Genomic DNA, 57,671 nt, shown 5'->3' on the forward strand with positions numbered 1-57,671 from the left:
TGCCGTCGGGGCGGTGGTGGAACCACTGGGGGTGCTTGTGCACCCAGGGGTGGTCCGGGGAGCACTGCAGGGCGAAGTCCAGGGCGATCTCCAGGCCGTGGCGGCCGGCCTCGGCCACGAACCAGGCGAAGTCCTCCAGCGTGCCCAGCCGGGGGTGCACGGCGTCGTGGCCGCCCTCGGGGGAGCCGATCGCCCAGGGCACCCCGACGTCGTCGGGGCCGGGGGTGAGGGTGTTGTTGCGTCCCTTGCGGAAGGTGGTGCCGATGGGGTGGATGGGCGGCAGGTAGACCACGTCGAAGCCCATCGCGGCGATCGCCGGCAGCCGGCGCGCGGCGGTGCGGAAGGTGCCGTGCGGCTGCTCGGGCGTGCCCTCCGAACGCGGGAAGAACTCGTACCACGCCCCGTACAGCGCCCGCTCCCGCTCCACCAGCAGCGGAAGGGGATCACTGCTGGTGACCAGCTCGCGCAGCGGATGACGGGCCAGCACCTCGTCCACCCGCGGGGTCAGCGCCGCCGCCAGCCGCGCCGCCGCCGCACGCCCCTCGTCCCGCAACGCCGCCACCGCGGCCAGGATCACCTGCCGCTGCACGTCGCCGGGGACGCCGGCGGCGGCCCGCTCGTACAGCCGCGCGCCCTCCTCCAGGACGACCTCCGTGTCCATCCCGGCCGGGATCTTGATCTGCGCGTGGTGCCGCCAGGTGGTGACCGGGTCGCCCCAGGCCTCCACGGTGAACGTCCACAGGCCGGGCTCCCCGGCGGTCACCGTGGCGCCCCACCGGTCCGTGCCGGGAGCCAGCTCCCGCATCGGCGTCCACGGGCCGGGGCGGCCCTGCGGGTCGCGCAGGACGACGTTGGCGGCGACCGCGTCGTGCCCCTCGCGGAACACGGTGGCCGAGATCTCGAACACCTCGCCGGTGACCGCCTTCGCGGGCCTGCGCCCGTGCTGGACGATCGGGCGGACGTCGAGGACCGGTATGCGTCCGACGGCGGTCGCGTCGCTCGCGGGGGGCGGCGGGCCGGCGGCGGCCGGGCGCACGGGTGGTGTCCCGGCGCCGGGCGTCCGGCGCGCCGCGGTGCCGTGCGGCGGTGGTGCTGACGAATCGTGCTTGGCGGGCATGACCGCTCCTGTCCGCGTCAACGTGGGTGGGCGGATGTCGGTGGGGAGGTGGGTCCTGCGTGGTGTTCCTGAGGGTGTACCCGGAGGAGCCTTCCCCTACTGTTCGGGTGAGCAATCCGGCAGGTTGCTAACTACTCACGCGTATGTCGACACACAAGTCCGGCCTCCTCCGCGGCGGACGAGTCCGGTGCGTACCAGGCTGCTTCCCCTGTGTTACCGGCGCGGTACCTGCGGGGGTCCGTTCGGCGAACCCGGACCCGGCCGGAGATTCTTCCGGACGCCGCCCGTGCCGCCCGTGCCGGGCGACCTGCGCCGCAGTGGCCCTCGGGCGGGCGGCCGGGTACGGCGCCGCCGCTCCGGCGGCATGCGCCGCCGCCACCGGGGTACCCGGCCGGGTCGGCCGGGCGGTGCCGCCCGCGGCGGACGCGGGGGCGACCGCCGCGCCCGGGGCGGAGGGACCGGGGCGGGACCGCGGTGGGAGAAGGCCGGTTCCGCTTCCTTCCGGCCGGTCGCGCCGGCCGTGATTGCCTGCCGCACGCCCGCCGGCGGGTACGGGGCGGCCGGCCCGCCGCCGTTGCCCGCGGCGGCCGTGCACGCCGCCCCGGACGCGACCAGGCCGCGGACGGCGGCGTCCGAGCCGGGCGTCGCGGGCCCGCCCGGGCACAGGCCGGCGGTCCCGGCCCTCCCTGCGGTCCCGGCCCTCCCTGCGGCGCCGGGGGCCCGCCCGCGGCGGGTGCGGCGCGTCGGGGCGCGGGGGAGCAGTGGGGCGCACGCGCGGCGTGTGCAGGTCGGTGGGGTCTGCCGCGGCGTCCGCTCGCCCGTCGGTGCGAAGCGGGTGCGGTGGGAGCGTGGGCGGGTACACACGGCTCAGGTGATCCGTCCCGGCCGGGGCGGTGGGCGCCCGCCGTGCGCCGGCTGCCCCTGTCGCGGGGCCCGGAGGCGGCAAGCGCCCGGCGGGGGCGGGGCGGTCGCCGGTACCGTCGAAGGTACGACGCGACGCACACTGCCGTGCCGTCGCACAGCGACTCGCGCCGAGGTGGAATGTGAAGGCGATCCGTCGATTCACCGTCCGACCCGTTCTCCCCGAACCCCTCCGGCCGCTCAGCGATCTGGCCCGCAACCTGCGCTGGTCCTGGCACGCGGAGACCCGTGACCTGTTCCAGGCCGTCGATCCCGAACGCTGGGCCGCCTCGGGCGGTGACCCCGTGCGCCTGCTGGGCGGCGTCCCGCCCGCGCGGCTCGCGGAGCTCGCCGAGGACCGCCGCTTCCTGCGCCGTCTCGCCGCGGTCGAGGGCGACCTGCACGACTATCTGACCGGTGACCGCTGGTACCAGGCGCAGACGGACGACCTGCCCCGTGCGATCGCCTACTTCTCGCCGGAGTTCGGCATCACCGCCGCCCTGCCCCAGTACTCCGGCGGTCTCGGCATCCTGGCCGGCGACCACCTGAAGGCGGCCAGCGACCTCGGCGTGCCGCTGATCGGCGTCGGGCTGCTGTACCGGCACGGCTACTTCCGCCAGAGCCTGTCCCGGGACGGCTGGCAGCAGGAGCACTACCCGGTGCTCGACCCCAACGAGCTGCCCCTGGCGCTGCTGAAGGAGGCCGACGGCAGCCCCGCCCAGGTCGCCCTCGCCCTGCCCGGCGGCAAGTCGCTGCGCGCCCGCATCTGGCTGGCCCGGGTCGGCCGCGTCCCGCTGCTGATGCTGGACTCGGACGTCGAGGAGAACGACCTCGGCGAGCGGGGTGTCACCGACCGGCTCTACGGCGGCGGCAGCGAGCACCGGCTGTTGCAGGAGATGCTGCTGGGGATAGGGGGCGTGCGGGCGGTACGGGCCTACTGCCGGCTGACCGGGCACCCCGAGCCCGAGGTGTTCCACACCAACGAGGGGCACGCCGGGTTCCTCGGGCTGGAGCGGATCGCCGAGGCGTGCGCGCAGGGGCTGGACTTCGACTCCGCGCTGGAGGCGGTCCGGGCGGGCACGGTGTTCACGACGCACACGCCCGTGCCGGCCGGCATCGACCGGTTCGACCGGGAGCTGGTCGCCCGGCACTTCGGGCCCGACGCCGAACTGCCGCGGATGGACGTCGAACGCATCCTCCGGCTCGGCATGGAGACCTACCCGGGCGGTGAGCCGAACCTGTTCAACATGGCCGTGATGGGGCTGCGCCTGGCCCAGCGCGCCAACGGCGTCTCGCTGCTGCACGGGCAGGTCAGCCGTGAGATGTTCGCGGGGCTGTGGCCCGGCTTCGACCCCGAGGAGGTGCCGATCACCTCGGTGACCAACGGCGTGCACGCGCCGACCTGGGTGGCACCGGAGGTGCTCCGGCTCGGGGCCCGGCAGATCGGGCCGCAGCGCACCGAGGACGCCTTGGCGGTGGGCGGCTCGGAGCGGTGGGACGCGGCCGCGGACATCTCCGACCAGGACGTCTGGGAGCTGCGGCGGTCGCTGCGCGAGCAGCTCGTCACCGAGGTGCGGGAGCGGCTGCGGGCCGCCTGGCGGCAGCGCGGTGCCGGGACGGCCGAACTGGGCTGGATCGACGGCGTGCTCGACCCGGACGTGCTGACCATCGGGTTCGCGCGGCGGGTGCCGTCGTACAAGCGGCTGACGCTGATGCTGCGGGACCGCGACCGGCTGATGGAACTGCTGCTGCATCCCGAGCGGCCGGTGCAGATCGTCGTCGCGGGCAAGGCCCATCCGGCCGACGACGGGGGCAAGCGGCTCGTCCAGGAGCTGGTGCGGTTCGCGGACGATCCGCGCGTGCGGCACCGGATCGTGTTCCTGCCGGACTACGGGATGGCCATGGCGCAGAAGCTCTACCCCGGCTGCGACATCTGGCTCAACAATCCGCTGCGGCCCCTGGAGGCGTGCGGGACCAGCGGCATGAAGGCCGCGCTGAACGGATGCCTCAACCTGTCGGTCCTGGATGGCTGGTGGGACGAGTGGTTCCAGCCCGACTTCGGCTGGGCGATCCCGACGGCCGACGGGGTGGGCACCGACCCGGACCGGCGCGACGACATAGAGGCCGCCGCCCTGTACGACCTGCTGGAGCAGCGGGTGACGCCCCGCTTCTACGAGCGCGGCCCGGGCGGGCTGCCCGACCGGTGGATCGAGATGGTCCGGCAGACGCTGAGCCTGCTCGGGCCTAAGGTGCTGGCGGGCCGCATGGTGCGCGAGTACGTCGAGCGGCTCTACACCCCGGCGGCCCTCGCCCACCGCTCGCTGGACCCGGACGCGGCGCGCGACCTGGCCGAGTGGAAGGCCCGGGTGCGGGCGGCCTGGCCCGCCGTCACCGTCGACCACGTCGAGACCTCGGCCGTGACGGCCACCGCGGAGCTGGGGACGACGCTCGGCCTGCGGGTGCGGGTGGGGCTCGGCGATCTCGGGCCGGACGACGTCGAGGTGCAGGCCGTGTCGGGCCGGGTCGACGAGGAGGACCGGATCGCCGACGCGACCGCCGTGCCGCTGAAACCGGTGGGCGCTCCGGACCAGGAGGGGCGCTGGGTGTACGAGGGGCCGCTCTCCCTGGACCGCACCGGCCCGTTCGGCTACACGGTCCGCATCCTGCCCGCCCACCCGCTGCTGGCGTCCGGCGCGGAGCTGGGGCTGGTGGCGGTGCCGTCGCAGGAACTGGTGGCGGCGGCGGGCCTGCTGATGCGGTGAGGGAGGAGTCCCCTCGCGGCGCGGGGGAGGTCCCGTGCCGCGAGGGGGAGCGCGGTGCTCAGCCCTCGGACCCCCGGGCGGCCAGGCCCCGCAGCACGCTCCCGCAGCGCCGTGCGTACGCGTGCTGCAGGCCCCGGGCCGCCGGACCGCCCGCCCGGGCGTACCACTTCGCGGGCCGGCTGAACGCCGACACCGTCAGCCAGACCGTGCCGTCGCCGGTGCGGTCCACGACGAAGGACTCCTCGCCGCACTCCGGGTGACCGGCCAGCGTGCCGTACGCCCAGCCGGCGCGGCGGGGTTCCTCCACCGTCCACACCACCCGGCAGGGCGCCTTGATCACCCCGGCGAGGGTGACGGTGACGTCGACGCCGGGCGCGGCCCGCTCGGCGCTCGCGTCGAGGGCGACGCCCAGCGTGCGGTGCATCTCCCAGGTGAGGACCGCCTCGGACGCCCGGCGGAAGACCTGCTCGCCCTCGCCGAGACGGGTGCGCACGTGCAGGGGGTGGAAGCCCGGCGGGCAGAAACCCGCCTCGCGGGTGGCGCCGACGTCGGTGTAGGTGAAGTCCTGCGAAGACATGGGACCCAAGACTAGGGCGGCACCCGGAACGCCTTCCTCCCGGGTGCCGCCCGTTCCCTCACGCGGCCGGTCAGCTCACGTTGACCGCCGACCAGGCCGCGGCCACCGCCTTGTACTCGGCGCTGGTGGAGCCGTACAGCGCCGACGCCGCGTTCAGGGTCGCCGTACGGGCGCCCGCGTACTTGGTCGTCGACGTCATGTACGTGGTCAGCGCCTTGTACCAGATCTGCAGCGCCTTGGTGCGGCCGATGCCGGTGACCGTGGAGCCGTTGTACGTCGGCGAGTTGTAGGCGACCCCGTTGACCGTCTTGCTGCCGCTGCCCTCGGACAGCAGGTAGAAGAAGTGGTTGGCGGGGCCCGAGGAGTAGTGCACGTCCAGGCTGTTCAGGCGGGAGGACCAGTAGTCGGCGGAGGAGCCGTCCTTGCTGGGCTTGTCCATGTACCGCAGCGGGCTGCCGTCGCCGTTGATGTCGATCTTCTCGCCGACGAGGTAGTCGCCCGGGTCGCTCGCGTTGTTCGCGTAGAACTCCACGCCCGTGCCGAAGATGTCGCTGGTCGCCTCGTTCAGACCGCCGGACTCGCCGCTGTAGTTGAGGCCGGCGGTGTGGGAGGTGACGCCGTGGGTCATCTCGTGGCCGGCCACGTCCAGCGAGGTCAGCGGGTGGGTGTTGCCGGAGCCGTCGCCGTAGGTCATGCAGAAGCAGCTGTCCGACCAGAACGCGTTGACGTAGTTGCTGCCGTAGTGGACGCGCGAGTAGGCCGCCTTGCCGTCGTTCCTGATGCCGCTGCGGCCGAAGGTGTTCTTGTAGAAGTCCCAGGTGGTCTGCGCGCCGTAGGCGGCGTCCACGGCCGCGGTCTGGTCGGTGGAGGAGGCGGAGGCCACGCCCGTGCCCCAGGTGTCGTCCGCGTCGGTGAACAGGGTGCCGGTGCCGGAGGTGCCGCGGGCCAGGTTGTACGTCCGGTGGCCGCCGCGCGTGGTGTCGTACAGCTGGTACGCCGAGCCCGACAGGGTGGTGCCCAGGGTGACGGTGCCGGAGTACAGGCTCCTGCCGCTGCCGGTCTCGATGCCCTGGTACTCGTGGAGCTTCTTGCCGGTGGCCGCGTCGGTGACGACGTGCAGCTCGTTGGGGGTGCCGTCGTCCTGGAGGCCGCCGACGACCGTCTCGTAGGCGAGGACCGGCTTGCCGTCCGCGGCCCAGACGACCTTGCGGGGCGCGGAGTCGGCCTCGGTCTTCTCCGAGCCGGCCGCCTCGGCGAGCGCCACGGCCTGCTTCTCGGCCTTGGCCGCGGTGATCGCCGGCTTGAGGGTCGCCACCTCGATGGCGGCCTCGGTCGCCTTGGTGACGCCTCTGGTCTCGCCGGACGCCGACTCGTGGACGACGAGGTCGCCGCCGAGGACGGGCAGGCCGGCGTAGGTGCGCTCGTAGCGGGTGTGGAGGGTGCCGTCGACGTCCTTCACGACGTCCTTGACGATCAGTTCCTCCCGCGCGCCGAGGCCTATCTCCTCGGCCGTCCCGGGGGCGGCGGCCTGCTGCTCCCGGACGAGGGAGGTGCGGGCGGCGGCCGAGAGCAGGACGGGCGCGGCGGAGAGCCGGGGCCGTTCCGGGGCGTCGGCGGCCGCGCTGCTGGTGGCGGTCAGGCCGGTGGTGAGCAGGGCGCCGGCGGCGACGGCGGTGGCGATGGCCAGGGTGGTGCGCTGGTGACGCGCGTAGCGGGGAGTCACACGAGCTCCTTGGTGGGGGAGGGGGAGAGGTGCTGGTGCGGCGGGTGGAGGAAGAGTGGCATCTAAGACGCGTACATGTCAGGAGCGTCCGGTGATGTTGGCCGGAAGTCGACTGTCCGGTGAATGTTTCCGTAACGTAAAGGGCGCCGTCCCGCAGGGAGTTGACCCGCCGGGACGGCGCCCGGCCGTCCGCCGCAGGGGCTTTACGGGAAGGTCAGCTTCCAGCCGTTGATCCGGCCGGTGTCCCGGGCCGCCTGGTCCTGCACCCGCAACGTCCAGGTGCCGTCGGCGATTTCGGAGGAGGCGTCGACCGTGTAGGTCTCGTTCACGTCGTCCGCCGAGTCGGAGGAGCTGAAGTTCTTCAGGCGGTACGCCGTCCCGTCCGGGGCCAGCAGGTCGATCACCAGGTCGCCGCGCCAGGTGTGCAGGATGTCGACCGCGACCCGGAGGGCGGAGGGCGCGTTGCCGGTCCGGCCAGACACGGTGATGGACGAGGTGACGGCGGCTCCGTTGTCCGGAACCGGCACGTCGGTGGTGTTCTCGAAGGACGTGCCGCCACCGCCTCCGCCGGAGCGCGAGCCGACGTTCACGCCCGCCCAGGCGTCCTGGACCGCCTTGTACTCGGCGCTGTCCGTGCCGTACAGCTCACCGGCCGCCGCGAGGGTTCCGGTGCGGGCGCCCGCGTAGTTGGTGGTCGAGGTGAACTTCGTGGTCAGCGCGCGGAACCAGATCTTCTCCGCCTTGGCCCGGCCGATGCCCGCGACCGGCAGGCCGTCCGAGGTGGGCGAGTCGTAGGTGACGCCGTTGACGGTCTTGGTGCCGCTGCCCTCGCTCAGCAGGTAGAAGAAGTGGTTCGCGGGCCCGGACGAGTAGTGCACGTCGATCGAGCCGATGCCCGAGTACCAACTGTCCTTGGACGCGCCGTCCTTGCTCGGCCTGTCCATGTACCGCAGCGGGGTGCCGTCGCCGTTGATGTCGATCTCCTCGCCGATGAGGTAGTCACCGGCGTCGGAGGGGTTGGCCGCGAAGAACTCGACCGTCGAGCCGAAGATGTCGGAGGTGGCCTCGTTCAGACCGCCGGACTCGCCGCTGTAGTTGAGGCCGGCGGTGTGGGAGGTGAGCCCGTGGGTCATCTCGTGCGCGGCCACGTCGATGGAGGTCAGCGGGTTGGCGTTGCCGGAGCCGTCGCCGTAGGTCATGCAGAAGCAGCTGTCCGACCAGAACGCGTTGACGTAGTTGTTGCCGTAGTGGACCCGCGAGTACGCGCCCGCGCCGTCGCCGCGGATGCCGCTGCGGCCGTGCACGTTCTTGTAGTAGTCCCAGGTCAGCGCGGCCCCGTAGTGCGCGTCGGCGGCGGCCGACTCCGGGTTGGACGGGCTGCCGTTGCCCCACACGTCGTCGGGGCCGGAGAAGAGCGTGCCGGTCCCGGACGTCCCGCGGTTGAGGTTGTGCGTCCTGTGGTTGCCGCGCGCGCCGTCGGTCAGGTTGTACGTCGCGCCGGACTGCGTGGTGGTCAGGGGGACCGTGCCGCTGTAGACGGTGTTGCCGGTGCCGGTCTCGACGGCCTCCCACGCGTACAGCTTCTCGCCGGTGGTGGCGTCCGTGACGACGTGCAGCTCCTGCGGGGTGCCGTCGTGCTGGAAGCCGCCGACGACCGTCTCGTACGCCACGACCGGCTCGCCGTTCGCCGCCCAGATCACCTTGCGGGGCTCCCGGTCGATGTCCGGGCTCTGGGCGTGTCCGGCCCTCGCGGCGGCCAGGGCCTGCTTCCCGGCCCGGGCCGCGGGCACGGCGGCCCTGGTCGTGGGCGGCTCGAGGGCGGCGCGGGTGGCCTTCACGACGGACTCGGTCGCGTCGCGGGCCGTGCTCTCGACCACCAGGTCGCCGCCGAGGACCGGCAGCCCGTCGTAGGTGCGCTCGTAGCGGGTGTGGAGGGTGCCGTCCCGGTCCTTGAGGACGTCCCGGACGACCAGCTTCTCCTTGGCGCCCAGGCCGAGTTCCCGGGCGGTCCTCGCCTTGGTGGCGTTCGCCTCGCGGATCAGCGCGGCGCGCTGGGCGGGGGTGAGCCGGACCGACTCCGAGCCCGGCTCCGCCCGGTCCGCGGCCGACGGTGCCTTCTGCGGGGCCGCGGTGGCGGTGCCGGCCTGGAGGGCCGCGGCGATCAGCGCGGCGACGCCGGCGAGGGCGACGGCCGCGGCGCGGCGGTGCGGGGTGCGCGCGTGCGGGGTGTGGGAGGTGCGTCTGTGGGAGGGGCTGCTGCTCAACACTGACTCCTTCTGCGTGGCCGCGGGTCGCGCGGCCAGGGGAGACCGGGCGGCGGGTGGGCCGGCCGGGCGGAGCGAGGCGGTACGCAGAACCACGTGCCGACATGCGTCGGAGCTGGGCCGCGGCACAGCGGTGGGGCGAGCCTGTGGGGCTGCTGTGGGATTGCTGTGGAGCGGCCGTGGGAAGCGTGGCAGTGGAGCACGGTTTCTGTCAGGAGCGCGTCAGAAGATTGGCCGGAAACGGTTCGTTGTCCGGGAGTTCATGTTCGATATGCGAACCGTTCAGGGGAGGGCGGGATGCGGACCGCCGGGGAAGGGCGGGATGCGGACCGTCAAGGCAAGGCGGGCCGGCTGCCCTGCCACGCCCCCGGATGCGGCGCACACCCCCTGGTACGGCGCGCCGGGCCGCCGGCCGCGTCACGACGGACCCGGGGCCGAACGCCCCGCCCCGGCAGGCGCTGCCGTCCCTCCCGCGAGCCCGCCCCCGCCGCCCGGCCGCGGCCCGCCTTCCCCGCCGTTCCCCGGCCCGCTACGCCAGACTGTCCCGCCACGCCCGGTGCAGGTCCGCGAACCGGCCCGTCCCCGCGACGAGGTCGGCGGGGCTGCCGTCCTCCACGATCCGGCCGTCCTCCATCACCAGCACCCGGTCCGCGATCTCCACGGTCGACAGCCGGTGCGCGATGACGACCGCCGTGCGGCCCTTCAGGACCGTCGCCATCGCCCGCTGCACGGCCCGCTCGCCGGGGATGTCCAGCGAGCTGGTCGCCTCGTCCAGGATGAGCACGGCCGGGTCGGCGAGCAGCGCCCGGGCGAACGCCACCAGCTGGCGCTGCCCGGCCGAGATGCGCCCGCCCCGCTTGCGGACGTCGGTGTCGTAGCCGTCGGGCAGGGCGCTGATGAAGTCGTGCGCGCCGATCTCCTTGGCCGCCCGCTCGATCTCCTCGCGGGTGGCGTCCGGGCGGCCGATGGCGATGTTGTCGGCGACCGTGCCCGAGAACAGGAACGCCTCCTGCGTCACCATCACCACCGCGCGCCGCAGGTCCGGCACCGCCAGGTCGCGCAGGTCCACGCCGTCCAGCAGGACCCGTCCCGCGGAGGGGTCGTAGAAGCGGGCGAGCAGCTTGGCCAGCGTCGACTTGCCGGCGCCGGTCGAGCCGACGACCGCGACCGTCTGCCCGGCCGGGACGGTCAGGTCGAAGCGGGGCAGCACCTCCCCGCCGGTGCGGTAGGCGAACCGGACGCCGTCGAAGACGACCTCACGGCCGGGCCGGCCGCCCGCGGGGTCCGGGAGCCGCCGGGGCGCGGCCGGTTCCGGGACCGAGGGCGTCTGCGCGAGCAGCCCGGCGATCTTCTCCAGCGAGGCCGCCGCCGACTGGTAGGAGTTCAGGAACATGCCGAGCCGGTCGATCGGGTCGTACAGCCGCCGCAGGTAGAGCACCGCCGCCGCCAGCACGCCGAGGGCCAGCGTGCCGTCCGCGACCCGGGAGGCGCCCCAGAGCACGATCCCCGCGACGGCCGTGTTGGCGACCAGGCGCGAGCCGGTGACGTACCGGGCCATCTCCAGCAGCGCGTCACCGTTGGTGCGCTCGTGCCGCCGGTTCAGGACGCGGAAGTCGGCGTCGTTGGCCGCCTCGCGCCGGAAGGCGCGCACCGGCCGGATGCCGTTCATCGTCTCCACGAACTTCACGATCACGGCGGCGATGGCGGTGGACCGCTGCCGGTACACCCGCCCGGCACGCCGCCGGTACAGCCGCACGAGCAGGTACAGCGGCACGAACGACGCCACCGCCACCGCGCCGAGCCCCAGGTCGAGCCAGAGCAGCATCGCCGAGATGGAGACGAAGGACAGCACGACCATGACCAGTTCCTGCAGGCCCTCGTCGAGCAGTTCGCGCAGCGACTCGACGTCGGTGGTGGAACGGGAGATGAGCCGGCCGGAGGTGTAGCGCTCGTGGAAGTCGACGCTCAGCGCCTGCGCGTGGCGGAAGATCCGGCCGCGCAGGTCGAGCAGCACGTCCTGGCTGACCCGGGAGGAGACGGCGACGAACACGTACTGCAGCCCGCCCGAGGCCAGCGCGCACGCGAGGTAGCCGGCGGCGACCGCGGCCAGCGGCCCGTGGTCGCCGGCGCGGGAGGCGGGCACGGCGCGGTCGATCGCGTAGGCCACCAGCAGCGGGCCCGCCTGCATGGCCGCCTGCTGGAGCAGCAGCACGAGCGTCGTGACGGCCACCCGGGCCCTCAGCGGCGCGAGCAGGGAGCGCAGCAGGGCGGCGGTGGCGCCCGGGGGAGTGGGCAGGACGTCACGGTCGAAGGGGTCGCCGGTGTCCGGGGGCTGGTCGCCGGACCGGTCCTCGGCCGGCTCGGTGGTGGCCGCCGTCATCGCGCGTCCTCCTGTTCCCCCGCCATGAGGTGGGCGTACTCGGCGTTGTGGGCGAGCAGTTCCTGATGGGTGCCGACCGCCGTGACACGGCCGCCGGAGAGCAGGGCGACGCGGTCGGCGAGCAGCACGGTGGACGGCCGGTGCGCCACGATCAGGGCGGTGGTGTCCGCCAGCACCTGCCGCAGGGCGGCCTCCACGGCGGCCTCCGTGTGGACGTCGAGGGCGGACAGCGGGTCGTCCAGCACGAGGAACTCCGGCCGCCCGACCACGGCCCGCGCGAGCGCCAGCCGCTGCCGCTGCCCGCCGGAGAGGCTGAGCCCCTGCTCGCCCACCTGGGTGTCGACGCCCCGCGGCAGGGCGTGCACGAAGCCGGCCTGCGCCACGGCCAGCGCCCGCTCCAGCTCGGCGGGACCGGCGTCCTCGGCCCCCATCAGCACGTTCTCCGCCACGGCGGCCGAGAAGAGGGTGGGTTCCTCGAAGGCGACGGCGACCTTGGCGCGCAGCTCCTCGCGGGACATGGCGGTGATGTCCACGCCGTCGAGCGTGATCCGCCCGCCGGTCACCTCGTGCAGGCGCGGGACGAGCGCGGTGAGGGTCGTCTTGCCGCTCCCGGTGGCGCCGACCAGGGCCATGGACTCGCCGGGGCGGATGTGCAGGTCGACGCCGTCGAGGACGGGAGGGGCGTCGGGAGGGGCGTCGGGGTAGCGGAAGGTGACGTGGTGGAAGCGCAGGCCGTCCCGCCGCACGGCGCGGGGGCCGGCCGCGCGGCGGGGCGGATCGGACTCCGGTTCGGCGTCCATCACCTCGAAGTACCGCTCCGTGGCCGTGGCGGCCTCCTGGCTCATCGCCAGCAGGAACCCGATCGACTCCACGGGCCAGCGCAGCGCCAGGGCCGTCGACAGGAACGCCACCAGCGTCCCGGCGGACAGGGAGCCGTCGGCCACCTGGACGGCTCCCGCCACCAGGGCCCCGCCGATGGCGAGCTCCGGCAGCGTCACGATGACGCCCCAGATCGCCGCCAGCAGCCGGGCCTTGCGCAGCTCCGTCCTCCGCAGCGTCTTCGACAGCTCCCGGAACGCGCGCGCCTGGCTGCGGTGCTGCCCGAACCCCTTGATGACCCGGATGCCGAGCACGCTCTCCTCGACCACCGTGGTCAGGTCCCCCACCTGGTCCTGGGCGAGCCGCGCCACCTCGGCGTACCGCTTCTCGAAGACCACGCACAGCACCATCACGGGCACGGCCGGACCGAGGATCACCAGCCCCAGCGTCCAGTCCTGCAGCAGCATGATGATCACGCCGATGACGATGGTCACCCCGTTGACCAGCAGGAACGTCAGCGGGAAGGCGAGGAACATGCGCAGCAGCATCAGGTCCGTGGTGCCCCGGGACAGCAGCTGCCCCGAGGCCCACCGGTCGTGGAAGGCGACCGGCAGCCGCTGCAGGTGCCGGTACAGGTCCGCCCGCATCTCCGCCTCGACGTGCGACAGCGGCCGCGCCACCAGCCACCGCCGCAGCCCGAACAGCAGGGCCTCCGCGAACCCGAGCAGCAGCAGGTACAGCGCTCCCCGCCACACGCCCGCCGGGTCCCGGCCGGCGATCGGGCCGTCCACCATCCACTTCAGGAGGAGGGGGATCACCAGCCCCACGCAGGAGGCGACGACGGCGACGAACGCGGCGGTGAACAGCCGTGTCCGCACCGGCCGCACATACGGCCACAGCCGCAGCAGCGACCTGACGGCGGAACGGTCCTCGGCGGGGGCGGGTGGTGTGGGCATCGGCAGCGAGCCTACGGATCGCCACCGGCACTGCCCAGCGAGTTTTGACCCGACCGGAGTCGGCCGCTGGTCCTACGACCCGTGGGTGCGGGAAGCCGGACGCGCCGCCCGGCCGGACCTCTCAGCGGTCCGCCACCCGCATCTCGAACCACGTCGTCTTGCCGCGCGGCAGCAGGTCGACCCCCCACCGGTCGGACAGCTTGTCGACCAGGAAGAGCCCCCGGCCGCTGACGTCCGTCTCCTGCACCGGCATCAGGCAGGGCAGGCCGCGGGAGGGGTCGCGGACCTCGACGCGGATCCGGCCGCGGCGGTGGCGCATCCGCAGGCCGAAGACGCGGGCGCCGGTGTGGCGCACGGCGTTGCCCACCAGCTCCGACACGAGCAGCACGGCGTCCTCCGCCGTCCTGGGGCCGAGCCGCCACTCGCGCAGGATCACCACCTGGGCCAGCCGCCGCGCGGTGGCCGCGGACTCGGGACGGGACGGCAGCGAGACCTCCGACTCCGCCGGGTTGCCGAACAACTCCAGCGCCCTGAGCGCGTGTTCGTCCTCGACCGCCGGCGACCAGCGCGCCGCGGTCGCGCGTCCGTCTCCCCCCGGCTGTTGCGTACCCTCCAGCCCCGCCATGCCCCCATGATGGCCGTCCCGCGTGCCCGCCGGGGCCGTTCCCGGGGAATGCGCCCCCGGTGAGCCCCCGCCGTGCGCCGGTGGTCCGGCATATGCCCCTGGCATGGCCGAGCCGGTCCCGGCCCCTGCGGCCTGCGGCGACCGCCCGCCGGGCGGCGGTCGGCGAATCCCCCGGCGGGACGGGCTCGAAGCGGCGCCGGGGCCGCCGCGAACCGCCCCGTCGAGGGGCCCGGACCGGACGCCCGGACGCCCGGACGCCAGGCCGGCAGTCGGCAGCCGGGGAAGTCTTCCCGGCGGTGCGGGGCGGTTCAGGACGAGCCGGGGCGGTTCAGAGGAACTTCGCCTTGCCCGGGCCCTCCTGGACGAAGCTGCGCATCCCCCGCTCGCGGTCCTCGGTGGCGAACAGGCCCGCGAACCAGTTCCGCTCCACGGCCAGACCCGTCTCGATGTCCGTCTCCAGGCCCGTGTCGATCGACTCCTTGGCCGCGCGCAGCGCCAGCGCCGGGCCCTGTGCCAGCTTCGCGGCCCACGCGCGGGCCTGCTCGTACACCTCGGCGGCCGGGACCACGCGGTCCACCAGGCCCAGCGCGAGGGCCTCGTCGGCCTTCACCTGACGGCCCGTGAAGATCAGGTCCTTGGCCTTGGAGGGGCCGATCAGGCGGGACAGGCGCTGGGTGCCGCCCGCGCCCGGGATCAGGCCGAGCAGGATCTCCGGCTGGCCCAGCCTGGCGTTCTCCCCGGCGATGCGGTAGTCCGCGCACAGCGCCAGCTCGCAGCCGCCGCCCAGCGCGTAGCCGGTGACGGCCGCGACGACGGGCTTGGGGATGCGGGCCACCGCCGTGAACGAGTCCTGCAGGGCGCGGGCGCGCAGGACCATCGCGGTGTGGTCCATCGCCTGCATCTCCTTGATGTCCGCGCCCGCCGCGAACACCTTCTCGCCGCCGTAGAGCACCACGGCGCGCACGTCCTCGCGGCGCGTGGCCTCCTCGGCGAGCTCCTTGAGCCGGTCCTGCGTGGCGACGTCCAGCGCGTTCATGGGCGGGCGGTCCAGGCGCAGCGTGCCGACGCCGTCCGCCACTTCGAGATGTACGGTCATGCGCAGCAGGTTAACGGGGACTAACGACGACGGGCCCGGTGCGGTCGGTCACACCGGGCCCGTCGGTCATCCGGGGCTCACTTCTTCCATTCCGCCCACGGCATGTTCCAGCCGTTGAGCCCGTTGTCCGGGGCGACGGTCCGGTCGTCGGAGTTCTTGACGACCACCACGTCGCCGATCATGGAGTGGTTGAAGAACCAGGCCCCCGGCGCGCTCTTGTCCCAGCCGCCGCGTACGTCGCGCAGGCCGATGCAGCCGTGGCTGGCGTTGTAGTTGCCGAAGGCGCCGCTCGCCCAGTAGTTGCCGTGGATGAAGGTGCCGGAGGTGGTCAGCCGCATGGCGTCCGGGACGTCCTTGATGTCGTAATCGCCGCCGTAGCCGACCGTCTCGCCGTTCATGCGGGTCACCTTCAGCTTCTCGCTGATGACCATCTGGCCGTTCCAGGTCTCCATGCCGGGCTTGCCGGTGGTGACGGGGATGGTCTTGATCACCTTGCCGTCCCGCACGACCTTCATCGTGAGCTTCTTGGCGTCCACGACGGAGACCTGGCTGCGGCCGATGGTGAAGGAGACGGTCTTGTCCTGCTCGCCGTAGACGCCGGGGCGGCCCTCGACGCCGTCGAGGTCGAGGTCGACCGTGACCTTGGTGCCGGCCTTCCAGTACTTCTCGGGGCGGAAGTCGAGGCGGTCGTTGCCGAACCAGTGGCCCTCGACGTCGACGGCCGGCTCCGTCCTGATCCGGACGGCCCTCTCGACGTCGTCGGGGTTGGTGATGCCCCGGGAGAAGCGGAGGGAGAACGGCATGCCGACGCCCACCGTGGAGCCGTCCTCGGGGGTGAAGGTGCCGGTGAAGGTCTTCTTCGGCGTCAGGGTGGTGAAACTCGCGTCCTTCGAGGCCGTACGGCCCTCGGAGTCCTCGGCGACCGCGTGCACGGTGTACTTCGTGGCGGCCGACAGGTGGGTGGACGGCGTCCAGGAGGCGCCGTCCCCGGATATCCGTCCCGCGACCTTCCTGCCCTTGGCGTCCTCGACCACCACCTCGGTCAGTTTGCCCCGGCCGGCGCTGACCTCGAGCGCGCCGCTGGTGTCGACCGACGTGGCGCCGTCCTTCGGCGTGATGCCGACGACGGCCTCGGACTGCCCGCTCCGCGCGGTGCCCGACCCCCCGGCGCCCCTGCCCTTGCCGTCCCCGGACCCCGCGTCCGAACCGCCGCCGCACGCGGTGACGGTGAGCAGCAGCGCGCCGAGCAGCAGCGCCGGCAGCCTCCCGCCGTTTCGCACCCGTGCGTCAACCGACGCCCCCCGTATCGGCCGCTCGTTCAAGTCTTCTCCCCTCGCAGGGCCCGACCGGGCCTGCACCCCTGCGCGTTCCGCGCGCACCGGCGCATAGTAACCACAGGTCAGGGGCGTCGGGGACGGGGCGAGTGTCACCGTTCAGTCCCAACTTCGACGGAGAGGCGGGCCGACCCGCCCCCCTCGGCCGGCCTACTCGCCCCTGCGCCGGTTCACTTCACCGCACTGCCCGTCTTCCACGCCTCCCAGCTCATGTTCCACCCGCCGAGCCCGTTGTCGGGAGCGACCGTTTTGTCCTTGCTGTGGACGACCTCGACGACGTCCCCGACGAGACTGCGGTCGAAGAACCAGCCCGCCGGGGTGTCCGGGCCGCCGCCCTTCACATCGCGCAGCCCCACGCAGCCGTGGCTGACGTTGGTGCGGCCGAAGACGCTTTCGTGCGCCCAGTAGTTGCCGTGCAGGAAGGTGCCGGAGGTGGTCAGCCGCATGGCGTGCGGCACGTCCGGGATGTCGTACTCGCCCCTGCCGTCGGCCTTCTTGAAGCCGACCGTGGCGCCGTTCATCCGGGTCAGCTCCAGCATCTCGGTCACCACCATCTTCCCGTTGTAGGTGGGGGACTTCGCCGCCCCGGCCGTGATCGGCACGGTGGCCAGCAGCGTGCCGTCCCGCCGCACCTGCATGGTGTGCTTCGCCGCGTCCACGAGGGAGACCTGGCTGCGGCCGACGGTGAAGGTGAACGTCTTGTGCTGCAGCCCGTAGACCCCGGGCGCCCCCTCGACGTCCCGCAGGCGCAGGGAGACGGTGACCTTGGTGCCGGGCTTCCAGTAGTGCTCGGGGCGGAAGTCGAGCCGGGAGCGGCCGAACCAGTGCGGACGGATCTCCACGGCCGGCTCGGCGGTCACGCTGACGGCGCGCTCCACGGCCGCGCGATACCGGATCTCCCGGTTGAACTCCAGCGAGACGATCATCCCGGTGCCGACCGTGGCGCGGTTCTCGGGGGCGACGTACCCGATGAACCGTTCCTCGGGGACGTGCGTCGTGAACGTCGCGTGGCGGGCCGAGCGGCGCCCGCGGCGGTCCAGGGCCACGGCGTCGACCGTATAGCGGGCGGCCAGGGCGAGCCGGTGGGCGTCCGGCTCCCAGCTCTGCCCGTCCGCGGCGACCCGGCCGGGCACCGGGGTGTCCTGCGCGTCCTGGGACCGCACGACCTTCACCGACTCCAGCCGCCCGCCCGGCACCCGCACGCTCAGCTTCTCGCCGGGGCGCACGCCCCTGCTGCCGTCGGCGGGGAAGATGCGGATGACCTCCTCCGGGTCCGGGTCCGGGGGAGCGCCGGGTGCCCCGTGGACCCCGCCGGGGTCGTCCGAGGTGCAGCCGACGGCCCCGGCCAGCAGTCCTGCCCATGTCACTACGGCGGCCAGCGCGGCCCTCGCGCGCCGTGCGCGCCCTTCTACGTGCCTCACGAGGAACCCAACGACGGGGCTCCCTCGGGGAAACGACCATGCCGCCCCCCGGGGAAACGTGAGTGCGAGCCGCCCTCTGGGCAGAACAGTGGGGAGGACGACGCGCAGGGGAGCCGCGGCGGAGCCGTGTGACCGAAGGCCGCACGCCCCTGTCCCCCGTCGTCCCACGAGCCGCGGGAGGCTGACAGGTGTCCAGCGCAGCCGAGCAGGAGGCGGTGGCCGGGAGGCGGGCCACCGGGGACGGGCGCCCGGCCGCCGCCGTGAGCGGCGCGCGGCGTGCCGCGCCGCCGCCCACCGTGCCCGCCCGGCCGGGCGCGCCGACGCCGCTGGGCGCCCGGTTCCGGGTGGGACCGGACGGCGTGGCCGGCACCAACTTCGCGCTGTGGGCGGGCGGGGCGGAGGGCGTCGAACTGTGTCTCTTCGACGACCGGGGAAAGGAGACGCGCGTCCGGCTCACCGAACTGACGCACGAGATCTGGCACGGCTTCGTGCCCGGCGTCCTGCCCGGACAGCGCTACGGCTACCGGGTGCACGGCCGCTGGGACCCGTGGACCGGCGCCCGCTGGAACCCGGCCAAGCTGCTCCTCGACCCGTACGCGCGCGCGGTGGACGGCGACTTCGGCCTGCCGCCGGAGGTGTACGGGCACGTCCGGGACTGGCCGCAGCAGCACGTCGCCGACACCGTCCGCGACGACCGCGACTCCGCCCCCCTCGTCCCCAAGGGCGTGGTGGTCCACGACGACGACGACTGGTCCGACGACCGCCGCCCCAAGACGCCGTGGGCCGACTCGGTCATCTACGAGCTGCACGTGCGCGGCTTCACCAAGCTGCACCCCGGCATCCCGGAGGAGCTGCGCGGCACCTACGCCGGTCTCGCGCACCCCGCGGCGATCGAGCACCTGGTGAAGCTCGGCGTGACGGCCGTGGAACTGCTGCCCGTGCACCAGTTCGCCCACGAGGACCACCTGCTGCGCCGCGGCCTGAGGAACTACTGGGGCTACAACTCCATCGGCTACTTCGCCCCGCACGCCGCCTACGCCGCCTCCGGCACCACCGGCCAGCAGGTCGGCGAGTTCAAGCGCATGGTGCGCGCCCTGCACGCGGCCGGCATCGAGGTCGTCCTCGACGTCGTCTACAACCACACCGCCGAGGCCGGCGAGTACGGCCCCACCCTCTCCCTGAAGGGCATCGACAACCGCCGCTACTACCGCCTCCAGCCCGACGCCCGCCGCTACGCCGACTACACCGGCTGCGGCAACACCCTGCACGTCGTCCAGCCGCACGTGCTGCGCCTGATCACCGACTCGCTGCGCTACTGGGTGACGGAGATGGGCGTGGACGGCTTCCGCTTCGACCTGGCGGCGGCGCTCGCCCGCTCCATGCACGACGTCGACATGCTCTCCCCGTTCCTGGCCGTCATCGCCCAGGACCCGGTGCTGCGCCGGGTCAAGCTGATCGCCGAGCCCTGGGACATCGGCTCCGGCGGCTACCAGGTGGGCGCCTTCCCGCCGCTGTGGACGGAGTGGAACGACCGCTACCGCGACGCCGTGCGGGACTTCTGGCGCCACGCCCTGCCCGATGTCCGCGAGATGGGCTACCGCCTGTCCGGCTCCAGCGACCTGTACGCCTGGGGCGGGCGCAGGCCCTACGCCTCGGTCAACTTCGTCACCGCCCACGACGGCTTCACCCTGCGCGACCTGGTGAGCTACGAGCGCAAGCACAACGAGGCCAACGGCGAGGGCAACCGGGACGGCACGAACGACAACCGGGCCTGGAACTGCGGCGTCGAGGGCGAGACCGACGACGAGGGGGTGCGGGCGCTGCGCCGCCGCCAGCTGCGCAACCTGCTGACCACCCTGCTGCTGTCGACGGGCGTGCCCATGCTGGTCGCCGGCGACGAGCTCGGCCGCACCCAGCGCGGCAACAACAACGCCTACTGCCAGGACAACGAGATCGGCTGGGTGGACTGGAGCCTGCTGGAGCAACCCGGCTGGAAGGCCCTGTTCGACCTGACGGCCCGCCTGATCGACCTGCGCCACCGGCACCCGGTCCTCAGGCGCCGGGCGTTCTTCTCCGGGCGGGCGCACTCCGCGGACGGGCTGCGGGACCTGGCGTGGTTCACCACGCGGGGCACCGAGATGACCGAGCAGGACTGGTACGCGCCCGCCGCCACCCTCGGCATGTACCTCTCCGGGCGGGACATCCCGGGCCGCGACGAACGCGGCGCGCAGATCCTCGACGACAGCTTCCTCGCCGTGCTGCACGCGGGGGAGGAGCCGGTGGAGTTCGCGCTGCCGGGCCCGCCGTGGGCGGAGCGGTACGAGGTGGTCGTCGACACCGGCCGGGAGGAGCAGGCCGAGGCGCCGGGCGAGGAGCACCGGGCGGGCACCGGGATCACGGTGCCGGCGCGGACGGTGCTGCTGCTGAGGGTGGCCGGCTGAGGCGGCGCGGCGGTCCCGTGACCTGCGGGCCGGACCGCCGGCCGGGCGGCCCGCGACCCGCTGCGGTCCGGCAAACGGGCGAATTGCCGGTTTTCTTCTGTGACCGGCCTTAAATGGTGCGGGTGACGCACCCCACCCGAATCACCCGCACCCTGCTCGCGGCCGCCGGCCTGTGCGGTCTCGTCGCCCTGGCCGCCTGCGGCACCGGGACCCAGACGCGGGACCGGGCCGCCGAGACCAGCCGGACGGCCGCGCCCGCCCCGGCCGAGAAGAAGCACGTCGACGGCCTGCCCGGCATGCCGCCCGTCCTCGACCCGCGGGACGTGTACGCCGCCGACCGCCCGGACAAGCTCTCGCCGGTGGTCAAGGACTTCCCCTCCCGGGTCTACGTCCCCAACAGCGAGTCGGACACCGTCTCCGTCATCGACCCGAGGACGTACGAGATCGTCGACACGATCCCCGTCGGCCGCCAGCCCCAGCACGTCGTGCCCTCGTGGGACCTGAGGACCCTGTGGGTCAACAACAACCGCGGCCACACCCTCACCCCCATCGACCCGAGGACCGGGAAGGCGGGCGAGCCGGTCGAGGTGCACGACCCGTACAACCTCTACTTCACGCCCGACGGCAGGTACGCCGTCGTCATGGCCTCCCTGGACCGCGAGCTCGTCTTCCGCGACCCGCACACCATGAAGCCGAAGAAGACCGTCCCCGTCAGCTGCTACGGCGTCAACCACGCCGACTTCTCCCTCGACGGCCGCTACTTCATCGTCTCCTGCGAGTTCAGTGGCGAACTGCTCAAGGTCGACACCGAGAAGATGGAGGTCGTCGGGCAGCGGAGGCTGCCCCTGGAGGGCGCGATGCCGCAGGACGTCAAGGTCTCGCCGGACGGCAGGAAGTTCTACATCGCCGACATGGCCGCCCACGGCATGTGGGTCCTCGACGGCGACAGGTTCACCGAACCGGCCTTCCTGCCCACCGGCAAGGGCTGCCACGGCCTGTACGTCAGCCGCGACTCCCGCGAGATGTACGTCTCCAACCGGGGCGAGGGCACCGTCTCCGTCTTCGACTTCACCCGGGGCAGGGTGACGAAGAAGTGGCGCCTGCCCGGCGGCGGCAGCCCCGACATGGGCGGGGTCTCCGCCGACGGCAAGGTCCTGTGGCTCTCGGGCCGCTACGACGCCGAGGTGTACGCCCTCGACACCCGCACCGGCGCCCAGCTCGCCCGGATCCCCGTCGGCAGCGGCCCGCACGGCCTCGCGGTGTACCCGCAGCCGGGCCGCTACTCGCTCGGCCACACCGGCGTCTTCCGCTGACCGCGGGCCGGCCGCCGCGTGGACACTGGCCGCACCGCCCCGGAGCCGCTGCGGCGCGGGAGCCGCGGCAGGCTCCGACGCACCGCCGGCCGGGCCCCCGCGGCCGTCCCCGGGGAGGGCGGCCCGTCCTCCCCGCACGTGTCCACCGCCCACGACCACGGCCCCTGCGACAAGGGGGGCGGCCCGGTGGGAACCACCGCACCAGCGCCCGGCGGCATCAGCCGCGAGTACGTCAGCGGCGTCCGCCAGGCGACCTGGACGACCAGGCGACCAGGACGACCAGGCGACCAGGGCCGGGCTCATGAGCGGTCGCCGGAGCGGCCCGCCCCACCAGGCCGGGCGCGCAGCAGCGCCTCCGCCCCCACCGGCCGGTAGCCGGCCGCCTGGAACGCCCGCAGGCTGCGGGCGTTCCCCGGCGACACCTGGGCCCACACCGGCTCGGTGGCCAGCTGCCGGGCGGCCGTCACCAGCGCGCGCCCCAGCCCCCGCCGCCGTGCCCCCTCGTCGACCTCGACCGCGACCTCCAGCCGTCCGGCGACCCCGTGTCCCAGGACGAGCACTCCGCCGTCCGCCGCCCACACCCGTATCCCGTCGCGCCGCCGGAGGGCGGCGGCCACCCGCGGATGGGCCGGATCGTGGATCTCGCGCAGCGCGACCGGCGGAGCGCCCGCCAGCGGAGCGCCGGCCAGCAGGACGTCGATCGTGTCCGTCACCCGGCCCGTCCGCTCCATGAGGGCGGTCAGGAAGCGGGCGTTCATCGTGGCGGCGAGCGCGTCGCACTCCAGCGCGTCCAGCGCGTCGCGCACCCACCGGGGGTCCTCGTCCGTGAAGACCACCGAGTGCGCGGTGAAGGCGAGCACCCCCGCGTCCCGGGCGCAGGGCTGCGGCACGACCGTGGTGGTGCCGTCCGGCGGCGGGAAGACGCCCCGCGCCGCCGCGTCGAGGATGTCCCGCAGGCTGTCCGCCACCGCGCGCTCCTTGTGTCTCCACCCACTGGAGGGCCCAGACTCCCAGACATGATCGAGAACGGCACCGGACTTCTCACCATCGGCGAGCTGGCCCGCGCCACCGGACTGTCCGTGCGCACCATCCGCTACTGGTCCGACGAGGGTGCCCTGCCCCCGGTGGCCCGCTCCACGGGCGGCTACCGGCTCTACGACGCCGCGTCCCTGGCCCGTCTGGAACTGATCCGCACCCTGCGCGAACTCGGCCTCGGCCTGGGCGCCGTGCGCGAGGTGCTGGCCGGGGAGCGGACGGTCGCCGAGGTCGCGGCCGCGCACGTGGCGGCGCTGGACGCGCAGATCCGTTCGCTGAAGGTGACCCGTGCGGTGCTGTCGACCGTGGCACGGCGCGGCTCGACCGCGCAGGAGACGGCGCTGATGAACAGACTGGCGCGGCTGTCGGCCGCCGAGCGCAGGCGGATCGTGGAGGAGTTCGCGGACGAGTTGTTCCAGGGGCTGGACACCGCGGACCCGGTGATCCTGGAACGGATGCGCAACACCGCCGCGGACCTGCCGGACGACCCGACCGCCGAGCAGGTGGACGCCTGGGTCGAGCTGGCCGGGATGCTGCAGGACCCCGGGTTCCGGAGGCAGATGCGGACGGCCGCGGAGTTCAATGCGGCCGACCGCGGCCACGCGTCGCCCGCGGGCGAGTCCCTGTGGTTCGCCCAGCGCCTGATCCGGCTGGCGGCCCGGGCCCGGGAGCGGGGGATCGCGCCGCAGGCGCCGCAGGCCGAGGAGGTGCTGCGCGAGCTGCTGGGGGACGCGGACCGGGCCGCCGTGCTGGAACGCCTGGAGTCGGCGGCCGACGACCGGCTCGCCCGCTACCGCGAACTGCTCTGCGTCCTCGAGGGCCGGCCCATGCCGGCCCACCGCGAGGAGTTCGGGTGGGTGGTCGCCGCACTGCGCGCTCGCGCGGGCGGTTAATCTGACCTCCGGCAACACGACGCACAGCACGAGACGAGGGGCGGACCGGTGGCGGACATCGAGGAAGCGCGCAAGCAGTTCGAGCGGATCGATACGGACGGGGACGGGTTCGTCACCGCTGCCGAGTTCAAGACCGCCCTGGCGCAGGGGGGCGACTGGAACGTCACCGAGACGGTGGCCGAGGCGATCATCGCCAGCCGCGACCTCAACGGCGACAAGCTCCTGTCGTTCGACGAGTTCTGGGCGCACCTGAACAAGTGACACCCGTGTGGCGAGGGGCCCGGACCGTCCCGGTCCGGGCCCCTCGCCGTCCGGCGGGAGCGGGATCGCCCTGCGGGGCCGGCGTCACACGAAGGGCGGAGGAGCCGGAATAGCCCGGTGGTCCCGGGGGTTGACGCGACCGACGGAAGACATATGCAGGCGCATACACTTCGAAGGGCGGCCGTCATGAGGATCGGCATCATCGGCGCGGGCAACATCGGCGGCAACCTCACCCGGCGGCTCACCGCCCTCGGCCACGACGTCTTTGTCGCCAACTCCCGCGGACCGCACACGCTCACGGACCTGGCCGAAGAGACCGGCGCGACCCCCGTGACGGTCGGGGAGGCGGCGCGCGGCGCCGAGGTCGTGGTCGTCGCGGTCCCGGTCAAGGCGGTCCCCGACCTGCCGAAGGGCCTCCTCGACGAGGCGGCCGAAGGCGTCGCGGTCATCGACACCGGCAACTACTACCCCCGGCAGCGCGACGGGAGGATCGCGGCCATCGAGGACGAGGGCCTCACCGAGAGCCGCTGGACGGAACGGCAGATCGGCCACCCGGTGATCAAGGCCTTCAACGGCACCTACGCCCAGGACATCCTCGACCGCCCGCGCCCCGTCGGCGACCCCGGCCGCCTGGCCCTCCCGGTGGCCGGCGACGACGAGGCGGCCAAGGCGAAGGTCCGCGCCCTGATCGACGAGCTCGGCTTCGACACCGTCGACGCGGGCGGCATCGACGACTCCTGGCGCCAGCAGCCCGACACCCCGGTGTACGGCCTGCGCGCCGGCGCCGAGGCCGTCACCAGGGCCCTGGCGGAGGCGTCCCCGGAGCGCAAGCCGGAGTTCCGGGCGTAAGCCCGGCCGGTTCAGACGACGTCCAGGGGCCGGTGCGGCCCGTCCGGCAGCAGCACCCCGACCGGATCCCCGGGCCGCACCGCGCCACCGCGGACGACGACGCCCATCACCCCGGCCCTGAACCGCACGCCCCCGTCGGCGTCCCGCCCGGCGACCTCCCGCATCAGACCCTTGCGGAACCGGTCGATCTGGACGCACGGCCTGCGCAGCCCGGTGACCTCGACGACGGCCTCCGCCCCGAGCCGCAGCCGCGCCCCCGCCGGCAGCCCCAGCAGATCGACGCCGCGGGTCGTGACGTTCTCCCCGAGCTGCCCGGCCGCCACGTCGAACCCGGCCTCGCGCACCTCCTCGAACAGCTCCTCGTGGATGAGGTGCACCTGCCGCAGGTTGGGCTGCGACGGATCCCGCCTCATCCGGAACCGGTGCTTCACCGTCGTGCCGGCGTGGACGTCCCCCTCCACCCCGAGCCCCGCCAGCAAGGTGATGCTCTCCCGGTTCGGCTTGCCGAAGGAGTACGTCCCGTTGCTGCTGACCGCAGCGACCGTCCCGGCCATGCGCACCACTCCTCCTGTCGCCCGGGGCCGCGAGCCGTCAGGCCCCCTCGGCCCACGTCCGCAGCGCGGCCCTGCTCGCGAAGTCGGCCACGTTCTTGTCCAGCGGGTCGTCGGTGTACTGGTGGAAGCGCCACTTCGCCTCGATGCGGGGCCTGCCCGCCGTCACGTAGTCGGCGATCCACAGGCCGTCGCCCGCGTAGGAGGTCGTGTCGACGTTCAGCCAGAAGTGCCGGTTGCAGTAGAGCACGACCCGGTTGTCCGGCCGTAACTCCTTCACCTTCCTGATGAAGCGGTCCTTCTCCGCGTTGCCGGCGTGGGTGCCCTCGCCGGTGGTCTCCCAGTCGACGGCGAGGATGTCGCCCGGCCGGTCCGGGGCCTTGGCGAGGAAGTACTCGGCCTGGGCCGTGAGGTTGCCGGGCCACAGGAAGTGGTAGAAGCCGACGACCAGACCGGCCTCACGGGCGGTCTTCGTCTGGGCGGCCAGTTTCGGGTTGACGTACGAGCGGCCCTCCGTCGCCTTGACGAAGACGAAGGAGAGGCCGTCGGTGTCGTAGGAGGAGGGCTGGTACGAGCTGACGTCGATGCCGCGGAGCATGGGCACTCCCCGAGGTTCTGGGTGGGGTCAGGGCTGGGATGATGCCCCGGATCAGGCGCCGCGACGCGGGATCGCGTTCAGCATTCGATGATGTTCACGGCCAGACCGCCCCGGGCCGTCTCCTTGTACTTCACCGACATGTCGGCGCCGGTGTCCTTCATCGTCTTGATGACCTTGTCCAGGGAGACCTTGTGCGAGCCGTCGCCGCGCATGGCCATGCGGGCGGCCGTGACGGCCTTCACCGCCGCCATGCCGTTGCGCTCGATGCACGGGATCTGGACCAGGCCGCCCACCGGGTCGCAGGTCAGGCCGAGGTTGTGCTCCATGCCGATCTCGGCCGCGTTCTCGACCTGCTCCGGGGTGCCGCCCAGCACCTCGGCGAGCGCGCCCGCCGCCATCGAGCAGGCCGAGCCGACCTCGCCCTGGCAGCCGACCTCGGCGCCGGAGATGGACGCGTTCTCCTTGAAGAGCATCCCGATCGCACCGGCGGCGAGGAGGAAGCGGACGACGCCGTCCTCGTCCGCGCCGGGGACGAAGTTGATGTAGTAGTGCAGGACCGCGGGGATGATGCCGGCGGCGCCGTTGGTGGGAGCCGTGACGACACGGCCCCCGGCGGCGTTCTCCTCGTTCACGGCCATCGCGTAGAGCGTGATCCACTCCATGGCGAGGGCCTGCGGGTCGCCCTCCGAGCGCAGCTTGCGCGCGGTGTTCGCGGCCCGGCGGCGCACCTTCAGGCCGCCCGGCAGGATGCCCTCACGGGACATGCCGCGCGCCACGCACTCGCGCATCACCCGCCAGATCTCCAGCAGGCCCGCGCGGATCTCCTCCTCGGTGCGCCAGGCCCGCTCGTTCTCCAGCATCAGCGAGGAGATCGACAGGCCGGTCTCCTTCGTCAGGCGCAGCAGCTCGTCGCCGGTGCGGAAGGGGTACTTCAGGACCGTGTCGTCCAGCTTGATGCGGTCCGCGCCCACCGCGTCCTCGTCGACGACGAAGCCGCCGCCCACCGAGTAGTACGTCTTGCTCAGCAGTTCGGTCCCCGAGGCGTCGTACGCCCACAGGGTCATGCCGTTCGCGTGGTACGGCAGGGCCTTGCGGCGGTGCAGCTTCAGGTCCGCGTCGAAGTCGAAGGCGATCTCGTGCTCGCCGAGGAGCCTCAGACGGCCGCCGGCCCGGATCGCCTCCACCCGCTCGTCGGCCGTCTCCACGTCCACCGTGCGCGGCGAGTCGCCCTCCAGGCCGAGCAGCACCGCCTTGGGGGTGCCGTGGCCGTGGCCGGTCGCGCCGAGCGAGCCGTACAGCTCGCACCGCACGGACGCGACCGTCTCCAGCAGGCCCTCGTTGCGCAGCCGGCGCGCGAACATGCGGGCCGCCCGCATCGGGCCCACCGTGTGGGAGCTGGACGGGCCGATGCCGATCGAGAACAGGTCGAAGACCGAGATGGCCACGGTCACTCCTCACTACGGGGCGGCGGGACGCCCGGTCGGGGCCCCCGCCGGGGACTTCCTGGTCCGGCGGGGCGCCCGGTCGGGGCGCCCCCACCGGGGACTTACTTGTTCAGCGCGGGGTACAGCGGGTGCCTGTCGGCCAGTGCCCTCACCCGCGCCCTGAGCGCCTCGGCGTCGTACGACGGCTTCAGCGCCTCGGCGATGACGTCCGCGACCTCGGCGAAGTCCTCGGCCGTGAAGCCGCGGGTCGCCAGGGCCGGCGTGCCGATCCTCAGGCCCGACGTCACCATCGGCGGACGCGGGTCGTCCGGGATCGCGTTGCGGTTGACGGTGATGCCGATCTCGTGGAGCCGGTCCTCGGCCTGCCGGCCGTCCAGCTCGGAGTTCCGCAGGTCGACCAGGACCAGGTGCACGTCCGTGCCGCCGGACAGCACGTCCACGCCCACGGCCTTCACGTCGTCCTTCACCAGGCGCTCGGCGAGGATGCGCGCGCCCTCCAGCGTACGACGCTGGCGCTCCTTGAAGTCCTCGCTCGCCGCGACCTTGAAGGCGACCGCCTTGGCCGCGATCACGTGCTCCAGCGGGCCGCCCTGCTGACCGGGGAAGACCGCCGAGTTGATCTTCTTGGCGAGTTCGGCCGTGGACAGGATCACACCGCCGCGCGGGCCGCCCAGCGTCTTGTGGGTCGTGGTGGTGACCACGTGCGCGTGCGGCACCGGGTTGGGGTGCAGGCCCGCGGCGACCAGGCCGGCGAAGTGCGCCATGTCGACCATGAGGTAGGCGCCGACCTCGTCCGCGATCCGGCGGAAGGCGGCGAAGTCCAGCTGCCGCGGGTAGGCGGACCAGCCGGCCACGATCAGCTTCGGCCTGGCCTCCTTGGCCAGGCGCTCGACCTCGGCCATGTCGACCCGGCCGTCGTCGCCGACGTGGTAGGCGACGACGTCGTACAGCTTGCCGGAGAAGTTGATCTTCATGCCGTGGGTCAGGTGCCCGCCGTGCGCGAGGTTCAGACCCATGATCGTGTCGCCGGGCTGGAGCAGCGCGAACATCGCGGCCGCGTTGGCCTGCGCGCCCGAGTGCGGCTGCACGTTGGCGTGCTCGGCGCCGAAGAGCTCCTTGACGCGGTCGATCGCGATCTGCTCGACGACGTCGACGTGCTCGCAGCCGCCGTAGTAGCGGCGGCCCGGATAGCCCTCGGCGTACTTGTTGGTGAGGACCGAGCCCTGCGCCTCCATGACCGCGACCGGGGCGAAGTTCTCGGAGGCGATCATCTCGAGGGTGGACTGCTGGCGCTGCAGCTCGGCGTCGACCGCGGCGGCGACGGCCGGGTCGAGCTCGTGCAGCGGGGTGTTCAGGACGGACATACGGCTGCGCCTCCTCAGCCGGCGGTGTGGGCGTCGTACTCGTCGGCGGAGAGCAGGTCGGCCGGCTCGTCCGTGACGCGCACCTTGAACAGCCAGCCGCCCTCGAAGGGGGCCGAGTTCACCAGCGACGGGTCGTTCACCACGTCCTCGTTGACCTCGGTGACCTCACCGGAGACCGGGGAGTACAGGTCGGAGACGGACTTGGTCGACTCCAGCTCGCCGCAGGTCTCGCCCGCGGTCACGGTGGCGCCGACCTCCGGGAGCTGGACGAAGACGACGTCGCCGAGCGCGTTGGCCGCGTGCTCCGTGATGCCGACCGTCGAGACGCCGTCCTCGGCGGCCGACAGCCACTCGTGCTCCTTGCTGTAGCGCAGCTGCTGGGGGTTGCTCATGGCCTGAATTCTCCTGTACGCGGGGGAGTGCTGGTGAATGGGGGTCTGCTGGGACCGCTGGGGAGCAGCGCGAGGACGTGCGGGGCCGCACCGGTCGGGTGCACGGGGTCGCGCCGGCCGTGCGACCGCGCCTCCAGTGTCTACTTCTGCCGCTGGTAGAACGGCAGCGCCACGACCTCGTACGGCTCGTGGGTGCCCCGGATGTCCACGCCGACGCCCGGCGTGCCCGGCGCCGCGTGCGCCGCGTCGACGTAGGCCATCGCGATCGGCTTGCCGAGCGTGGGGGAGGGGGCGCCGGAGGTGACCTCGCCGATCACCCGGCCGCCGGCGACGACCGGGTATCCGGCGCGCGGGACGCGGCGGCCCTCGGCGACCAGGCCGACGAGGACCCGGGGCGGGTTCTGCCCGGCGCGGGCGGCGGCCCGCTCCAGGGCCGCGCGGCCGACGAAGTCGCCCTCCTTGTCGAACTTCACCACCCGGCCGAGCCCGGCGTCGAAGGGGGTGAGGCCGGTCGTCAGCTCGTGCCCGTACAGCGGCATGCCCGCCTCCAGGCGCAGCGTGTCCCGGCAGGACAGCCCGCACGGGACCAGGCCGGCGCCCGCGCCCGCCTCGGTCAGCGCCTGCCACAGCCGCACGGCGTGCTCCGGCTTCACGAACAGCTCGAAGCCGTCCTCGCCGGTGTAGCCGGTGCGGGCGATCAGCGCGGGGACGCCGGCGACGGTGCCGGGCAGGCCGGCGTAGTACTTCAGGCCGTCGAGGTCGGCGTCGGTGAGGCCCTTCAGGATGCCGGGGGACTCGGGGCCCTGCACGGCGATCAGGGCGTAGGCGTCGCGGTCGTCGCGGACCTCGGCGTCGAAGCCCGCGGAGCGCTCCACCAGCGCGTCCAGGACCACCTGGGCGTTGGAGGCGTTGGCGACGACCATGTACTCGGTCTCGCCGAGCCGGTAGACGATCAGGTCGTCCAGGATGCCGCCGTCCTCGCGGCAGATCATGGTGTAGCGGGCGCGGCCGGCCTTGACCGCGCCGATGTTGCCGACCAGCGCGTAGTCCAGGAGCGCGGCCGCCCCGGCGCCGGTGACGGTGATCTCGCCCATGTGGGAGAGGTCGAACAGTCCGGCCCTGGTGCGCACCGCCAGGTGCTCCTCGCGCTCGGAGCCGTAGCGCAGGGGCATGTCCCAGCCGGCGAAGTCGGTCATCGTCGCGCCGAGCGAGCGATGCAGGGCATCGAGCGCGGTACGGCGGAGCGGACGGGAATCGGTACTGCTCATCGGTCGGTCGTCTCCCAGGGCGTGAACGCATGACGGGCGAGGAGGGATCCTCCCCATCTGTCATCGGAACCTGAGAGGTTCGCCACGACCGCCACAGGGACGACCGGGGCTTGCACCTTGGGTGGGACCGCCGTGACGGCGGCCCGCTTTTCAGATGTGCCTCGCCCGCGCGGTAACGGGGCCTGAGAGATTCAAGGGAGGGACTTGCTCCTTCGGCGCCCCAGCTCTCGTGGTGCTGGGAACTCTCCCGCGCGGATTCAAACGGCCGGTATGCAGTTGGCGCGTTCATCATTGCACGCATCGGTCCGGCGCGGCAGGGGGATCTTTCCCGGGGAGGCAGGGCGGGCACAGGCGGGCACAGCGGCCTGTAGCAGGTCTGTTGCACGAAACGAACACAAACGTGAGGCCTTCGGTATTACCTTCTCTTTACACTCGGCGGGGATGGGACTCCGTACCTGGCCCCAGGGGAGGACGATCACGGTGAACAGGATCACGGCGTACGCCGCCACCACGGGCATGGCGCTGCCGGAGCAGCCCGCCACCCCGGTCCGGGAGGCGTGCGACCCCCTGCGGTCACCCGTCGTCCGGGACCTGCGCGACCGGGGCGGCCGCAGCCCGCACGCCCTGCTGTTCGGCCCCCGGGACCTCGTCGTCATCACCGGCCTGCCCGGCAGCGGCAAGTCCACCCTGATGCGGCGCGTCGTCAAGGGGCCGCGCATCGACTCCCAGGACGCCCGCGACCGCTGGGAGAGCCGCGTGCCGCGCTTCCTGCCGTACGCGGTCTACCGCCCGCTCGTCCGACTCGCCCACTACGCCGGGCTGCGCCGCGCCCTGCGCACCGGCGAGGGCCTGGTCGTGCACGACTGCGGCACGCAGGCCTGGGTGCGCCGCTGGCTGGCCCGCGAGGCCCGCCGCCGGGGCGGCGCCCTGCACCTGCTGCTGCTCGACGTCACCCCCGAGCAGGCCCTGGCCGGCCAGCGCGCCCGCGGCCGGGGCGTCTCGCGCTACGCCTTCCTGCGCCACCGCGCGGCCACCACCCGCCTGCTGCGCGCGGCGGAGCGCGGCGACCTTCCGGCGGGCTGCGGCTCGGCGCTCCTCGTGGACCGCGACGCGGCGAACGCGCTGCGCCGGATCGGGTTCACGGGCTGAGCGGCCCCGCCCGCCGCCCCGCCGCCCCGGGCCGGTCACCGCGGGCGGGCGGCCCGTGCCGCGCGCCCCCGGCGCTCCCGTCGGGCTCGCGCACCGCCGCGGCGCGGGCGCTCGTCCGCGGGCCCGCACCGCCGCTCGCGGGCAGGGCCGCGCCGGACCGGGGCCCGGGCAGGACCTCCCCCCGCGGGCACCCGCTAGCCTTTTCAGCCACAGCAGGTTCCAGGCAGGCGGTAGGCAGATGGACTTCCCGGCGGGCTTCTCCGCGGACTTCCCGGCGCAGGCGCACCCCCACCCGCACGGCGGGTGGCCCGGCAACGAGCTGGAGGAGGTGCTCTCGGCGTCCCTCGGCGCCGGGCCGTCGGCGGGCGGCCGGATCATCGAGGTGCTGGGCCGCAGCTTCGTCTGGGTGCCGCTGCCGCAGGGCGGCGGCCCGGACAGCGGCTCCCTCGACCTGCCCTCCCTGGAGATCGAGGGCCAGGCGTACGTCCCGGTGTTCAGCTCCGAGGAGCAGTTCCGCCAGGTCGTCGGCTCCCACATGTCGTACACCATCGCCCCGGCCGTGGAGTTCGCCCGCGGTCTGCCCCCGCAGGCCGGGATCGCGGTGAACCCGGGCGGCGTGGTCGGCGTCCCGCTGCCGCCGCCCGCCGTGGCCGAACTGTGCCGGGCCGGACGCACCCCGCTCGACGGCTCCGCCGGCGGCGGCCGGGTCCGCCTGTTCGAACCCGACTGGCAGGACGACCCGGTGGACTTCCTCTCCGCCGCCTCGGCCGAGTTCGACGCCGTCGGCGTCGTGCTGTCCGCCCGCCGCTGCCTGGCCGCCATCGAGACCGCCGACCCGGTGATGTTCGTGGGCGTCGAGCTGTCCCGCTGGGAGGGCGACCTGCGCGCCCTGCCCCTGGAGGCCCTCGGCCGGGCCCTGGCCGGGGTCCCGGTGAAGTGGCCCGTCAACCTCGTCCTGCTGGACGTCGCCCAGGACCCGGTGGGCGACTGGATGCGGGACCGGGTGCGGCCCTTCTACACGCGGGACCGGTGAGACGGCCCGAGGGGGCAGGGCGGCCGTGACGTGGCGCGACGCCGCCGGGCGGGCGCGATCGGCCCGGCGCGGCCCGCGGCCGCGCGAGCGGCACAGGTCCCGGGCTCGTGGGCGGGCTTAAGCTAGGTGCACGACTCGGGCAAGGGTGTTGTACAGAGGGGCGGTAAAACGTGAGCGCGAGCGGCACCGCCGCGACCGGCCAGGTCGAGCACATGCTGCGCCAGGTCACGCCCGGGCGCTACGACGCCTACGAGGCGCTCCTGCGCGCGCTCGCGACCCCCTCCACGGGTCAGGTCTGGATGCTCCTGTGGCACGGCCAGGCCGGCTCCCCGGACGCCCAGTACGGGAACATGGAGGTCGACGGCTACGGCTACGCGCCCTGCGTCACCTCCGCCCAGGAGCTGTCGGCCAGCGGCTGGAACCGGTCGTACGAGGTGGTCGACGGCCTGGAAGCGGCCCGCGCCCTCTACCCCGACCACTACGGCCTCTGGCTCAACCCGCACGCGCCGGGCGGCGGCGTCGGCATTCCCTGGCTGGACCTGCGGCGCATCGCCACCGGCCTGGACCGGCAGCCCGCGGGACCGCTGCGGCTGTCGGAACCGGCCATCGAGATCCCGCAGTTCTACGCCCTGCTCGCGCAGAACGCCCACCGCACCCCGGTGGTCCGCTCGCTGCGCCGCGCCTGGGTGCAGCCCGCCCTCGGGGCGCCGTACCTGGCCATCGGGCTCGACGTGTACGACACGTCCCCGCCGGCCGTGGACGCGGTGCGCGCGATGATGCAGCAGTCCATCGGCGCGGTCCCCGACGGGCTGCCCGTGTCGACCGTGGCGATGTCCGACCCGCACGACCCGGTCGCGATGTGGCTGCGCGCCAACGCCCGCCCCTTCTACGACCGCGAGGCGCACGCCACCGCCCCCGTCCAGGCCCCGGCGGCCGGTTACGGCTACCCGCCCGCACAGGGCCGTTACTGACCCGGCACGGCACCGCCCCGAGAACCTCCCGGGGAACGGCCGCCGACCATTCTGCGCGCGTAGAAGCGGGCGAAAGGCGCCCCGGTGCCCCAATAGTCCAACTCGCCTACGTCCGAAGGCTATTACCCGCCGTCCGGATAACGGAACCCTCCTGACAGCATCACGGTTGCGCATACTTTTTCCGGGAGATCTGGCGGGTGATCGTGAAGACGTTGAAGACTCCCGACTCAAGCAGGGGGATCCATCGATCCTGTGCGCGGGTTTCGGCGCGAGCGTTCGACCACACGTGATGCCGCATCACCTGGGGCCCCGTGCGGACAACAAGCGAGTCAGGCCGTGCACAGCGGCATGTGAAAGCCGGTGACCACCGGCGAGAAGGGGCAGGGCACTTGTGACGGCACCGATCGAGACCACCGGATCGCAGGCCGAGGCCCAGCCGGAAGCCGTACTGGCGGGCGTCGAGTCCAAGCAGATCGAGGGCCGGTCCCTGGGGCAGATCGCCTGGACCCGCTTCAAGCGCGACAAGGTGGCGGTGGCGGGCGGCGTCGTGGTCGTGCTGCTCATCCTGACCGCGGTCCTGTCCCGCCCCCTGCAGTCGCTGCTGGGCCTCGACCCCAACGCCTTCCACCAGGACCTGATCGACCCCAACACCACCCTTCCCAAGGGGGACTTCGGCGGCATGAGCTGGGACCACCCGCTCGGTGTCGAGCCGAAGTTCGGGCGCGACATCCTCGCCCGCATCCTGGAGGGCTCCTGGGTCTCCCTGGTCGTCGCCTTCGGCGCGACGATCCTGTCCAACGTGATCGGCACCGTGCTGGGCCTGATCGCGGGCTACTACGGCGGCCGGGTCGACGCGGTCATCAGCCGCATGATGGACACCTTCCTGGCCTTCCCGCTGCTGCTCTTCGCCATCGCCATCTCGGCGACGCTCCAGGGCGGCGCGTTCGGGCTGGAGGGACTGCCGCTGCACATCCTCGTGCTCATCTTCGTCATCGGCTTCTTCAACTGGCCGTACATGGGCCGTATCGTCCGCGGCCAGACGCTGGCGCTGCGCGAGCGCGAGTTCGTGGACGCCTCCCGGGGCATGGGCGCGGGCGGCCCCTACATCCTGTTCAAGGAACTGCTGCCGAACCTCGTCGCCCCGATCATCGTCTACTCGACGCTGCTCATCCCGACCAACATCCTCTTCGAGGCGTCGCTCAGCTTCCTCGGCGTCGGCATCCAGCCGCCGCAGGCGTCATGGGGTGGCATGCTCAACCAGGCCGTCGACTTCTTCGAGGTCGATCCGCAGTACATGATCGTCCCCGGTCTCGCCATCTTCATCACCGTACTGGCCTTCAACCTCCTCGGTGACGGCCTCCGGGACGCCCTCGACCCCCGCAGCCGCTGACGTCTGCGGTCGCGGACGGTGTCCGCGTCCAGCCCAAGTCTCCAATCACGAAGGGGAAACCGACCATCATGCGAAGGTCAGTAATGACCGCAGTCGCGGCCGTGAGCAGCGCCGGTCTGCTTCTGGCAGGCTGCAGCAAGGCCGAAGACAACGGCGACAAAGAGGGCAGCAAGGCGAAGGCCAACGCCGCCACCACGTCGGTCGTGAACGCCTCCACGAAGAAGGGCGGCACGGTCACCTACGCGATGTCCGACGTCCCGGACTCCTTCGACCCGGGCAACACGTACTACGCGTACATGTACAACTTCAGCCGCCTCTACGCGCGTCCCCTGCTCACCTTCAAGCCGGCCCCCGGCGAGAAGGGCAACGAGATCGTGCCGGACCTCGCCGAGGGCAAGGGCAAGCAGTCCGACGGCGGCAGGACCTGGACGTACAAGATCCGTCAGGGCGTGAAGTACGAGGACGGCACCGAGGTCACCTCGGCGGACGTCAAGTACGCGGTGGAGCGCTCGAACTTCGCCCGTGACGTGCTCTCCCTCGGCCCGAACTACTTCGGCCAGTTCCTCGAGGGCGGCGACAAGTACAAGGGCCCGTACAAGGACAAGAGCACCAAGGGCCTGGCGTCGATCGAGACGCCGGACAAGTACACGATCACCTTCAAGCTGAAGCAGCCGTTCGCGGACTTCGACTACCTGGTCACCGCGCCGCAGACCGCCCCGGTGCCGCGGGCGAAGGACACCGGCGTCGACTACACCAAGAAGATCGTCTCCTCCGGCTCGTACAAGTTCCAGAGCTACGAGGAGGGCAAGCGCGTCGTCCTGGTGCGCAACGAGCAGTGGGACCCCAAGACGGACCCGCTGCGCAAGCAGTACCCGGACAAGATCGTGGTGAACCTGAAGGTCAACCAGGCCACCATCGACAAGGACCTGATGGCCGGCACCACCACCGTCGACCTCGCCGGCCGCGGTGTGGACACCCAGACCCAGGCCCAGCTGCTCAACAACGCGGACCAGAAGGCCAACACCGACAACACCTACGGCGGCCGTCTCGTCTACGCGGCGATCAACACCAAGGTCAAGCCGTTCGACAACGTCGAGTGCCGCAAGGCCGTGCAGTACGCCATCGACAAGGTGGCCGTGCAGACCGCGCAGGGCGGTCCGATCCGCGGTGACATCGCCTCCACCGTGCTCCCGCCGGACGTGATCGGCTACCAGAAGTTCGACGCGTACGCCACCAGCGGCAACAAGGGTGACGCGGCCAAGGCCAAGGAGCACCTGAAGGCCTGCGGCCAGGAGAAGGGCTTCAAGACCTACATCTCCGCGCGCAGCGACCGCCAGCAGGAGGTCGACGCGGCCACGGCGATCATCGACTCGCTGAAGAAGGTCGGCATCAACGCCGAGATGAAGCAGTACCCGTCCGGAAAGTACTTCACGGACTACGCCGGCGTGCCGAAGTTCACCGAGAAGCAGAAGATCGGCGTGATGATGATGCAGTGGGGCGCCGACTGGCCGACCGGCTACGGCTTCCTGAACCAGATCCTCAACGGCAAGGCCATCAGCGACTCCGGCAACACCAACCTCTCCCAGTTCGACGACCCCGCGGTCAACAAGCTGCTGGACGAGACCATCAAGAACCCGGACGAGTCGGCGCGCAACGCCGCCTACGCCGAGATCGACAAGAAGACGATGGACCAGGCCGTCATCGTGCCGCTGACCTACTTCAAGGTCCTGCTGTACCGCTCGCCGCACGCCACCAACGTGGCCTCGTCGGCCGCCTGGAGCGGTCAGTACGACGCCCTGAACCTCGGCACCACCAAGAAGTAGCGCGAAGAAGCAGCCCTGGAAGGCAGGTGAAGGCATTGGCGCCCGCGGGCCACTCGACCCGCGGGCGCCGGCGCCGGTCCCCGTGATCTCGTACATCATCCGCCGGACGATCGCGGCAGTGCTCCTGCTGCTCGTGGTCACCGCGGTCACCTTCGGCATCTTCTTCCTGCTGCCGAGACTGGCCGGGCAGACCCCCGATCAGCTGGCCGCGCAATACATCGGGAAGAACCCCTCGCCGGAAGACATCCTGGCGGTCAAGCAGAACCTCGGGCTCGACAAGCCGGTCTACGAGCAGTACTGGGAGTTCATCAAGGGGATCGTCTCCGGCACCACCTACAACCTCGGCCCCACGACGGCCAAGTGCGAGGTGCCCTGCTTCGGCTACTCGTTCAAGAACCACATCGAGGTCTGGCCGCAGCTCGTCGACCGTCTCCCGGTGACCATCTCCCTGGCCTCGGGCGCCGCCGTGCTGTGGCTGCTGTCGGGTGTCGCCGCCGGTGTGGTCTCCGCGCTCAAGCCGGGCTCGGTCTTCGACCGCGCCGCGATGGGCGTCGCCCTCGCCGGCGTGTCGCTCCCCATGTTCTTCACCGGCCAGCTGGCGCTGCTCGTCTTCAGCTACCAGCTGGACATCTTCGGGCGGACCTACGTGCCGTTCACGGAGAATCCGTCCCAGTGGGCCAACACCCTGTTCCTGCCGTGGTGTTCGCTGGCCCTGCTGTACTCCGCCATCTACGCACGGCTCACCCGCTCCGGCATGCTCGAAACCATGAGCGAGGACTTCATCCGCACCGCGCGGGCCAAGGGCCTCAAGGAGCGCAAGGTCGTCCTCAAGCACGGGCTGCGGGCGGCGCTCACCCCGATCGTCACGGTGTTCGGCATGGACATCGGCCTGCTGCTCGGCGGCGCGGTGATCACCGAGTCGGTGTTCTCGCTGCCCGGCATCGGCCAGTACGCCGTCCAGGCCATCACCGACAACGACCTGCCGCCGATCCTGGGCGTCACCCTGCTGGCCGCCTTCTTCGTCGTGCTCTGCAACCTGGTGGTGGACGTGCTGTACGCCACCGTCGACCCGCGGGTGAGGCTCTCGTGACCGACCTGTCCAAGACCGGGGCCGCCGTGAGCGAGCCCGCACGCACCGGCAAGGCCCCCGAGGCCTTCCTGGAGGTGCGCGACCTCAAGGTGCACTTCCCGACCGACGACGGCCTGGTGAAATCCGTCGACGGCCTCTCCTTCCAGCTGGAGAAGGGCAGGACCCTCGGCATCGTGGGCGAGTCCGGCTCCGGCAAGTCCGTCACCTCGCTCGCCATCATGGGCCTGCACCGGCTCGGCAACCGGGGCAAGAACGTGCAGATGTCCGGCGAGATCTGGCTGGGCGGCAAGGAGCTCGTCGGGGCGAGCCCCGACGAGGTGCGCCGGCTGCGCGGCCGCGAGATGGCGATGATCTTCCAGGACCCGCTGTCCGCGATGCACCCGTACTACACGGTCGGCAGCCAGATCGTCGAGGCCTACCGGGTCCACCACGACGTCGACAAGAAGACCGCCCGCAGGCGCGCCGTCGAGCTCCTGGACCGCGTCGGCATCCCCGAGCCGCACAAGCGGGTCGACAACTACCCGCACGAGTTCTCCGGCGGCATGCGCCAGCGCGCCATGATCGCCATGGCCCTGGTCAACAACCCCGAGCTGCTCATCGCGGACGAGCCGACCACCGCGCTCGACGTGACCGTGCAGGCGCAGATCCTCGACCTGATCCGGGACCTGCAGAAGGAGTTCGGCTCGGCGGTCATCATCATCACGCACGACCTCGGCGTGGTCGCCGAGATCGCCGACGACATCCTCGTGATGTACGGCGGGCGCTGCGTGGAGCGCGGACCGGTCGACCGGATCTTCCAGGAGCCCGCGCACCCCTACACCTGGGGCCTGCTCGGCTCGATGCCGCGCATCGACCGCGAGCAGACCGACCGGCTCATCCCGGTCAAGGGCCAGCCGCCCAGCCTCATCAACGTCCCCTCGGGCTGCGCGTTCAACCCGCGCTGCCCCTACGCGGACGTCCCCAAGGGCGGGATCACCCGCACCGAGCGCCCCGAGCTGCGCGAGGTCGGCAGCAGGCACCACGTCGCCTGCCACCTGTCGCAGGAGGACCGCAGCCGGATCTGGACCGAAGAGATTGCGCCGAAGCTGTGAGCGAGACCGATACCCGGGCAGGGACCACGGCCGTGACCCGAGACGACGAGACACCACTGCTCAAGGTCGAGGGCCTGGTCAAGCACTTCCCCATCAAGAAGGGCCTGCTGCGACGGCAGGTCGGCGCGGTCAAGGCCGTCGACGGCATCGACTTCGAGGTGCGCCGCGGCGAGACCCTCGGCGTCGTCGGCGAGTCCGGCTGCGGCAAGTCGACCATGGGCCGGCTCATCACCCGGCTGCTGGAACCGACCGGCGGGAAGGTCGAGTTCGACGGCACGGACATCACCCACCTCGGCACCGGCGGCATGCGGCCGCTGCGCCGGGACATCCAGATGATCTTCCAGGACCCTTACGGGTCGCTGAACCCCCGGCACACCATCGGCACCATCGTCTCGGCGCCGTTCCGGCTCCAGGGCGTCGAGCCCGAGGGCGGTGTCAAGAAGGAGGTCCAGCGCCTGCTGGAGCTGGTGGGCCTGAGCCCCGAGCACTACAACCGCTACCCGCACGAGTTCTCCGGCGGCCAGCGCCAGCGCATCGGCATCGCCCGCGCGCTCGCGCTCAAGCCGCGGATGGTCGTGGCGGACGAGCCGGTCTCCGCGCTCGACGTGTCGATCCAGGCGCAGGTCGTCAACCTGATGGACGACCTCCAGGAGGAGCTCGGCCTGACGTACGTGATCATCGCGCACGACCTGTCCGTCGTCCGGCACGTCTCGGACCGCATCGCGGTGATGTACCTGGGCAAGATCGTCGAGCTCGCCGACCGGGACCAGCTGTACCGGTCGCCGATGCATCCCTACACCAAGGCGCTGCTGTCGGCCGTCCCGGTCCCCGACCCCAGGCGGCGGCACGCCAAGAGCGAGCGCATCCTGCTCCAGGGCGACGTGCCCTCGCCGATCGCCCCGCCGAGCGGCTGCCGGTTCCACACCCGGTGCTGGAAGGCGACGCAGATCTGCGGGACGACCGAGCCGCCGCTGGCCGAGCTGAGGCCGGGCCAGCGCGTCGCCTGCCACCACCCGGAGAACTTCGAGGACCAGCAGCCGCAGGACACCGTGCTGCTCTCCGCGGCCAAGGAGGCGAAGAAGGGCGTGGAGCCCGCCTCCTCCGGTGAGCGGACCTCCGGGGAGCCGGTCGCCGAGGAGCCGGTTGCCGAGGAGCGGGCCGAGGAGCGGGCCAAGGAGCCGGTCGCCGGGGAGCCGGTCGCCGAGGAACCGGTGGCCGAGGAGCCCACCAAGGAGCCGGTTGCCGAGGAGCCCACCAAGGAGCCGGTTGCCGAGGAGTCGGCCGGGGAGCCGGTCGCCGAGGAGCCGGCCGGGAAGCCCGCTTCCAAGGAGTCGGCCTCCTCCCCGAAGACCGACGACAAGTAACTAACCCGTACTGAGCCCCTGCCTTGCATTGCAAGGCAGGGGCTCAGTACTGGGTAAGAATGGAAGGGTGCTCCAGCAACTGTTCAGCCCGTCCGTCCAGCACACGCTCGACCTGATCGGCATCTTCGTCTTCGCGATCTCCGGCGCCCTGCTGGCCGTCCGCAAGAACTTCGACGTCTTCGGCATGGCCGTCCTCGCCGAGGTCACCGCACTGGGCGGCGGGCTGTTCCGCGACCTGGTCATCGGGGCCGTGCCGCCCGCCGCCTTCACGGACCTCGGGTACTTCGTGACCCCGCTGCTCGCCACCCTGCTGGTCTTCTTCCTCCACCCGCAGGTGGAACGCATCCAGTCCGCCGTGAACGTCTTCGACGCGGCCGGACTGGGCCTGTTCTGCGTCGCCGGGACGACCAAGGCGTACGAGCACGGCCTCGGCCTGACCGCCTCCGCCTGCCTGGGCCTGGCGACCGCGGTGGGCGGGGGCGTGCTGCGCGACGTGCTCGCCAACGAGGTGCCGTCGCTGCTGCGCTGGGACCGCGACCTGTACGCCGTCCCGGCGATGGTCGGCGCGACGATGGTCGTCCTGTGCATCCGCTACGAGGCCCTGTCCCCGCTGACCAGCGCCCTCGCGGTGCTCACCGCTTTCGTCCTGCGGCTGCTCGCGATGCGGTTCCACTGGCGGGCCCCGCGGGCCTGGCACCGGCGGTCGACGGTACGGGAGGAGTGACCCCGGCCGCGTCCGGGCGGTCCGGCGCCCCCGCCGGCCGGCCGGGCGACGGGACCACCCGGGGCCGCCACGGCGCCAGGGCGTCGCCGTCGCGCGGCCGGCCGGAGGGGCGGAGCGGGATCCGGCGGATCCCGGGCAGCCGCTCCGGCACGATCCCGCCGGCGCCTCGGGCGAACGGCGGCACCGGCACCCGGGCCGCGGCGCGCGGGACGCGGGACGCGGGACCACGGACGGTGCGGACACCCGCCGGTAAGCCGCGCGCATCTCGCCGCAATCCAAAGCTACCGCTTAGTAGTTAGCTGTTGTACCGTTCAGCCATGTCAGAAGCAGCTTCCGCACCGGCCGCGCGGGCCACGATCGGCGACAGCGAGTTCGACCGCGACACCGCGGTCACCCTGCGCGAACCCGGCGTCTACGACCTCGCCCTCTCCGCCGGCTGGACGATCATCAACGCCGTCAACGGCGGGTATCTGCTGGCCGTCGTGGGCCGCGCCCTGGCGGACGCCCTGCCGCACCCGGACCCCTTCACCGTCTCGGCCCACTACCTGACCGCCTCCCAGCCGGGCCCGGCGGTCGTGCGCACGCAGAGCGTCCGCACCGGCCGGACCCTGTCGACCGGCCAGGCCTCCCTCCTCCAGTACGACGAGGACGGTCGGGAGGTCGAGCGCCTGCGCGTCCTCGCCTCCTACGGCGACCTGGACTCCCTGCCCGACGACGTGCGCACGACGGCGAAGCCGCCCGCCATCCCGCCGATCGAGCAGTGCTTCGGAGCGGAGGACGGCCCCGCGCCCGTCCCCGGCAGCTCGGCCATCACCGACCGCCTGATGCTCAAACTGGACCCCTCGACCCTCGGCTGGGCCCTCGGGCAGCCCTCCGGCAAGGGGGAGATGCGGGGCTGGTTCGGGCTCGCGGACGGCCGGGACCCCGACCCGCTCTCGCTGCTGCTGGCGGTCGACGCGCTGCCGCCCACCGCCTTCGAGATCGGGCTCACCGGCTGGGTGCCGACGATCGAGCTGACCGTGCACGTCCGGTGCCGTCCGGCGCCGGGTCCGCTGCGGGTGTCGCTCACCACCCGCAACCTCGCCGGCGGATTCCTGGAGGAGGACGCCGAGGTCTGGGACAGTGCCGACCGGCTGGTCGCCCAGTCCCGGCAGCTCGCCCGCGTCAGGCTCGGCTGAGCGCTCCGTGCCCCGGCCGGGCCGCCGACCGTCCGCGGACGCCGGCCCCTTCGGGGGCCGGCGGGGCCGAACCGGCGCGGAACATGCGGTACCGGGAGTTCAATCCAGCCAATGACGGCGGCCGGTGCCGATCAGCCGCAGCTGCCGCGTCGCCAGCCGCGTGACCCGCTCCCGCTCCTCGGCCGGGGCCTCCAGGGCCTCCAGCAGGAGCGACGCCGTGACCAGCATCTGGTCGACGTACAGGTGCGCCAGCATCAGCAGGTCGTCGTCGCTCCAGCCCGCCGAGACCGGGTCCTTGGCCAGCGCGTCCCTGACCTCCTCGGCGAACCGGTCCAGTTGGGCGCGGATGGCCTCCCGGACCGGCTGGATCCCGCCATGCCGCTCCCGGGCGATGAAACGGACATGTGCGGGGTACGCGTCCACGTGACGGGCGATCAGTTCGACGGCACGCGCGATGCGTTCGTCGTCGTCGCCCGTCGCGGACATCGTCGTCCGGATCATCGGGTGCAGGCTGCCCAGCGCCTCCTCGACCAGTGCCACGCCCAGGTCGGCCGTGGAGCGGAAGTGCCGGTAGAAGGCGGTCGGGGCGACACCGACGGCGCGGGTGACCTCACGCAGGCCCAGGCTGCTCAGGCTCTGTTCCTCCAGCAGTCCCAGCGCCGCGTCCAGGAGCGCCTGCCGGGTCTTCTGCTTCTGGGCCTGCCGGATACCGAGGGTGTGACTCATGCTCCGCAGTCAACAACTGTTCTCCGGAATGGGAAAGTCATACATCGCGCTGGACTGGGAAGTCAGTGAACAAGTGTAACTACAATCGTTCACCGAAACATTGGGGGATCCCGCCCATGCTGTTCCTCGTCGCCGCCCTCCTGCTGCTGGGCGTCGTGCTGGGCACCGTGGCCCACGCCCCGCTCGGCTTCTCCGTGGCTGTCGGCGCCGTCGTCGCCGTGTGGCTCGGCGTCTTCGCGCTGCGCGAGCGCCACGGCCGCCGGCGCCACCCGCGGGCCCACTGACCACCCGTTTTGCCGCCCCGAACCGTTGGGAGCCGACCACCATGCATCTCACCGCGCCGGCGACCCGCCGTACCGGTGTCCGCGACACCGACGGCATGGCCGTCGCCTCCTTCGTCCTGGGCCTGCTGGGCCTGCTCGTCCTCAACGTCGTCCTCGGCCCGGTCGCCATCGTGCTGGCGAGCGTGGCCCTGTGGCGGGGTACCGGGCGCCCCGGCCGTGCCTGTCTCGGCCTCGGCCTCGGCATCGCTGACCTGCTGGTCCTGGCGGCCTTCCTGCAGGCCGACGGCACGCTCTCGTGGAGCCTGTAGAGCCCGCGCCCGCGCGGCTCCCGCAGCCGTGGCGGGCGGCCGGGGGCGGGCCGCCCCCGGCACGGGTCCGGCCGACCTCGGCCTGAGGTCCGCCGCCCCGGCCCCGTAGAATCGGGCTCACCATGGCTTACCTCGACCACGCCGCGACCACCCCGATGCTTCCCGAGGCAGTCGAGGCACTCACCGCGCACCTGAGCGTCACCGGCAACGCCTCCTCCCTGCACGCGTCTGGTCGCCGCGCCCGCCGCACCGTCGAGGAGGCCCGCGAAACCCTGGCGGACGCGCTCGGCGCCCGTCCCAGCGAGGTCGTCTTCACCTCCGGCGGCACCGAGGCCGACAACCTCGCCGTCAAGGGCCTGTACTGGTCACGCCGCGACGCCGATCCGGCTCGCACCCGTGTCCTGGCCAGCCCCGTCGAGCACCACGCGGTCCTGGACGCCGTCCACTGGCTCGGCGAGCACGAGGGCGCCACCGTCGAGTACCTCCCCGTCGACTCCTGCGGCCGTGTGCACCCCGAGGCCCTGCGCGAGGCGATCGCCCGCAATCCCGAGGACGTGGCCCTGGCCACCGTCATGTGGGCGAACAACGAGATCGGCACGGTCCTACCGGTCCGCGAACTGGCCGAGGTGGCACGGGAGTTCGATGTCCCCCTGCATTCCGACGCCGTCCAGGCCTTCGGTCAGGTCCCCGTCGACTTCGCCGCCTCGGGCCTGGCCGCGATGACGGTCTCCGGCCACAAGATCGGCGGTCCGTACGGCATCGGCGCGCTGGTCCTCGGCCGCGAGCACAGCCCCGTCCCCGTCCTGCACGGCGGCGGTCAGGAGCGCCACGTGCGCTCGGGCACCCTCGACGTCCCGGCGATCGCCTCCTTCGCGGTCGCCGGCCGGCTGGCGGCCCGGCGGCGCGAGTGGTTCGCGCGGGAGATCGGCGCGCTGCGCGACGCCCTGATCGACGCCGTCCGCACGGCCGTCCCGGACGCGATCCTGGGCGGCGACCCGGTCGACCGCCTCCCGGCCAACGCCCACTTCACCTTCCCCGGCTGCGAGGGCGACTCCCTGCTGCTGCTCCTGGACGCCCAGGGCATCGAGTGCTCGACCGGCTCCGCCTGCACCGCGGGCGTCGCCCAGCCCAGCCACGTCCTGCTGGCCACCGGCACCGATCCCGACCTGGCCCGCGGCACCCTGCGCTTCTCCCTCGGCCACACCTCCACGGAGGCGGACGTGAAGGCCCTGGCGAAGGCCATCGGGCCGGCGGTGGAACGGGCGCGGGCGGCCGGGCTCACCTGAGCGGCGGTCGAGGGCCGGCGCACGGGCCCCGGCATGCGCGGAACGGCCTGGAAAAGGGGTCGAAAAAGGACCTACGAGACGGGTTCCCTTCGCCGGTATTGCCCGGATCAGGTTCCTGGGGGTCGCCTTCCGGTCTCTCGACCTTCCGGCCTCTCAGCTCCACCGTCGACGTCGGCCTCGGCGGAAGCCGGAGCTTCTCGCCCAAGTCGGCATCTCCGGTGGTGGCTCCCTCACTCGTCCCGTAGGCCTGAAATCAGCATAAAACGGTCATTCGTGAATGAAAAGAGCGAGGGGCAAATCGAACGACGGATTTTTTCCGCCGCCGGCCCCCGCCGTCACCCCCCCGCCCCGGCCCCGCCGTCACCCCCGCCCCGGCGCCTCACGCCCGGGCGGTGCGGGCGCGCCGCACGAGCTTCATGTACCGGTCCCAGTCCCAGTGCGGCCCGGGGTCCGTGTGGTCGGTGCCGGGCACCTCGACGTGGCCGATGATGTGCTCACGGTCGACGGGGATGTCGTAGCGCGCGCATATCCGGGCCGTGAGGCGCGCCGAGGCCTCGTACATCGCGTCGGTGAAGTCCTCCGGCCGGTCCACGAACCCCTCGTGCTCGATGCCCACGCTGCGCTCGTTGTAGGCGCGGTTGCCCGCGTGGTACGCCACGTCCAGCTCGCGGATCATCTGCGTGACGTGTCCGTCCTGGCGGACGATGTAGTGCGTGGCCGCCCGGTGCCCCGGATCCTGGAAGGCCTTCACGGCGCTGGAGTAGCTGCCCTGCGTGACGTGGACGACGACCATGTCGATGCCGTAGTCGTCGGGCCGGTCCGCACGGCGCCAGTTGGCGTCCGACGCCGCCACCCACCGGGCGCCCCGGTAGTCGACCGCGCCCGCCTCGCGCGGCTTCTCCACGCCGGGCGTGCGCCACCACAGCCGGCCCAGCTCGTCACGGGCCAGCACCGCCGTGCCCATGGCGGCCGCCGTCCCGCCCACGATCAGGGCCCGCCGCCCGATGCGCCGGTCCGTGTCCCCGGAGTCCTTGGATGCTCGTCTCGCGCCCATGTGAGCGTGAACGGATACTCGGCGGCCGTGGTTCCCGGGCCCCCGTACCCTGGAAGGGCTATGACTGACACCCCGCAGCGCTCCCGCCCCCTCCGCGTCCTGGCCGCCATGTCCGGCGGAGTGGACTCCGCCGTCGCCGCCGCCCGCGCGGCCGAAGCCGGCCACGACGTGACCGGCGTCCACCTCGCGCTCTCCGCGAACCCGCAGTCGTTCCGCACGGGCGCGCGGGGCTGCTGCACCATCGAGGACTCCCGCGACGCCCGCCGCGCCGCGGACGTCATCGGCATCCCCTTCTACGTGTGGGACCTCGCCGACCGCTTCCGCGAGGACGTGGTCGAGGACTTCGTCGCCGAGTACGAGGCGGGCCGCACCCCGAACCCCTGCCTGCGCTGCAACGAGAAGATCAAGTTCGCCGCGCTGCTGGACAAGGCGCTGGCGCTGGGCTTCGACGCCGTCTGCACCGGTCACTACGCGAAGATCGTGACCCGCCCGGACGGCTCGCGCGAGCTGCACCGCGCCTCCGACATGGCCAAGGACCAGTCGTACGTCCTGGGCGTGCTGGACGAGAAGCAGCTCGCCCACGCGATGTTCCCGCTCGGCGACACGGTCACCACCAAGGAGGAGATCCGCGCGGAGGCCGAGCGGCGCGGGCTGGCGGTCGCCAAGAAGCCGGACTCCCACGACATCTGCTTCATCGCCGACGGCGACACCCAGGGCTTCCTGGCGAAGCGGCTCGGCAGGACCGAGGGCGACATCGTCGACGAGTCCGGCAACAGGCTCGGCACCCACGAGGGCGCCTACGGCTTCACCATCGGCCAGCGCAAGGGCCTGCGGATCGGCACCCCGGCCCCCGACGGCAAGCCCCGCTACGTCCTGGACATCTCCCCGGTGACCAACACCGTCACCGTCGGCCCGGCGTCCGCCCTGGACGTCAGCGGCCTGACCGCGATCAGGCCCCGCTGGTGCGGCACGCCCCCCGCCGGCCCCGGCACCTACACGGCCCAGCTCCGCGCGCACGGCGGGGAGACCGAGGTGAGCGCCGAGGTCGTCGACGGCGAGCTGAGGGTCACCTTCGCCGAGCCGGTCCGCGGCGTGGCCCCCGGCCAGGCGATCGTGCTGTACGACGGCACGCGGGTGGTCGGTTCGGCGACGATCGCGTCGACGGTACGGGCGGCCGCGGGCGTGGCCTGAGCCGCCCGGGGCACGGCACCGCCCGCCGGGCGCCCGGTCACGGGGGACGCGGCCGCCGCCCGGCACGGCACGCCGTCCCCCGCTCACACCACCGCGCTCACGCCACCTCCGTCTCGTAGAAGCACAGGTGGTCCTTGATCCGCGCCACCTCCGGCTTCGGGTCCGGGTACGCCCAGACCACGTCCGCCGCGTCCGGGAGGGACCAGTAGGACGCCGTGCCCTTGAAGGGGCAGTACGTGCGCGTCCCGGACGGCGTCAGCAGGTCCAGGCGCACGTCCTCGGCCGGGATGTAGTACCGGTCCGGACAGCCCGTCTCCCTCAGGACCAGCGTCCGGTCGCTCTCCGCCAGAACCCGGTCGCCGTGCACCACGCGCACGTGCCGGCTGCTCCGCTCGACGGTGATGTGATGTCCTGCGGTCACGTTCGTCCCTCCTCGGGTGGCCGGGTCCCCCCGTACAGCGCAGGCTGAAGCGGAGTTCTTCCCGTCCGCAGGAGGCCGCCACGGGAAACGCAGGAGCCGGCAGGAACCGCAGCGGCCTCGCCCACCGGGCCCGCTACGCCCTGCGCCACCCCGAACGCGTGCCCGCCCACGCCCGCCGCGCCCTGCGCGACACCTGGCTGCGGCTGCGCCACCGCGACCACATCGCGTACCACCGGGCCGTGATGGCCTCCGACGCGGCGCGCAGCGTGGAGGCCGCGGTGGGGCACAGCCCCTCGCGCGGGACGTGGGAGCGGATCGGGCGGATGCAGTTCGACTACCTGGTGCGGCACGGCCTGCGGCCCCACCACCGGATGCTGGACATCGGCTGCGGCAACCTGCGCGCCGGGCGGGTTCTTCGACTTCACCTTCGGCCGCACCGAGGACGAGGAACACCAGGTGCTGCACGAGGACTTCCACTACCGGACCCGCACGCTGAGCGAACTGGCCGCCCGGCACGGCCTGTCCGCCCGGTTCATGGACGACTGGGAGGAACTGCCGCACCGCCAGTCGAAGATGCGCCTGACCGCGATGTCCGAGCCGGCCCGTACGGTGGACTCATGAACATCTGCGTCTTCCTCTCCGCCGCCGACCTCGACGAGCGCTACACCCGCCCCGCGCGGGAGTTCGCCGAGCTGCTGGGCAAGGGCGGGCACACCCTGGTGTGGGGCGGGTCCGACGTCGGCCTGATGAAGGTGGTCGCCGACGGCGTGCAGGAGGCGGGCGGCCGGCTGGCGGGCGTCTCCGTCGAGTTCCTGGCCGCCAAGGCGCGCCCGGGCGTCGACGAGATGGTGATCGCGCGCGACCTCGCCGAACGCAAGAGGCTGCTCCTGGAGAAGGCCGACGCCGTGGTGATCATGGTGGGCGGCACCGGAACGCTCGACGAGGCGACCGAGATCCTGGAGCTGAAGAAGCACGGGCACACGGACAAGCCGGTGGTCCTGCTGAACACCGCCGGCTTCTACGACGGCCTGAAGGAGCAGTTCCGCCGCATGGAGGACGAGGGCTTCCTGCCCCGGCCCCTGAGCGACCTGGTGTTCTTCGCGGAGGAGCCCGTGGGGGCGCTGGCGTACCTGGAGGAGAGCCGGGGCATCGGGTGACCACCGGGTGATGCGAGCATGGCGGGCATGGCTACCCATGTGATCACCGGAGCGGGCTCCGGCATCGGCGCGGCCGTGGCCCGCCGCCTGCACGCGCGCGGGGACCAGCTCGTGCTGCACGCGCGCGACGCGGCCCGCGCGAAGGAACTGGCCGCCGCTTTCCCCGGCGCCCGCACCCTGGTCGGCGACCTCGCCGACCCCGACAAGCTGAGCTGGGCCTTCTCCCACCAGCGGCTTCCCGAGCGGGTGGACTCCCTGCTGCACATCGCGGGCGTCGTCGACCTCGGCCCGGTCGGCGAGCTGACCACCAGGACCTGGCGCCACCAGCTCAACGTCAACCTGATCGCCCCCGCCGAACTGACCCGCCTCTTCCTGCCCCAGCTCCGGGTGAGCCAGGGCCACGTGGTCTTCGTCAACTCGGGCGCGGGCCTGAACGCCCACGCCGAATGGTCCGCCTACGCCGCCTCCAAGCACGGCCTGAAGGCCCTGGCCGACTCCCTGCGCCACGAGGAGCACGCCAACGGCGTCCGCGTCACCTCCGTCTACCCGGGCCGCACGGCGAGCCCCATGCAGGCCAGGGTCCACCAGCAGGAGGGCAGGGAGTACGACCCCTCGAAGTGGATCGACCCCGAGTCGGTGGCGACGACGGTCCTCATGGCCCTGGACCTGCCCAGGGACGCGGAGGTCAACGACCTGACGGTACGACCGGGGCGCTGAGCGGGCCGCGGCGGTTCCGTAGGCTGCTCCGGTGAGCGAAAACAGCCAGTTCAGCTTCGGTGCCGCCACCGGCGTCGGATCGATGCCGGGCGGCGACGCCCGTGAGGCGGCCAAGACCGTCACCGGAACCTTCGAGGACTTCCCGTTCCTGCCCGAGCTGCCCGCCCGGGGCCCCGGCGCCGACATGGTCGGGCGGACCGCGGGGATGCTCGTCGAGCTGTACGCGCGCGTGGAGCCCAGCGGCTGGCGGATCGGGGACCGGCCGGGGCGGGACACCAGGCGGGCGCGGTCCTGGCTCGGCGAGGACCTCGACGCGCTGGAGGAGTTCGCGCAGGGCCACGAGGGGCCGCTGAAGGTCCAGGCGGTGGGGCCGTGGACGCTGGCCGCGAGCCTGGAGCTGAGGAACGGCGAGGCCGCCCTCTCCGACGCCGGCGCCTGCCGCGACCTGGCCGCCTCGCTCGCCGAGGGCCTGCGCCTCCACCTCGCCGAAGTGCGGCGGCGCCTCCCCGGCGCCCGGCTCGTCCTCCAGCTCGACGAGCCGTCCCTCACCGCCGTCCTGCACGGCCGGGTGAGGACCGCCAGCGGCTACCGCACCCACCGGGCCGTCGACCGGCAGATCGTCGAGGCCACGCTCCGGGACGTCGTCGGGGCGCACGACGGCGGGCCGGTCGTGGTCCACTCGTGCGCCCCGGACGTCCCCTTCGCCCTGCTGCGCCGGGCCGGCGCGGCGGCGGTCTCCTTCGACGTCTCCCTCCTCACCGAACGTGACGACGAGGCGATCGGCGAGGCGGTGGAGGGCGGCACCCGGCTGTTCGCCGGTGTCGTGCCGGGCACGGACGGCCCATTGTCGGACCCTGCGGGTAGCGTCATGGGGGTCAGGACGCTGTGGCGCAGGCTGGGGCTGCATCCGGGGCTTCTCGCGGAGGCGGTCACGATCACTCCGTCGTGCGGACTCGCGGGCGCGTCCCCCGAGTACGCGCGCAAGGCGCTCGCCCACTGCGTCCGGGCGGCGAGATCCCTCGCGGACAACCCAGAGTAACGGGAGGACAACACGGTGGCCGGCGACAAGCAAGCGGAGACGACGAACGTGCCCGCACAGGCGCGGGAGAAGCACGTGCAGCTCGCTGAGCAGATCGAGGAGCACCGCTTCCGTTACTACGTGAAGGACGCTCCCGTCATCAGCGACGCCGACTTCGACCGGCTCCTGCGCTCCCTGGAGGCGCTGGAGGAGGAGTACCCGGAGCTGCGCACGCCGGACTCGCCGACCCAGAAGGTGGCCGGCTCCTACGAGACGGAGTTCACGGCCGTCGAGCACCGCCAGCGCATGCTCTCCCTGGACAACACCTTCAACGACGACGAGCTCGCGGCCTGGGCCGAGCGCGTCCACCGGGAGCTGGGGGACCAGGACTACCACTTCCTGTGCGAGCTCAAGGTCGACGGCCTCGCCGTCAACCTCACCTACGAGCGCGGCCGCCTCACCCGCGCGGCGACCCGCGGCGACGGCCGCACCGGCGAGGACATCACGCCCAACGTTCGCACCATCGCGGAGATCCCGGACCGCCTCAGGGGCGAGCGCGTCCCCGACCTCGTGGAGATCCGCGGCGAGGTCTACTTCCCGATGGAGAAGTTCGAGGAGCTCAACCGCCGTCTCGTCGAGGCCGGCGACAAGCCCTTCGCCAACCCGCGCAACGCGGCGGCCGGTTCCCTGCGCCAGAAGGACCCGCGCGTCACCGCCACCCGCCCCCTGCACATGGTCGTCCACGGCATCGGCGCCCTGGAGGGCTTCGGAGGGCTCACCCGCCTGTCCGAGGCCTACGACCTGCTCAAGAGCTGGGGCCTGCCGACCTCCCGGCACAACCGGGTGGTCGACGACCTCGACGGCGTCCGGGAGTTCATCGCGCACTACGGCGAGAACCGGCACTCCGTGGAGCACGAGATCGACGGGGTCGTGGTCAAGCTCGACGAGATCCGGCTGCAGGGCCGCCTCGGCTCCACGGCCCGCGCGCCGCGCTGGGCGATCGCGTACAAGTACGCGCCGGAGGAGGTCAACACCAAGCTGGTCAACATCCGCGTGGGCGTGGGCCGTACGGGCCGGGTCACGCCGTACGCCCAGGTCGAGCCGGTCACGGTCGCCGGTTCCGAGGTGGAGTTCGCCACGCTGCACAACCAGGACGTCGTCAAGGCCAAGGGCGTCCTCATCGGCGACACGGTGGTGCTGCGCAAGGCCGGTGACGTCATCCCGGAGATCCTCGGCCCGGTCGTCGACCTGCGCAACGGCAGCGAGCGCGAGTTCGTGATGCCGAGCGAGTGCCCCGAGTGCGGGACGCCCCTGCGGCCGATGAAGGAGGGCGACGTCGACCTGCGCTGCCCGAACGCCCGCACCTGTCCCGCCCAGTTGCGCGAACGCCTGTTCTACCTCGCGGGCCGCAAGGCCCTGGACATCGAGCACTTCGGCTACGTCGCCGCCACGGCCCTCACCAAGCCGCTGGAGCCCCAGGAGCCGCCCCTCAAGGACGAGGGCGACCTGTTCGACCTCACCGTCGAGCAATTGCTGCCCATCAAGGCGTACGTCCTCGACCAGGACAGCGGCCTGCCCAAGCGCGACCCGAAGACCGGCGAGGAGAAGGTCGTCACGGTCTTCGCCAACCAGGAGGGCAAGCCCAAGAAGAACGCGCTCGCCATGCTGGAGAACATCCAGGCCGCCAAGGAGCGCCCGCTCGCGCGGATCCTCACCGGCCTGTCGATCCGTCACGTCGGCCCGGTCGCCGCCGAGGCGCTGGCCCGCGAGTTCCGCTCCATCGATCGCATCGAACAGGCGAGCGAGGAAGAGCTGGCGAACACCGACGGTGTCGGCTCGATCATCGCCGCCTCCCTCAAGGAGTGGTTCGCGGAGGAGTGGCACCAGGAGATCCTGCGCAAGTGGAGGGCCGCCGGCGTCCGGATGGAGGAGGAGGGTTCCGCCGAGGACGAGGGCCCGCGCCCGCTGGAGGGGCTCACCGTCGTCGTCACCGGCACCCTCGAGCACTTCACCCGGGACGGCGCCAAGGAGGCCCTGCAGAGCCGGGGGGCGAAAGTCACCGGTTCGGTTTCGAAGAAGACGTCATTCGTCGTTGTGGGTGACAACCCCGGTTCGAAATACGACAAGGCGATGCAGCTCAAGGTGCCCGTTCTGAACGAGGAGGGTTTCGGCGTCCTGCTGGAACAGGGCCCGAAAGCCGCTGCCGAAGCCGCCCTTTCGGCCGAGGAGTAGCGGTTGAAGGCCACCCGATCGGCGCATACCAGATGCATAGGGGTGGCCGGGGCGCATTCGGGCAACCGTCGGCGACCGCTGCCCGTGGAAGCCTTGTGCGGCCTACTGTTGAGATGTGCGCCTGCCGTGCCCAGCTGCGGTCGGGGCATCCCCCGCTCCCGCGGAGCGGCGGGAAGGGTTCTCCAACGCGGAGCCGTTGATGGTTGTCGGGCATCGGGCCGCGTGGCGTGGGCACCGCCGGCCGTGAGAGGGACGGGAATGGAACCGACCGAGAGCGCCGCTCCGGACTCACGGCTGCGCCTGCGCCGCGTGGCGGTCGCATGGCGCGCGGTCCGTGGGGCCGGGCGGCCCCCGGGACGTCCGGGCGCGAAGGGGCGCGCCGCCGGACGGCATCCCGGGGACGGGCGCGCCGCCGGGCAGCGCCCCGCACCGGACGCCGCCCGCGGCGCCGCGCAGCCGCAGCCGGCCGCCGGGCACGCCACCGGCCTGCCCGGCGCGGAGGCCGAACGGCACCGGTCCTGGCCCGCGCTGCCCACCGCGGTCGTCGCGGCGGCCGGGGTCCTCCTGGGCGCCGGCTTCTACCGGGCGTTCACCGGCGGCCACGCGCTCTTCCCGTCCGGCACCGTCGGCTGGTCCCTGGCCGTGCTGACCGGCGTCATCGTCGGCCACCTCGTCATGCTCGGCCGCGCCCGCTGGTGGGGCGGCACCGGCTCGGGCGCCGCCCTCACCCTCGCCGTGCTGCTGACGTACGGCTGGGTGCCGGCCGGCATGGTCAGCCTCACCGTCGTCGTCCTGGTCGGCGTGGCCCGGCGCGGCCGGTGGCGGCGGGGCGTGCTGCACGGGGCGGCCGACCTGCTCGGCATCGGCGCCGGCGCCCTCGTGCTGGGCGCCTTCGGATCCGTGCCGTCCGTCGAGCACCCCTTCGCCCCGGACACCTGGACGCCCTACACCGCGGCCGAGGTGGTGCTGGTCGCCGCCGCCTACCTCGCGGTCACCCGGGTCCTGCTGTGGTACCTGCACGCCCCGCGCGCCGGCCTGCCCACCGTGGCCCGCACCGCCCTGGCCAGGCAGGGACTCGTCGCGATCGCCCTGCTCGGCATCGCGCCGCTGGTCTGCGTGGTCGCCTTCGCCCAGCCGGTCCTGCTGCCGCTGTTCTCCGTCCCGCTGATCGCCCTGGACTCCACCCTGTGGATAGCCCGGGCCCGGGCGGAGGAGCAGCTGCGCGACCCGCTGACCGGGCTTCCCAACCGTCAGTGGCTGCTGGAGCGCATCTGGACCGCGCTGGACGACGCCGAGCGCATCGACGCCCGCGCCGCCCTGATGCTGATCGACCTCGACCGCTTCCGGTCGGTCAACGACACTCTCGGTCATCTCGCCGGTGACCGGCTGCTGCTCCAGATAGCCGACCGGCTCCGGCTGGCGCTGCCGCGAGGCGCGGAGGCCGCCCGGCTCGGCGGCGACGAGTTCGCCGTCTTACTCCCGGTCGCCGACTCCACCACCTCGGCGACCCGCATCGCCCGCGGCCTGGTGACCGCGCTCAGCTCCCCGCTCGACCTCGACGGGCTCACCCTGGTGCTGGAGGCCAGCGCCGGCGTCGCCGTCTTCCCCGACCACGCCCTGGACGCCGAGGGCCTGCTGCGGCGGGCGGACGTGGCCATGTACCAGGCGAAACGGGACCGCACCGGCGTCGAGGTCTACGAGTCCAAGCGCGACTCGAACACCCCGGACCGGCTCGGACTCCTCGGCGACCTGCGCCGGGCGCTCGACGCGCACGAGGTCCACCTGCACTACCAGCCCAAGGTCCGCTTCGACGGACAGGTCGCGGGCCTGGAGGCCCTGGTCCGCTGGGTGCACCCGGAACGCGGCAAGGTGCCGCCGGACGAGTTCATAGCGATCGCCGAGTCCTCGGGGCTGATGCCCCACCTCACCGAGTACGTGCTGGAGACCGCCCTCGCGCAGGTCGCGAAGTGGCGCGCCCAGGGACTGCACGTACCGGTCGCGGTCAACGTCTCCCCGCGCGACGTGCACACCCCCGGCTTCGCCGGCTCCGTCGCCGCCCGGCTGGCCCGCCACGGCGTCCCGGCCGGGGCACTCCAGCTGGAGATCACCGAGCACGTCCTCCTGGAGGATCCGCAGCGGGCCGCGGACACGCTCAACGCGCTCACCGGCCACGGCGTGAAGATGTCCCTGGACGACTTCGGCACCGGCTACTCCTCGCTGGTGCACCTGCGGCGGCTGCCCGTCAGCGAGCTCAAGATCGACCGCTCCTTCGTGGCCCGGCTGGCCGTCGACGCCGAGGACGGCGAGATCGTGCGCTGCACCGTGGACCTCGCCCACTCCCTCGGCCTGCTCGTCGTCGCCGAGGGCGTCGAGGACGACGAGACCTGGGAACGCCTGCGCGACCTCGGCTGCGACGCCGTACAGGGCTGGCTGGTCGCGGCCGCGATGCCCGCCGAGGAGACCACGGCGTGGCTGCGCGCCCGCGGCCCGCAGGGCTGGCAGCGCCCGGCCGCCGCACTGCCGGCGGCCACGGCGGACGACCCCGGGCGGGTCGGCTAGGACCTGCCCTCGCCGGGTGGAGGGGAGTCCCTCGCCGGGTGGAGGGGAGTCCCTCGCCGGGTGGACGGGAGCCCGGCGACGGGTAGACGGAAATCCGGCGACGGGGTCCGGGCACCTCGTCGTCCGCTCACCGGTCCAGGGAGTCGGTCATGTCGTTGTTCGTGCCGAGGTTCGACGAGTCCGTGATCGTGCGCGACGCGGACGCCGAAGTGGTCGGCGGCGCTCCCGTCGCCGTGAAGCTGCTGGCCGACAGCAGCTCCAGCGGCGGTGCGCTGTCCACCGTGCGCGTCACCCTCGCCGAGGGCGCCGACGGCGCCCGCCCGCACCTGCACCGCAACTCCGCCGAGATGTTCTTCCTGCTCGACGGCGCCGCCGAGGTCCTCTCCGGCGACGACGTCGTCACCGCCGAGCGCGGCGACCTGGTCGTCGTCCCGCCGGAGAAGCCGCACGCCTTCGCCGCCGCCCCCGGGACCACCGCCGACCTGCTGATCGTCATCACCCCGGGCGTCGAACGCTTCGAATACTTCCGCCACCTGCAGCGCGTCCGGCTCGGGGAGGCCGGCCCGGAGAGCCTGCTGGAGGTGCAGGAGCTCTACGACAACCACTTCCTGAGGAGCCGGGAGTGGGAGCGGCGCCGCGGCTGAGGGCGGCCGGGGGAAACCGTTTCACGGGCACGGCTCCCCGCCCCCTAGGATTGGCCCCAAACCACTCACACTCACCCCAGAGGATCGCTGCATGCCTGGCATCACGCGCGAGGAGGTCGCCCACCTCGCCCGGCTGGCGCGTCTGGAGCTGAACCCCGAAGAGCTCGACCACTTCGCCGGCCAGCTGGACGACATCATCGGCGCGGTGGCCCGCGTCAGTGAGGTCGCCGACCGAGACGTACCGCCGACCTCCCACCCGCTGCCGCTGACGAACGTCATGCGCGCGGACGAGGTCCGTCCGTCGCTCACCCCCGAGCAGGCGCTCTCCGGCGCCCCGGCCCAGGAGCAGCAGCGTTTCAAGGTGCCGCAGATCCTGGGGGAGGACTGATCCCATGACGGACATCATCAAGCTCACGGCCGCCGAGACCGCCGCGAGGATCGCCTCCGGCGAGCTCACGGCCGTCCAGGTCACCGAGGCCCACCTCGCCCGGATCGAGGCCGTCGACGAGAAGGTGCACGCCTTCCTGCACGTCGACCGCGAGGGCGCCCTGGCCCAGGCCCGTGCCGTCGACGCCAAGCGCGAGCGCGGCGAGAAGCTCGGCCCGCTCGCCGGCGTCCCCCTCGCGCTCAAGGACATCTTCACCACCGAGGGCGTGCCCACGACCGTCGGTTCGAAGATCCTCGAGGGCTGGATCCCGCCGTACGACGCGACCCTCACCAAGCGGCTGAAGGCCGCCGACGTCGTCATCCTCGGCAAGACCAACATGGACGAGTTCGCCATGGGGTCGTCGACGGAGAACAGCGCCTACGGCCCGACCGGCAACCCCTGGGACCTCACCAGGATCCCCGGCGGCTCCGGCGGCGGTTCGAGCGCGGCCCTCGCCTCCTACCAGGCCCCGCTCGCCATCGGCACCGACACCGGCGGCTCCATCCGCCAGCCCGCCGCCGTCACCGGCACGGTCGGCGTGAAGCCGACGTACGGCGCGGTGTCGCGGTACGGCATGGTGGCGTTCTCCTCCTCCCTCGACCAGGGCGGGCCCTGCGCCCGCACGGTCCTGGACGCGGCCCTGCTGCACGAGGTCATCGCCGGGCACGACCCGCTCGACTCGACCTCCATCGACGCCCCGGTCCCGCCGGTCGTCGAGGCCGCCCGCAACGGCAGCGTCGCCGGGATGCGCGTCGGCGTCGTCAGGCAGTTCCGCGGCGAGGGCTACCAGGCCGGCGTCATCCAGCGGTTCGACGAGTCCGTCGCGCTGCTCAAGGAGCTGGGCGCCGAGATCGTCGAGCTGGACTGCCCGTCCTTCGACCTGGCCCTGTCGGCGTACTACCTGATCGCGCCGAGCGAGTGCTCCTCCAACCTCGCCCGCTTCGACGGCCTGCGCTACGGCCTGCGCGTCGGCGACGACGGCACGCGCTCCGCCGAGGACGTCACCTCCCTGACCCGCGAGGCCGGCTTCGGCCCCGAGGTCAAGCGCCGCATCATGCTCGGCACGTACGCGCTCAGCTCCGGCTACTACGACGCGTACTACGGCAGCGCCCAGAAGGTCCGCACGCTCATCAAGCAGGACTTCGACAGGGCGTTCGAGCAGGTGGACGTGATCGTCTCCCCGACGACCCCGACCACCGCCTTCCCGATCGGCGAGCGCGCCGACGACCCGATGGCGATGTACCTCGCCGACCTGTGCACCATCCCGACCAACCTGGCCGGCAACGCGGCCATGTCACTGCCCTGCGGTCTCGCGCCGGAGGACAACCTGCCGGTCGGTCTGCAGATCATCGCCCCGGTCATGAAGGACGACCGCCTGTACAAGGTGGGCGCCGCCGTCGAGGCGGCCTTCGTGGAAAAGTGGGGGCACCCGCTGCTCGAGGAGGCTCCG

At 72.8% G+C, this 57,671-nt stretch carries 48 protein-coding genes, 1 pseudogene and 1 riboswitch (1 of these 50 running past the window's edge); of the genes and pseudogenes, 29 read left to right on the top strand and 20 right to left on the bottom strand.

Translation table 11 applies throughout. From position 1 onward, the window contains the following. Positions 1–1,117: maltotransferase domain-containing protein (locus AB0L29_RS08390; protein ID WP_365824686.1), on the bottom strand; the 1,117-nt coding region annotated here is incomplete at its 3' end. A gap of 1,043 nt (positions 1,118–2,160) precedes the next feature. Between AB0L29_RS08390 and AB0L29_RS08395 the strand changes: the two genes are divergently transcribed. Next, the gene (locus tag AB0L29_RS08395; RefSeq protein WP_365824688.1) at positions 2,161–4,779 is read left to right on the top strand and encodes a glycosyltransferase family 1 protein; all 2,619 of its coding nucleotides are present in this window, start codon (positions 2,161–2,163) and stop codon (positions 4,777–4,779) included. 58 nt (positions 4,780–4,837) lie between these two features. On the opposite strand, the gene AB0L29_RS08400 is transcribed toward AB0L29_RS08395, so the two are convergent. The 9 genes from AB0L29_RS08400 to AB0L29_RS08440 form a co-directional block, all read right to left on the bottom strand. After that, positions 4,838–5,356 carry a DUF1990 domain-containing protein gene (locus AB0L29_RS08400; RefSeq protein ID WP_365824690.1) on the bottom strand — a complete coding sequence of 173 codons (519 nt, stop codon included), beginning with the start codon at positions 5,354–5,356 and terminating at the stop codon, positions 4,838–4,840. 70 nt (positions 5,357–5,426) lie between these two features. Next, positions 5,427–7,079, bottom strand: coding sequence for a M4 family metallopeptidase (locus AB0L29_RS08405; protein ID WP_365824692.1), 1,653 nt, complete (start codon positions 7,077–7,079; stop codon positions 5,427–5,429). Positions 7,080–7,282: 203 nt separating this feature from the next. Further along, positions 7,283–9,343, bottom strand: coding sequence for a M4 family metallopeptidase (locus AB0L29_RS08410; protein ID WP_365824694.1), 2,061 nt, complete (start codon positions 9,341–9,343; stop codon positions 7,283–7,285). Between the two features lie 529 nt (positions 9,344–9,872). Continuing rightward, positions 9,873–11,723 carry an ABC transporter ATP-binding protein gene (locus AB0L29_RS08415; protein ID WP_365824696.1) on the bottom strand — a complete coding sequence of 617 codons (1,851 nt, stop codon included), beginning with the start codon at positions 11,721–11,723 and terminating at the stop codon, positions 9,873–9,875. Beyond that, complete coding sequence (locus AB0L29_RS08420) at positions 11,720–13,498, bottom strand: ABC transporter ATP-binding protein (protein ID WP_365824698.1); 1,779 nt, start codon at positions 13,496–13,498, stop codon at positions 11,720–11,722. Before AB0L29_RS08420 ends, AB0L29_RS08415 begins: the two co-directional genes overlap by 4 nt. A gap of 121 nt (positions 13,499–13,619) precedes the next feature. Continuing rightward, positions 13,620–14,228 carry an ATP-binding protein gene (locus tag AB0L29_RS08425; protein ID WP_365824700.1) on the bottom strand — a complete coding sequence of 203 codons (609 nt, stop codon included), beginning with the start codon at positions 14,226–14,228 and terminating at the stop codon, positions 13,620–13,622. A gap of 223 nt (positions 14,229–14,451) precedes the next feature. After that, complete coding sequence (locus tag AB0L29_RS08430) at positions 14,452–15,219, bottom strand: enoyl-CoA hydratase-related protein (RefSeq protein WP_365824702.1); 768 nt, start codon at positions 15,217–15,219, stop codon at positions 14,452–14,454. Between the two features lie 77 nt (positions 15,220–15,296). Next, positions 15,297–16,499 (bottom strand): Ig-like domain-containing protein, encoded by a 1,203-nt coding sequence (locus AB0L29_RS08435; protein WP_365824704.1) that lies wholly within the window; start codon positions 16,497–16,499, stop codon positions 15,297–15,299. 224 nt (positions 16,500–16,723) lie between these two features. Beyond that, positions 16,724–17,974 carry an Ig-like domain-containing protein gene (locus tag AB0L29_RS08440; protein WP_365824706.1) on the bottom strand — a complete coding sequence of 417 codons (1,251 nt, stop codon included), beginning with the start codon at positions 17,972–17,974 and terminating at the stop codon, positions 16,724–16,726. 188 nt (positions 17,975–18,162) lie between these two features. Between AB0L29_RS08440 and glgX the strand changes: the two genes are divergently transcribed. Next, positions 18,163–20,415, top strand: coding sequence for a glycogen debranching protein GlgX (gene glgX, locus AB0L29_RS08445; protein ID WP_365824708.1), 2,253 nt, complete (start codon positions 18,163–18,165; stop codon positions 20,413–20,415). 140 nt (positions 20,416–20,555) lie between these two features. Further along, the gene (locus AB0L29_RS08450) at positions 20,556–21,728 is read left to right on the top strand and encodes a hypothetical protein (RefSeq protein ID WP_365825145.1); all 1,173 of its coding nucleotides are present in this window, start codon (positions 20,556–20,558) and stop codon (positions 21,726–21,728) included. A gap of 299 nt (positions 21,729–22,027) precedes the next feature. On the opposite strand, the gene AB0L29_RS08455 is transcribed toward AB0L29_RS08450, so the two are convergent. After that, entirely contained in the window at positions 22,028–22,696 is a 669-nt protein-coding gene (locus AB0L29_RS08455; RefSeq protein WP_365824710.1) for a GNAT family N-acetyltransferase, read from the bottom strand. Positions 22,697–22,744: 48 nt separating this feature from the next. Here AB0L29_RS08455 and AB0L29_RS08460 point away from each other — a divergent pair, with 48 nt between their 5' ends. From AB0L29_RS08460 to AB0L29_RS08470, 3 genes are all read left to right on the top strand, one after another. Further along, complete coding sequence (locus AB0L29_RS08460) at positions 22,745–23,656, top strand: MerR family transcriptional regulator (RefSeq protein WP_365824712.1); 912 nt, start codon at positions 22,745–22,747, stop codon at positions 23,654–23,656. Positions 23,657–23,704: 48 nt separating this feature from the next. Further along, complete coding sequence (locus tag AB0L29_RS08465; protein ID WP_365824714.1) at positions 23,705–23,917, top strand: EF-hand domain-containing protein; 213 nt, start codon at positions 23,705–23,707, stop codon at positions 23,915–23,917. A gap of 153 nt (positions 23,918–24,070) precedes the next feature. Further along, positions 24,071–24,766 carry an NAD(P)-binding domain-containing protein gene (locus AB0L29_RS08470; RefSeq protein WP_365824716.1) on the top strand — a complete coding sequence of 232 codons (696 nt, stop codon included), beginning with the start codon at positions 24,071–24,073 and terminating at the stop codon, positions 24,764–24,766. 11 nt (positions 24,767–24,777) lie between these two features. Here AB0L29_RS08470 and AB0L29_RS08475 read toward each other — a convergent pair whose 3' ends face one another. From AB0L29_RS08475 to gcvT, 6 genes are all read right to left on the bottom strand, one after another. Continuing rightward, positions 24,778–25,320 carry an MOSC domain-containing protein gene (locus AB0L29_RS08475; RefSeq protein WP_365824718.1) on the bottom strand — a complete coding sequence of 181 codons (543 nt, stop codon included), beginning with the start codon at positions 25,318–25,320 and terminating at the stop codon, positions 24,778–24,780. A gap of 37 nt (positions 25,321–25,357) precedes the next feature. Then, on the bottom strand, positions 25,358–25,915 hold the full coding sequence (locus AB0L29_RS08480; protein ID WP_365825147.1) for a glycoside hydrolase family 25 protein: 558 nt from the start codon (positions 25,913–25,915) through the stop codon (positions 25,358–25,360). Positions 25,916–25,992: 77 nt separating this feature from the next. Then, a complete protein-coding gene (locus tag AB0L29_RS08485) occupies positions 25,993–27,360 on the bottom strand; it encodes an L-serine ammonia-lyase (RefSeq protein WP_365824720.1) in 1,368 nt (455 codons plus the stop codon). Between the two features lie 101 nt (positions 27,361–27,461). Further along, positions 27,462–28,724 (bottom strand): serine hydroxymethyltransferase, encoded by a 1,263-nt coding sequence (gene glyA / locus AB0L29_RS08490; protein ID WP_365824722.1) that lies wholly within the window; start codon positions 28,722–28,724, stop codon positions 27,462–27,464. Between the two features lie 14 nt (positions 28,725–28,738). Further along, a complete protein-coding gene (gene gcvH, locus AB0L29_RS08495) occupies positions 28,739–29,116 on the bottom strand; it encodes a glycine cleavage system protein GcvH (RefSeq protein WP_365824724.1) in 378 nt (125 codons plus the stop codon). Between the two features lie 140 nt (positions 29,117–29,256). Then, the gene (gcvT, locus tag AB0L29_RS08500; RefSeq protein ID WP_365824726.1) at positions 29,257–30,384 is read right to left on the bottom strand and encodes a glycine cleavage system aminomethyltransferase GcvT; all 1,128 of its coding nucleotides are present in this window, start codon (positions 30,382–30,384) and stop codon (positions 29,257–29,259) included. Between the two features lie 160 nt (positions 30,385–30,544). Next, positions 30,545–30,644: riboswitch (glycine riboswitch) on the bottom strand. A gap of 220 nt (positions 30,645–30,864) precedes the next feature. Here gcvT and AB0L29_RS08505 point away from each other — a divergent pair. The 10 genes from AB0L29_RS08505 to AB0L29_RS08550 all read left to right on the top strand — a co-directional run bounded on the left by AB0L29_RS08505 (position 30,865) and on the right by AB0L29_RS08550 (position 42,197). Next, positions 30,865–31,533 (top strand): AAA family ATPase, encoded by a 669-nt coding sequence (locus tag AB0L29_RS08505; protein WP_365825149.1) that lies wholly within the window; start codon positions 30,865–30,867, stop codon positions 31,531–31,533. A 238-nt stretch (positions 31,534–31,771) separates the two neighbouring features. Then, entirely contained in the window at positions 31,772–32,566 is a 795-nt protein-coding gene (locus AB0L29_RS08510) for an enhanced serine sensitivity protein SseB (RefSeq protein ID WP_365824728.1), read from the top strand. Between the two features lie 170 nt (positions 32,567–32,736). Beyond that, positions 32,737–33,537 (top strand): enhanced serine sensitivity protein SseB C-terminal domain-containing protein, encoded by an 801-nt coding sequence (locus AB0L29_RS08515; RefSeq protein ID WP_365824730.1) that lies wholly within the window; start codon positions 32,737–32,739, stop codon positions 33,535–33,537. A 391-nt stretch (positions 33,538–33,928) separates the two neighbouring features. Further along, positions 33,929–34,927, top strand: a complete 999-nt coding sequence (locus AB0L29_RS08520) for an ABC transporter permease (protein ID WP_365824732.1) — start codon at positions 33,929–33,931, stop codon at positions 34,925–34,927. A gap of 83 nt (positions 34,928–35,010) precedes the next feature. Further along, on the top strand, positions 35,011–36,750 hold the full coding sequence (locus AB0L29_RS08525) for an ABC transporter substrate-binding protein (protein WP_365824734.1): 1,740 nt from the start codon (positions 35,011–35,013) through the stop codon (positions 36,748–36,750). A gap of 82 nt (positions 36,751–36,832) precedes the next feature. Then, entirely contained in the window at positions 36,833–37,840 is a 1,008-nt protein-coding gene (locus AB0L29_RS08530; protein WP_365824736.1) for an ABC transporter permease, read from the top strand. Then, positions 37,837–38,931 (top strand): ABC transporter ATP-binding protein, encoded by a 1,095-nt coding sequence (locus AB0L29_RS08535; protein ID WP_365824738.1) that lies wholly within the window; start codon positions 37,837–37,839, stop codon positions 38,929–38,931. Before AB0L29_RS08530 ends, AB0L29_RS08535 begins: the two co-directional genes overlap by 4 nt. Next, positions 38,928–40,295 (top strand): dipeptide ABC transporter ATP-binding protein, encoded by a 1,368-nt coding sequence (locus AB0L29_RS08540; protein ID WP_365824740.1) that lies wholly within the window; start codon positions 38,928–38,930, stop codon positions 40,293–40,295. Before AB0L29_RS08535 ends, AB0L29_RS08540 begins: the two co-directional genes overlap by 4 nt. A gap of 67 nt (positions 40,296–40,362) precedes the next feature. Next, positions 40,363–41,019 (top strand): trimeric intracellular cation channel family protein, encoded by a 657-nt coding sequence (locus AB0L29_RS08545; protein WP_365824742.1) that lies wholly within the window; start codon positions 40,363–40,365, stop codon positions 41,017–41,019. Between the two features lie 317 nt (positions 41,020–41,336). Then, positions 41,337–42,197 (top strand): thioesterase family protein, encoded by an 861-nt coding sequence (locus tag AB0L29_RS08550; RefSeq protein ID WP_365824744.1) that lies wholly within the window; start codon positions 41,337–41,339, stop codon positions 42,195–42,197. Between the two features lie 99 nt (positions 42,198–42,296). Here AB0L29_RS08550 and AB0L29_RS08555 read toward each other — a convergent pair whose 3' ends face one another. Beyond that, the gene (locus AB0L29_RS08555; RefSeq protein WP_365824746.1) at positions 42,297–42,923 is read right to left on the bottom strand and encodes a TetR family transcriptional regulator; all 627 of its coding nucleotides are present in this window, start codon (positions 42,921–42,923) and stop codon (positions 42,297–42,299) included. 116 nt (positions 42,924–43,039) lie between these two features. On the opposite strand from AB0L29_RS08555, the gene AB0L29_RS08560 reads away from it, so the two are divergent. The 3 genes from AB0L29_RS08560 to AB0L29_RS08570 all read left to right on the top strand — a co-directional run bounded on the left by AB0L29_RS08560 (position 43,040) and on the right by AB0L29_RS08570 (position 44,801). Beyond that, positions 43,040–43,207, top strand: a complete 168-nt coding sequence (locus tag AB0L29_RS08560; protein ID WP_365824748.1) for a hypothetical protein — start codon at positions 43,040–43,042, stop codon at positions 43,205–43,207. Between the two features lie 41 nt (positions 43,208–43,248). After that, on the top strand, positions 43,249–43,515 hold the full coding sequence (locus AB0L29_RS08565) for a DUF4190 domain-containing protein (protein WP_365824750.1): 267 nt from the start codon (positions 43,249–43,251) through the stop codon (positions 43,513–43,515). A 122-nt stretch (positions 43,516–43,637) separates the two neighbouring features. Continuing rightward, entirely contained in the window at positions 43,638–44,801 is a 1,164-nt protein-coding gene (locus AB0L29_RS08570; protein ID WP_365824752.1) for a cysteine desulfurase family protein, read from the top strand. Between the two features lie 379 nt (positions 44,802–45,180). Here the strand turns inward: AB0L29_RS08570 and AB0L29_RS08575 are convergent, their stop codons facing one another. Next, the gene (locus AB0L29_RS08575; RefSeq protein ID WP_365824753.1) at positions 45,181–45,855 is read right to left on the bottom strand and encodes an N-acetylmuramoyl-L-alanine amidase; all 675 of its coding nucleotides are present in this window, start codon (positions 45,853–45,855) and stop codon (positions 45,181–45,183) included. Positions 45,856–45,915: 60 nt separating this feature from the next. On the opposite strand from AB0L29_RS08575, the gene mnmA reads away from it, so the two are divergent. Further along, a complete protein-coding gene (gene mnmA / locus AB0L29_RS08580; RefSeq protein WP_365824755.1) occupies positions 45,916–47,046 on the top strand; it encodes a tRNA 2-thiouridine(34) synthase MnmA in 1,131 nt (376 codons plus the stop codon). Between the two features lie 97 nt (positions 47,047–47,143). Here mnmA and AB0L29_RS08585 read toward each other — a convergent pair whose 3' ends face one another. After that, complete coding sequence (locus AB0L29_RS08585; protein WP_365824757.1) at positions 47,144–47,467, bottom strand: DUF427 domain-containing protein; 324 nt, start codon at positions 47,465–47,467, stop codon at positions 47,144–47,146. A 140-nt stretch (positions 47,468–47,607) separates the two neighbouring features. Here AB0L29_RS08585 and AB0L29_RS08590 point away from each other — a divergent pair. The 9 genes and pseudogenes from AB0L29_RS08590 to gatA all read left to right on the top strand — a co-directional run. Beyond that, positions 47,608–48,088: pseudogene (locus AB0L29_RS08590) on the top strand (hypothetical protein). Further along, positions 48,085–48,624 (top strand): TIGR00730 family Rossman fold protein, encoded by a 540-nt coding sequence (locus AB0L29_RS08595; protein ID WP_365824759.1) that lies wholly within the window; start codon positions 48,085–48,087, stop codon positions 48,622–48,624. The pseudogene AB0L29_RS08590 and the gene AB0L29_RS08595 overlap by 4 nt, the downstream one beginning before the upstream one ends. 18 nt (positions 48,625–48,642) lie before the next feature. Further along, positions 48,643–49,341 (top strand): SDR family oxidoreductase, encoded by a 699-nt coding sequence (locus tag AB0L29_RS08600; protein WP_365824761.1) that lies wholly within the window; start codon positions 48,643–48,645, stop codon positions 49,339–49,341. Positions 49,342–49,372: 31 nt separating this feature from the next. Continuing rightward, complete coding sequence (locus tag AB0L29_RS08605; RefSeq protein WP_365824763.1) at positions 49,373–50,380, top strand: methionine synthase; 1,008 nt, start codon at positions 49,373–49,375, stop codon at positions 50,378–50,380. A gap of 15 nt (positions 50,381–50,395) precedes the next feature. Continuing rightward, positions 50,396–52,591 (top strand): NAD-dependent DNA ligase LigA, encoded by a 2,196-nt coding sequence (gene ligA / locus AB0L29_RS08610; RefSeq protein ID WP_365824765.1) that lies wholly within the window; start codon positions 50,396–50,398, stop codon positions 52,589–52,591. A 258-nt stretch (positions 52,592–52,849) separates the two neighbouring features. Continuing rightward, positions 52,850–55,150: an EAL domain-containing protein gene (locus AB0L29_RS08615; RefSeq protein WP_365824767.1), complete on the top strand. Its 2,301-nt coding sequence runs from the start codon at positions 52,850–52,852 to the stop codon at positions 55,148–55,150. Between the two features lie 149 nt (positions 55,151–55,299). Continuing rightward, a complete protein-coding gene (locus tag AB0L29_RS08620; protein ID WP_365824769.1) occupies positions 55,300–55,794 on the top strand; it encodes a cupin domain-containing protein in 495 nt (164 codons plus the stop codon). Between the two features lie 91 nt (positions 55,795–55,885). Further along, positions 55,886–56,182 (top strand): Asp-tRNA(Asn)/Glu-tRNA(Gln) amidotransferase subunit GatC, encoded by a 297-nt coding sequence (gene gatC, locus AB0L29_RS08625; protein ID WP_365824771.1) that lies wholly within the window; start codon positions 55,886–55,888, stop codon positions 56,180–56,182. Between the two features lie 4 nt (positions 56,183–56,186). Then, positions 56,187–57,671: the 5' portion of an Asp-tRNA(Asn)/Glu-tRNA(Gln) amidotransferase subunit GatA gene (gene gatA, locus AB0L29_RS08630; RefSeq protein ID WP_365824773.1), read on the top strand. Its footprint extends 9 nt past the window's final position; the window shows 1,485 of its 1,494 coding nt (coding positions 1–1,485); the start codon lies at positions 56,187–56,189; its stop codon lies off the right edge, out of view.

The sequence above is a fragment of the Streptomyces sp. NPDC052701 genome (assembly GCF_040678355.1).
In the GTDB taxonomy this organism is placed as follows: domain Bacteria; phylum Actinomycetota; class Actinomycetes; order Streptomycetales; family Streptomycetaceae; genus Streptomyces.

Bases quoted from the DNA above. Each gene is read 5' to 3' on its own strand.
- AB0L29_RS08475 (WP_365824718.1), bottom strand. From the start codon at position 25,320: ATGGCCGGGACGGTCGCTGCGGTCAGCAGCAACGGGACGTACTCCTTC.
- AB0L29_RS08595 (WP_365824759.1), top strand. From the start codon at position 48,085: ATGAACATCTGCGTCTTCCTCTCCGCCGCCGACCTCGACGAGCGCTAC.
- AB0L29_RS08430 (WP_365824702.1), bottom strand. From the start codon at position 15,219: ATGACCGTACATCTCGAAGTGGCGGACGGCGTCGGCACGCTGCGCCTG.
- AB0L29_RS08470 (WP_365824716.1), top strand. From the start codon at position 24,071: ATGCAGGCGCATACACTTCGAAGGGCGGCCGTCATGAGGATCGGCATC.
- gatC (WP_365824771.1), top strand. From the start codon at position 55,886: ATGCCTGGCATCACGCGCGAGGAGGTCGCCCACCTCGCCCGGCTGGCG.
- gcvH (WP_365824724.1), bottom strand. From the start codon at position 29,116: ATGAGCAACCCCCAGCAGCTGCGCTACAGCAAGGAGCACGAGTGGCTG.
- AB0L29_RS08480 (WP_365825147.1), bottom strand. From the start codon at position 25,915: ATGCTCCGCGGCATCGACGTCAGCTCGTACCAGCCCTCCTCCTACGAC.
- AB0L29_RS08565 (WP_365824750.1), top strand. From the start codon at position 43,249: ATGCATCTCACCGCGCCGGCGACCCGCCGTACCGGTGTCCGCGACACC.
- AB0L29_RS08510 (WP_365824728.1), top strand. From the start codon at position 31,772: ATGGACTTCCCGGCGGGCTTCTCCGCGGACTTCCCGGCGCAGGCGCAC.
- AB0L29_RS08425 (WP_365824700.1), bottom strand. From the start codon at position 14,228: ATGCCAGGGGCATATGCCGGACCACCGGCGCACGGCGGGGGCTCACCG.
- AB0L29_RS08460 (WP_365824712.1), top strand. From the start codon at position 22,745: ATGATCGAGAACGGCACCGGACTTCTCACCATCGGCGAGCTGGCCCGC.
- mnmA (WP_365824755.1), top strand. From the start codon at position 45,916: ATGACTGACACCCCGCAGCGCTCCCGCCCCCTCCGCGTCCTGGCCGCC.
- AB0L29_RS08525 (WP_365824734.1), top strand. From the start codon at position 35,011: ATGACCGCAGTCGCGGCCGTGAGCAGCGCCGGTCTGCTTCTGGCAGGC.
- AB0L29_RS08555 (WP_365824746.1), bottom strand. From the start codon at position 42,923: ATGAGTCACACCCTCGGTATCCGGCAGGCCCAGAAGCAGAAGACCCGG.
- AB0L29_RS08415 (WP_365824696.1), bottom strand. From the start codon at position 11,723: ATGACGGCGGCCACCACCGAGCCGGCCGAGGACCGGTCCGGCGACCAG.
- AB0L29_RS08620 (WP_365824769.1), top strand. From the start codon at position 55,300: ATGTCGTTGTTCGTGCCGAGGTTCGACGAGTCCGTGATCGTGCGCGAC.
- glyA (WP_365824722.1), bottom strand. From the start codon at position 28,724: ATGTCCGTCCTGAACACCCCGCTGCACGAGCTCGACCCGGCCGTCGCC.
- AB0L29_RS08600 (WP_365824761.1), top strand. From the start codon at position 48,643: ATGGCGGGCATGGCTACCCATGTGATCACCGGAGCGGGCTCCGGCATC.
- AB0L29_RS08400 (WP_365824690.1), bottom strand. From the start codon at position 5,356: ATGTCTTCGCAGGACTTCACCTACACCGACGTCGGCGCCACCCGCGAG.
- AB0L29_RS08575 (WP_365824753.1), bottom strand. From the start codon at position 45,855: ATGGGCGCGAGACGAGCATCCAAGGACTCCGGGGACACGGACCGGCGC.
- AB0L29_RS08420 (WP_365824698.1), bottom strand. From the start codon at position 13,498: ATGCCCACACCACCCGCCCCCGCCGAGGACCGTTCCGCCGTCAGGTCG.
- AB0L29_RS08570 (WP_365824752.1), top strand. From the start codon at position 43,638: ATGGCTTACCTCGACCACGCCGCGACCACCCCGATGCTTCCCGAGGCA.
- AB0L29_RS08615 (WP_365824767.1), top strand. From the start codon at position 52,850: ATGGAACCGACCGAGAGCGCCGCTCCGGACTCACGGCTGCGCCTGCGC.
- gcvT (WP_365824726.1), bottom strand. From the start codon at position 30,384: ATGAGCAGTACCGATTCCCGTCCGCTCCGCCGTACCGCGCTCGATGCC.
- AB0L29_RS08560 (WP_365824748.1), top strand. From the start codon at position 43,040: ATGCTGTTCCTCGTCGCCGCCCTCCTGCTGCTGGGCGTCGTGCTGGGC.
- AB0L29_RS08550 (WP_365824744.1), top strand. From the start codon at position 41,337: ATGTCAGAAGCAGCTTCCGCACCGGCCGCGCGGGCCACGATCGGCGAC.